Below are 56,892 nucleotides of genomic sequence, written 5' to 3'. Positions count from 1 at the left end.
GCAGTGCGGTGCCCGCGACGTCGGCGGGTTCGGGACCGGACAGCGCGGCGATGCCGCCGGGCAGGTCGATCCGCCTGGCGCCGTGCGGGGACAGCTGGGAGAACGCGGTCGTGCGGGGATTCCCGGTCATCGCAGTGCCACCACCTCGTCGCCACGGCGTTCGAGCACCACGGGGCCCGCGGTCGCCATGCGGATCGGTCCTCGGTAACCGCCGCGGTCGACGGCGATCGTGCGGACGGTGTCGCCGCTCGCGGCGTCGAGCACGGCCAGCCCGCCGCCGACCGGCGCGAGGTACCGCCCGGCGTACGACGTTCCCGGACCGCGCGTGCCGTGCACCGTCCACTGCGGAGTCAGGTCCGCCGTGGACAGTGCCATCGTGCGGGAGCCGGTGAACCAGTAGACGTTCTGCGGCCCGCGGACGGTGGGCATCACACCGTCGCGCGGCTCACGGTCCAGATCGGACTGCGGAAGGTCGAGCGGGTAGCGGGTTTTTTCCCGGCCCTTCGAGTCGTACAGGGCGAGTTCCCTCGCCTCGGGCAGCAGCACCGCCGAACCGCCGGGCACCATCGCGACGAGCTTGGCGCCGCGTTCGGGCAGCGTCTGCGAGAACTCCTGTTCCGGTTGGTCGGACTCCTCCGGCGCCGCCTTGAGCACGGTCAGCAGCGCGCCCTCGCGGCCGGGACAGCGTTCGATCACCCCGACACGGCCCGATGCCGCGGCGACGGTGCCGTAGGTGCAGTTCGGCCGTGGCTGGTAACCCGCGTTGACCTGGGCGTACACGCGCCCGAACTCCATGCTCTTGACCAGGTCGTCGCGCCAGGTGTTCAGCAGCCGGTCGCCGGTGGTGGTGACGTACCCGCCGTCGCCGACGAGCCGCGTGCCGCGTTCGGCGTCGCCGTTGCGCTGGGCGGTGCGGGCGCCCGTGCCGGCGTCGAGCTGGGTGACCTCGCTGCAGCCCGCGTCCTTGCGGTACACGGCCAGTGCGCGTTCCCACTCGGCGCCGACGGTGCACAACGGCAGGTCGCGGGCGTACCGCCAGCGGACCTCGCCGGTGCCGGGATCGCGGCCTGCGACCTCCCCGTCGTGGCCGGTGATCACGGTGCCCGCCGTCGCGACGGGCACCGGGGTCGCCGAGCTCGGCGCCCGCCACGCCTCGTGGAGGTCCGGCGGCACGGTGGCCGGTTGCGCGGGCACCCGTCCGGGTGCGCGGCCGGTCTCACTGATCGTGGCCCGGCTGTCGCTGCCCGCCCAGACGACGAGGCCCGTGACGACGGCCGCCACGGCGAGCAGCGCGGCGGCGACGCGGTCGCGCCTGCGGTTCCACGGCGAGCGGCGGCTCCGCACCGTGGTGGGTGCGGAGCCGCCGTCGTGGGTCGTGTCGCCGGTTGCGGTGTCCGGCTCCGGCTCTGGTGATCCGGTGGAGCTCACGGACGTCAGTCTGCCGCGGCCGACGTTTCGCCCGTGTTGGTGGTCTGCGACGTGGTGTCCTGCGAGGCCTCGGAGCCGGAACCGCCCCGGCCGCGCCCGCCGCGGCGGCGCCGCCTGCGCGCGGGTCGCTGGCCGCCGTCGGCCTGCCCGTCGCCACCGCCGGTGGCGCCGTCGGCCGAGGCGTGGCTCTCGGTGGCGGGCTTCGACCCGCTGCCGCCACCGCGGGTGCGGCGGCGCGAGCGCGACCGTCCGGAACCGGACGAGCCCGTCTGCGCGGTCTCACCGTCGGACGGCGACTCGGCGCCCGTGGACTCGGCCGGACCGCCGTCCTCGGAGCGTCCGCCGCGCGTGCGCTTGCGGGGCTTGCGGTTGCGCGAGCGGGCTGCGCCCCCGTCGCGAGAGCCGCCGTCGCGGGAACCGCCCCGCTCACGCCGCTTGTCGCCCAGGTCCTCGGCGTCCTCGGCGGACAGCCCCTCACGGGTCCGCTTGCCCAGCGGCAGGCGGCCCGTCGCGTCGGCGGGGATGTCGAGGTCGGAGAAGAGGTGCTTGGACGTCGAGTACGTCTCCACCGGCTCCGGCTGGTCCAGTCCGAGCTCGTCGGAGATCAGCTTCCACCGGGGGATCTCGTCCCAGTCGACGAGGGTCACCGCCACGCCCGTCTTGCCCGCGCGGCCGGTGCGGCCGATGCGGTGGACGTAGGTCTTCTCGTCCTCGGGCATCTGGTAGTTGATGACGTGGGTCACGTCGTCGACGTCGATGCCGCGCGCCGCGACGTCGGTGGCGACGAGGACGTCGACCTTCGAGGAACGGAAGGCCCGCAGCGCCTGCTCCCGCGCGCCCTGGCCGAGGTCACCGTGCACGGCGGCCGCGGCGAACCCGCGGTCGGTGAGCTCGTCGGCCACCTTCTGCGCGGTGCGCTTGGTGCGCGTGAAGATCATCGTCAGGCCGCGGCCCCCGGCCTGCAGCACCTTCGCGACGAGCTCGGGCTTGTCCAGCGAGTGGGCGCGGTAGACGAACTGCGTGGTGCGCTCGTGGATGGCGCCCGCGTCGTTCTCCTCGGCGCGGATGTGAGTCGGCTGGGTCAGGAACGTCCTGGCCAGGTTGATGATCGGCCCGGGCATGGTGGCCGAGAACAGCATCGTCTGCCGCTCCTCCGGCACCATGCGCAGGATGCGCTCGATGTCGGGCAGGAAGCCCAGGTCGAGCATCTCGTCGGCCTCGTCGAGCACCAGCGAGCGGACCTTGCCGAGCACGAGGTGACGCTGTTCGGCGAGGTCCAGCAGCCTGCCGGGCGTGCCGACGACGATGTCCACGCCGCGCTGCAGCGCCTCGATCTGCGGTTCGTAGGGCCTGCCGCCGTAGATCGACTCGACGGTGATGCCGAGGTTCGCGCCCGCCTCGGCCAGGTCCTTGGTGACCTGGACGCACAGTTCGCGGGTGGGGACGACGACCAGCGCCTGCGGCGTGCCGTCGCCGGGGGTCTCGAGCCGCTGCAGCAGCGGCACGCCGAACCCGAGGGTCTTGCCCATGCCGGTCCGGGCCTGCCCGATCACGTCGTCGCCCTTGAGGGCCAGGGGCAGGGTCAGCGCCTGGATGGCGAAGGTGTGGTGTTTGCCCGACGCCGCGAGTGCCGAGATGATCTCGGGCTTCAGTCCGAATTCGGCGAAGGCCGGAGTGTCGGCTTCCGCGGCGGGGCGGGAAACGTCGGGTGCGACATCGGTTGCGGGACCGCCGGCGCTGTCGGCGCCTGCGGTCTGGTTCTGGTCCTGGATGATGGAAATCGCCTCTCTCATACCGGCGCGCAAGCCAGGCATATACCGCGATGGCTCGACCACACTCACATCCGTGTTTTCGCGTTCGTGACCAGCGAAGAAATACGGTGTGGGAACATCGCCGAGGCGTGCACGCACATTGCTTCTCACCTGCGTGTTCACCTGCCACGAATACGTCTTTCGCGGCGGTCCACGAGTGGTGAAAATCGCTCTCGGTCCCAAGTGTACAGCGAACACGCCGACATATCGTGACGCCCGCCGCATTCGATCACGTGTCGTTGGTAACTGCGGGCCGGTTTGCGCTCTCGACTACGGTGAACGTCGTGACGGAGGCGCGTGCGGAAATCAGTGACGGCGTGGTCGACCTGCTCGGGGTCCTGGCCTACGGCGAGTTGTCGGCGTTCGACCGGCTCGCCGAGGACGCACGATCGGCTCCGACCCTGGCCGGGCGCGCCGCGTTGGCGGCCATGGCCGGTGCGGAGATCGGGCACTACGAGATGCTCGCCAACCATCTGCACGCCCACGGCGCGTCGGTCGAGGAGGCGATGCAGCCGTTCCGCAAGCACGTCGACGCGTTCCAGGAGTCGACGGCGCCGCGCACGTGGTTGGAGTCCCTGGTCAAGGCCTACGTCGTCGACAACCTCGCCGCCGACCTGTACCGCGAGCTCTCGACCGTGCTCGACGACGAGGTGCGCCGCCTCGTGCTCACCGTGCTCGACGACACCGGGCACTCGGCGTTCGCGGAGCGCGAGGTGGCGGCCGCCATCGAGGCCGACAGCACCCAGCGCGACCGGCTGTCGCTGTGGTCGCGCAGGCTCCTCGGCGAGGCACTGACTCAGGCGCAGTACATCGTCGCCGAACGGGACGGGCTCGCCGAGCTCATCGTGGCGGGGTCGGTCGATCTGTCGGGCATCGCGGCGCTGTTCCGCAAGCTCCAGCAGGGACACGCCAAGCGCATGCAGGTACTCGGCCTGGGCTGACCACGACCGCCCCGAGCAGACCTGATGCCCCAAGGGCACTTTGGTTGCATTGAATGCAACCAAAGTGCCCTTGGGGGCTTTCTCCGGGGCGGCGCGCTAGCCTGGGTGGGGAACGAACAGGCTCAACTTTTCGCAGCGGAGGTTGCACGTGGAGGTCAAGATCGGCATCAAGGACACCCCGCGGGAGCTGGTGGTGTCCAGCGGCCAGACGGCCGAGGAGGTCGAGAAGCTGGTTGCCGAAGCACTGGGTGCCGAAGACGGCCTGTTCAGCCTGACCGACGACAAGGGCCGCAAGTACCTGGTCCCGTCCGACCGGATCGCGTACGTCGAGATCGCACCGTCGGACGCACGTCGCGTCGGCTTCGCTGTCGGCGGCTGACCCGCCGGCGGCCGACGCCCGGCCGCACCCGAAGACCCGGAACATCCGAACGCCGCGCCTCCCGAGGGGAAGGCGCGGCGTTCGTCGTGTGTCGGGCCCCGCCGGTCGACGTGCCCTGCGAGTACCGGGCGGCCTGCGACGGCCGGGCGGCCGGGCGTCCCCGGGGATGTGGGCCGCCCCGGGGACGTGGGTCGCCCCTGGCTCACCCGGGAACGTGGTCCGGTCCGGCGGCGCGGCCCGGTCAGTGGGCGGTGGCCTCGACCTCGTCGAGCGTGGTCGGTACGGCGAACGGCGGGGTGCTCGTGCCCATGATCCGGTACCGGTCCCACGGGTCGGGGTCGGAGATCTCGCTGTCGGCTGCGCCCTCCGGCGTGGTGAGGCGTGCCTTGCGCTTCTTGCCGCCGGTGAGGGCCATGAGCTCGTCGTGGCGCTTGATCCGGCCGTACCAGTGGTAGTAGCCGTCGATCGGCTGGAAGTGGCCGCGCAGTTCGACCTCGACCGTCAGCTCGGTCTCGTCGACCAGCAGCGTCGCCGTGCCGGTGTAGCCGTCCTCGTCGTGTTCGCTCATCGTGCTGCTCCAGCTTCGTCGGTGGGGCCTGCCGTGTCGTCGCGGTGGAACTGGACGATCTTGTTGGTGTCGACCGGCCGGTCGGGGTCGATCTCGATGCCGTGCTGCCGGGCGAGTCCGTCGATGGCGGCCCAGATGATCCGGGTCAGGTATTCGACGACGGCGTCGCGGCTCATGCTGCGCTTGGCCAGCCACCATTCGCCCGTGTTGTGCACGAGTCCGACCACGCCGTGCGCCCACGGTTCGGCCGCGCCCGAGTCCACGTTGAACATGCGCAGGTAGTCGCCGAGCAGCGCGGTCAGTGCGTTGGCGATGAGTGCCTTGTCCTCGGCGACGACGTCGGTGACCTCCGAGTCCAGTGGGCGGTCGGCGAACCGCCTGCGGGCGAGCAGCCGGTACAGGTTGGGGTGCTCCTCGAGGACGGTGAAGAACGCGTCGAGCGCCATGCGGATGCGGGGCACCGGGGCGAGTTCGGCGTTGATCGCCGGCATGAGGCGTTCGAACAGGATCTCGGTGCCGCGGTCGCCGAGCGCGAGGTAGAGGTCGGCCTTGTCCTCGAAGTGGCGGTACAGCACGGGTTTGGTCACGCCCGCCGCCGCCGCGACGTGTTCCATGCCCAGGTCGGGACCCTGTTCCTCCAGCGCGGCCAGTGCGGCGTCGACGAATTCGGCCCGGCGCGCGATGCGGTGCTTGCGCCAGCGGTCCTTCCTGGCATCCCCACTTCCGGGTGTTGCCTTGTCCGACGACTTCTTCTTGTTCGACTTGACAGGGTCCGGCATGCCTCGCATGCTACCAGAAGTAACTGTTACCGGAAGTTACATTAACAACGGGAGCAGTCCTCACCGAGCCGCGAAAGGTGGTGGCCCGCGATGACGCGGACCCTGGGCGATGCCGGGCGCGAGAAGACGGCCGAGCGTCTTCTGAAGTCGTCGGCGAACAAGTTCTACGACCCCGAGGTCGACATCGACTGGGACGCCCCACTCGTCGACGGCAAGCGGTTCATCCCCGAGGAGCGGTCGAGCCTCTACGGCACCGACCTGTGGGAGACCCTCACTCCCGAGCAGCGGATCGAACTCGGCAAGCACGAGATGGCCAGCATCGCCACCAACGGCATCTGGTTCGAGGTCATCCTCATGCAGCTGCTCCTCAAGGAGGTCGACAACGGCGACCCCACGACGAGCCACGCGCAGTACGCGCTGACGGAGATCGCCGACGAGTGCCGGCACTCCACGATGTTCGCGCGCATGTCGAACACGTTCGGCTGCCCGCACTACGGCCCGGTGAAGTGGCGCCACAAGCTGGCCAAGATCCTCCCGATCATCGGCTACGGCCCCGCGCTGTACGGCTCGATCCTGGTCGCCGAGGAAATCCTCGACCGGCTCCAGCGTGAGCAGATGAACGACCCGGAGATCCAGCCGCTGGTGCGCATGGTCAACCGCATCCACGTGCTGGAGGAGGCCCGGCACGTCACGTTCGCGCGCGAAGAGGTCACCCGTCGGATCAAGGGCATGGGCAAGGTCGAGCTGGCCTATCAGCGCTGGCTCATCGCGTTCGTGTCCTGGCACATCACCCGCAGCCTGGTGAACCCGCACGTCTACAAGTCCGTGGGCATCCGCCCGAGGGACGGCTACCAGGCGGCGCTGAACAACCCGCACTGGCGGGCGACACTGCTGTTCTCCGGCGAGAAGATCATGCCTTTCCTCGACGAGGCCGGCCTGGTCGGCGCGCCCGGCATGCAGCTGTGGCGCAGCGCGGGCCTGCTGCCGAACAAGTGAGGGCGGGCATGACGACGACCACCGTCACCTCGTCGGACGGAACGCGGCTCGCGGTCGAGACCTGCGACCCCGTCGGGGACGCGGGCTCCCGGGTGACGCTCGTGCTGGTGCACGGGTGGACCCAGGACCGACGCACCTGGGACCGGGTGGTGGGCGAGCTCGCCTCCTCGGCCCGCATCGTGCGGTACGACCTGCGCGGGCACGGCGACTCGGACCCGGCAGGGCCGGACTCGGCGACGATCGACCGACTGGCCGACGACCTCGCCGAGGTCATCGCGACACAGGCACCTGCGGGGCCGGTCGTGCTGGCCGGGCACTCGATGGGCGGCATGACCGTCATGGCGCTGGCGGACCGGTACCCGGACCTGGTGGCACGCCGCGTCGCGGGTGCGGCGTTCGTGGCGACGTCGTCGGGGAACATGGACCGGGTCACGCTCGGGCTCCCGGCCGCGCTGGGCAGGGGAGCAGCGCGGCTGGAACGCCGGCTCGCGACGCTGCTGCTGGCGTACCGGAAGGAGCGGCTGCCGGTGGGCGGGCCGTTCGCGTCACTGGGCAGCCGGCTGCTCGTGTTCGGCAAGCGGCCGCGGAAGGCGGACGTCCGTTCGGTCGCGGACCAGCTGCGCAAGGCGCACCCGCGCAGCGTGGGCGGGTTCCAGAACGCGATCTCGTTGCACGACCGCCGCACCGCGCTGGCGGCGCTGCGGACCGTGCCCACGGTGGTGATGGTCGGCGACCGCGACCGGCTCACCCCGGTCGAGCACGCGGAGGCCATCGCCGACGAACTGCCGGACGCCCGGTTCGTGCTGCTGCCCGGTGCGGGCCACATGATCACGCAGGAACGGCACACCTCGGTCGCCGAGGCGATCGGCGGGCTGGTCGCCGACGCCCGCAGCTCCGCTGCCGTGGACGCCGCAGCGGGCGGCCGCGCCGCCGGGGGCGGTGCGGCCGGGAACGGGGTCGGCGGCGACGGAGCCTCCGGGGACGGTGCCGCTACAGCGGATGGTGCAGGGGGAAACCCGCACCGATCCCGCGCCACGCCAGCGTCGAGGTGAGCCGTACGGCGTCGTCGCGGCTGATGTCGCTGTCCTGGTCGAGCCAGTAGCGCGCGCTGACCTGGCTCATGCCGACGAGGCCGACGGCCAGCAGCCGCGCACGCTCCGCGTCGAGCCCGGCGTCGGACATGATCGTCTTGGCGATCGCGTCCACCGTGGCGGTCGTCGCCCTGTCGACGGCCTGCTGCACGTCGGGCTCGCCGCGGAGGTCGGATTCGAAGACCATGCGGAACGCGCCGACGTCGCCGTTGACGAAGTCGAAGAACGCGCCGACGGCGTTCTGCACCCGCTGCTTGTTGTCCGTGGTGGAGGCGAGCGCGCCCTCGACGGCCCGCACCAGGTCGTCGACGTGGCTCTCGAGCAGCGCGATGTAGAGGTCGAGCTTGCCGGGGAAGTGCTGGTAGAGCACCGGTTTGCTGACACCCGCCTGCTCGGCGATGTCGTCCATCGCCGCCGAGTGGTATCCGTTGGCAGCGAACACCTGCTGTGCCGCGGCCAGCAGTTGGGCACGTCGCTGCGTGCGGGGCAGTCGCACGCCCTTGCCGTGCGCCGTGTCGGTCATCTTTCGCCTCCAGACTTCCCCGGGCACATTACTCGGCGGTATGTAAGTAACGCCAAACATCGAGTTCATACGGCATCCTGGACGTCGTGTCCGAGACCGCATCGACGACGAGTACCCCGATTCCGCAGGACCGGGAGAGCCCGGCCGTCCGGCCGACGGGGTCACCCCGACGGCCGTTGACGCACGTGCCCCTGTCGCGGACGGTTCTGCCCGCCCACGATCCGATGTTGCCCCCGTGGGAGGGCTCCTGGGAAGCCGTCGCCGCGCCCGGTGACGCCGCGCCCGGTGACGGCTCGGTGGGCGGCCATGCGGGCGACGAGGCGGGTGGCCTGCGGCTCCACGTGCGCCGCACGCCGGGCCGCGTCGGCGAGACGGCCGTCTACGTCCACGGCCTCGGCGGGTCGTCGACCAACTGGACGGACCTGGCCGCGCAGCTGGCGCCGCACGCCGAGGGGATCGCGCTCGACCTGCCCGGCTTCGGCTTCTCCGAGCCGCCTGCCGGGTTCCGCTTCAGCCTCGACGCCCACGCCGACGTCGTCGCCCGCTACCTGGAGTCGCTACGGCGCCCGGTGCACCTGGTGGGCAATTCGATGGGCGGGGCGGTCTCGTTGCTGGTGGCGGCGCGCAGGCCGGAACTGGTGTCCACCCTCACGCTCGTCTCGCCCGCGATGCCCGACCGTAGACCCGACCCGCGCAGGCTGTCCGACCCCCGGATGGCACTGGCGATGCTGCCGGTGATCGGGACGCCCGCGCGCAGGCAGCTGGCGCGGCTGACGCCCGAGGAACGCGCGCTGCAGACGATCCGCCTCGTCTACGCCGACGCCGATCGGTTCCCGCGCCACCGGCTGACCGAGCAGGCCGAGGAGTTCGCGGCGCGGTCGGAGTACGCGTGGGCGGGCGCCGCGCTGGCACGCAGCACCCTGGAGATCTTCCGCTCGTGGTTCACGCCCGGGACGGGGTCGCTGTGGTCGGCGGCGCCGCGGGTGCGGGTGCCGACGCTCGTGGTGTGGGGCACCGAGGACCGGGTGATCTCGGTGCGACGCGCCCGGCCGACGGCGCTCGCGATCCCGTCGGCTCGGCTGTTGGTGCTGCCCCGCACGGGGCATGTCGCGCAGATGGAACGCCCCGTGACCGTGGCGCGAGCCGTCCTCGGCATGTGGGAACACATCGCCGACGGCCGCTGGTAGCCCATCGGGTGACACCGTGCGGCGCTCGGCCGGTGTGGCAGGCTGGGCGGTGTGGACAGGGTGTCGCACGAAGCACGGCGGGAGGGTGAGCGGTCCGGGTATTCCGGCCGCGGCCCCGGGCGTGTGCGGCACCACCGCGCGTCCGGTGCGAGGCCGTTGGACGAACGCTACGGGCCCGCGCTGCGCAGGCCGGGTGAGCCGCTGCGGGCGTCCTGGCGGCCCCACGACGAGGACGGCGACGCGGAGCCACGCGAGCGACGCCGGGACGTGGCCGCAGACCCGGACGAGGAGGCGGACGACGCCGATGCGGTACGCCCGCGGAAGTCGAAGTCCGGTTTCCGTAGGGTCGTCGCCACCTACGGCTGGCGGGTGTATGCGATCCCGGTGTTGCTCGTGGTCACCGCGCTCGTCGTCGTGGACACCACCAAGACCGATCCCGACCGGCCGGGCGCGGAAGCGAGCGGTCCGTCGGCCGCGGTCGGTACGCAGGAGCCCGGCGGCGACGCGGGCGGGGTCGACGAGATCCCGGCGAAGAAGCAGAACCTGAACATCCCCACGGCGGAACTGCCCGAGGGCAGCGAGTTCACGCGCGGCGGGCAGGGCACCTGGCATGTCGTGCCGGGCGGTGGCGACCCGGTCGGTACGAGCGGCAGGCTGCTGCGCTACACGGTCGAGGTCGAGGACGGCATCGCCCCCGCCGACATCGTGGGCGAGGACAGCTACGCGGCCACGGTGGAGGGCATCCTCTCGGACGACGAGCGCGGCTGGGTCAGCAGCGGCGACGTGCGGCTGCAGCGCGTCGACGACAGTGGACCCGAGCCCGACTTCTACGTGAGGCTCACCACTCCCGAGACGGCGAAGGACGTCTGCGGCGACGCGATCCCGTACCCGGCGTCGTGCCACATCGACGGCGAGGTCGTGATCAACCTGGCCCGGTGGGTGCGGGGTGCGAAGGCGTTCAGCAGCGACCTGACGGCGTATCGCCAGTACGCCGTCAACCACGAGGTCGGCCACGCTCTCGGCAATGGTCACGTGGGGTGTGCCGAGGAGGGCGCGCTGGCGCCGGTGATGATGCAGCAGACGTTCGGCGTCGCCAACGACTACGTCGCGAAGCTCAACGACACGCAAGGCGGTGACGCGGGCAGCGTGCCCGCGGACGGCAAGACCTGTCGTCCGAACGCGTTCCCGAACCCCCAGGCGCAGTGAGCCGGATCTCCCCGCGATCCGTCCAGCATGTGGACACGGGAAGGTTCGGGGGCTCGGACCGGTTATGAATGGATGGACTGCGACAAGCGCGAGATGGAGGACGTGATGTCGACTGCGCTGCCGCCGCTCGTCGAGCCGGCTGCCGAGCTGACCAAGGATGAGGTCGCCCGGTACAGCAGGCACCTGATCATCCCGGATGTCGGAATGGACGGGCAGAAGCGGCTGAAGAACGCCAAGGTGCTCGTGATCGGCGCGGGTGGGCTCGGCAGCCCGGCGCTGCTGTACCTCGCCGCGGCGGGAGTGGGCACGCTCGGCGTGATCGACTTCGACGTCGTGGACGAGTCGAACCTGCAGCGGCAGGTGATCCACGGTCAGTCGGACATCGACAAGCCGAAGGCCGTCTCGGCCAAGGAGTCGGTCGCCGAGGTCAACCCGAACGTCGACGTGGTGCTCCACCAGGAGCAGCTGACCAACGACAACGCCCTCGACGTCTTCCGCGACTACGACCTGATCCTCGACGGCACGGACAACTTCGCCACGCGCTACCTGGTGAACGACGCCGCGGTGATCCTCGGCAAGCCGTACGTGTGGGGCTCGATCTTCCGGTTCGAGGGCCAGGTCAGCGTGTTCTGGGAGGACGCGCCCAACGGCCGCGGCCTGAACTACCGCGACCTGTACCCGGAGCCGCCGCCTCCCGGCATGGTCCCGTCGTGCGCCGAGGGTGGCGTGTTGGGCGTGCTGTGCGCGTCGATCGGTTCGATCATGGTGACCGAGGCGATCAAGCTCATCACCGGTATCGGTGACCCGCTGCTCGGCAGGCTGATCAGCTACGACGCGCTCGAGATGCGCTACCGCGAGGTCAAGATCCGGAAGGACCCGGAGACCCCGAAGATCACCGAGCTGATCGACTACGAGTCGTTCTGCGGTGTCGTCTCCGACGACGCGCAGCAGGCCGCCTCCGGCAGCACGATCACGCCGGCCGAACTGAAGGCCAAGTTCGACGCGGGTGAGAACTTCGAGCTCATCGACGTCCGCGAGCCGCACGAGTACGAGATCGTCAACATCAAGGGCGCGAAGCTGATCCCGAAGGACCGGATCCTGTCGGGCGAGGCACTCGCGGAGCTGCCGCAGGACAAGCCGGTCGTGCTGCACTGCAAGTCGGGCCAGCGCAGCGCCGAGGCGCTCGCGGCCCTGCACAAGGCCGGTTTTTCGAGCGCCACGCACCTCGGCGGAGGCGTTTTGGCATGGGCGAAGCAGATCGACACGAGCTTGCCTACATACTGATAGGTGGCAGCGCCTGCTGAAGGCGTCGTCTTGTGTGCTGCCGGCTGAGACTTGCTCAGGCCATCTGGCCGGTTGCAGGGTGCGGCGGAGGCCCCGGAGCTGGAAACCCCAGCGCCGGGGCCTTCGTCTTTTCCGGGGCCGTTCCCCGTGGGTCGGTCGGACGTCGGTTCAGGCGAACCCGGGTCACGGGCCGGTGTCGGTCGTGGGGTCGCTCACCCGGCCGTGTGGCGTCGGCGGTAACGTCCGTCGGCGTGGGGTATGCAGCCGAACGTCCGCCTGCGCACGTGCGCGCGGCTTTCGGCCTGACCACGGCCTCCGACGACGACGGCGAGCAGCTGGCCGCGACCGTGTGGCGCTACGGCGACGTCGTGCTGCGGAAGGTGTCGGACCGGGCGCACGCCGTCTGGCTCGCCCGCACCCTCGCCGCGCTCGAGGCCCCCGACCTGCGCATCGCGCGGCCGCTGAACACCACGGACGGCCGCTGGGTCATGGGTGGCTGGGCCGCCGCCCGGTTCGTGTCCGGCAGGCCCGAGAATCGCCCCGACGACACCGTGCACACCGCGATCACGCTGCAACGGGCCATGTCCGACCTGCCCGAGCCCGACTTCCTCGCCGGCAGGCAGGGGCTCGCCGCGGACGCCGAACGGATGGCCTGGGGAGAGGTCGACGTCGAACTCGACGAGGCCAAGGGCGGCCGCTGGTTCGAGATCCTCGCGCCCGCCCGCAAGCCGTTGTCGTCCCGGCCGCAGCTGGTGCACGGCGAGCTGTTCGGCACCGTCCTGTTCGACGGCGACGCTCCGCCCGGCATCGTCGACCTGGTGCCGCACTTCCGGCCCGCGGAGTGGGGAGCCGCCGTCGCGGCGATCGACGCCGTCGCGTGGGGCGGAGCCGACATGGCGCTGCTGCACCGCTGGTCGTACCTGCCCGACTGGTCCCAGCTGCTGCTGCGGGCGACCCTGTTCCGGCTCGCGTATCACGCACGTCACCCCGGCGCGGCCGACGTCGAGGCCACCCGTCTGCGCGCCGCGGCCGCGCAGGTCAGCGAAATCCTGTAGCCCAAGGTCGCTCCGGGCCCGCGGTCCCGCGCAGCTCAGGTGGGGGTCGGTTGCCGCCCGGTCGCGGTCGCGCCGAACGGGCCGTACGTCTCGCCGCCGAGCCGGGCGGCCTCGTCGATGTAGTGCGTCAGCGCCGCCCGGGAGCGGTTCAGTGTCTCCACCCGGTCGTCCAAGCGACGCAGCCGGCGCCTCATGGCTGCCAGTAGTTCCGGGCAGCCGACCAGTTCGGGGGTCTCGCCGGTGGCGCAGGGCAACAGGTACGCGATGTCCTCGGTCGAGAGCCCGGCCTCGAGGAGGTGTCGGATCTGCTGCACCGTGACGACGTCCGACTCGTCGTACACGCGGTATCCGGCCCCGGTGCGGTCCGGTCGCAGCAGACCTTTCGCTTCGTAGTACCGCAGCCGGTGGGCCGGGACCTCGGTCCGGCGGCTCAGCTCTCCGATGTGCACGGTTCCTCCTTGACCTTCACACCGGTCTCAACGTCGAGGATGCCGCTATGACTTCCCCCACGGATTCGGACGTGACGGACGAGAACGGTGCGAACGTCACCGACCTGGTGGCGGCCTACATCGCGGTGTGGAACGAACGGAACCCGGACATCAGGCAGGCGCTCGGGTCCGAGGTGTTCGCCGCCGACGCGTGCTACGTCGACCCCAATACCTCGATCCGAGGCACGTCGGCCATCGATGCCTACGTCGCGGGTTGGCAGGAGCAGTTCCCCGACTTCGGCTTCGTGCTCGGCGTGGTGCACGGCCACCATGGTCTTGCGCACTTCGAGTGGAGCTTCGGCCCGTTCGGCGGCCCGGCTGCGGCCACGGGCAGGGACGTCGCTGTGTTCGACCAGGGCCGGATCGGCACGGTCTACGGCTTCTTCGACTAGGGGCCGCGTAGCCGCAAGGCCTGCGTGCGCACGTGCCTTCGTGCTCACCGCGTCCTCTCGGAGGTCGCGGAGCAACGTCAAACGCCTGAAACATCAGCGCATTTCCGGGTAACACGCGCTTCCTACCGTCGGCCGGACGCCGGCGACCAGCAGGAGGTGCCCGTTGACGCTGACAGCCGACACCCCGTCCGATTCCCGTCCCGGTACGGACGAGCGGCCCGTGCCGTCGGAGGCGAACGGGGCGCGGACCGACACGCACTGCCCGTACTGCGCGCTGCAGTGCGGCATGTCCCTCACGGCGACCGCCGAGGTCACACCGACAGTCGAGGTCGCCCCGCGGGAGTTCCCCGCCAACCGCGGCGGGTTGTGCCAGAAGGGCTGGACGTCGGCCTCGCTGCTCGACTCCCCGGCACGGCTGACCACCCCGCTCGTCCGCATCGACGGCGAGCTGCGCCCCGTGAGCTGGGACGAGGCGCTCGACCTCGTCGCGGCCCGGCTCACCGAGCTGCAGGCCGAGCACGGGCGCGACGCCGTGGCGGTCTTCGGCGGCGGTGGGCTGACCAACGAGAAGAGCTACCTGCTGGGCAAGTTCGCACGGGTGGCGCTCGGGACGTCGCAGATCGACTACAACGGCCGGTTCTGCATGTCGTCGGCCGCGGCGGCGGGCATCAGGGCGTTCGGCGTCGACCGGGGCATGCCGTTCCCGATGACGGACCTGACGGGCGCCGACGTGATCGTCCTGGTCGGCTCGAACCCGGCGGAGACGATGCCGCCGTTCCTGCAGCACCTGCAGGGTGCGGCCGCCAAGGGCGGACTGGTCGTCGTCGACCCGCGGCGCACGCCGACCGCCGAGCAGGCCGACGTGCACCTCGCGCCCGCGCCCGGCACCGACCTGGCGCTGGCGCTCGGCGTACTGCACGCGACCGTCGCCGAGGGGCTGCTCGACGAGGCGTACGTGGCCGAACGCACCGCCGGCTTCGACGACATGTGGCGGACCGTCGCCCGGTACTGGCCCGAGCACGTGGAGCGCATCACCGGCGTCAGCGCCGCCGACCAGCGCGCGCTCGCCCGCAGACTCGCGGGGGCGCGCAACGCGTACGTGCTCACCGCGCGGGGTGCGGAACAGCACGCCACCGGCGTCGACACGGTGAGCGCCTGGATCGACGTGGCGCTGGCGCACGGCCTGCCGGGGCGCCGCGGCTCCGGCTACGGCTGCCTGACTGGTCAGGGCAACGGTCAGGGAGGCCGGGAGCACGGCCAGAAGGCCGACCAGCTGCCCGGTTACCGCACACTCGCCGACCCGGCGGCGCGGGAGCACGTGGCGCGCGTGTGGGGCGTCGAGCCGGACTCGCTGCCCGCACCCGGCCGGTCGGCCTACGAGCTGCTCGACGCGCTCGGCGAGGCCGGAGGGCCGAAGGCGCTGCTCGTGTTCGGCAGCAACGTCGTCGTGTCGGCGCCGCGTTCGCAGCGGGTGGCCGACCGGCTGGGCGCGCTCGACCTCCTCGTCGCCGCCGACGTCGTGCTGTCCGAGACCGCCGCGATGGCCGACGTCGTGCTGCCCGTGACCCAGTGGGCCGAGGAGGACGGCACGATGACCAGCCTCGAAGGGCGGGTGCTGCTGCGCCGCAAGGCCATCGACCCGCCGGAGGGGGTGCGCAGCGACCTCGACGTCCTCGCAGGGCTGGCCGAGCGGCTCGGCCAGCCCGCGGGCCGGTTCCCCGCCGACGCCGAGGAGGTCTTCACCGAACTGCGGGCCGCGTCGGCGGGCGGTCCCGCCGACTACGCGGGCGTGACCTACGACCGGTTGCGCGCCGGTGAGGCCCTGCACTGGCCGGTGCCGGAGGCGGATCACCCCGGCACGCCCCGCCTGTTCCTCGACGGCTTCGCCCACTCCGACGGCCGCGCGCGTTTCGTGGCCGTCGACCACACCGGACCCGCCGAGCCGCCGGACGCGGAGTTCCCGCTGCAGGCCACGACGGGCCGGGTGTTGCAGCACTACCAGTCGGGGGCGCAGACGCGGGCCGTTCCGGAGCTGGCCGACGTCGTGCCGGACGCCCACATCGAGGTGCATCCGGACACGGCGGCGCGCGCAGGGCTCGCCGCGGGCGAGGTCGCCGTCGTCGAGTCCCGCCGCGGCGCCGTGACCGCGCCGGTGCGGTGCGTGCCGTCGATGCGGCCGGACGTCGTGTTCGTGCCGTTCCATTTCCCGGGCGGGCAGCGGGCCAACCTCATCACCAATCCCGTGCTCGACCCGACCAGCCGGATGCCCGAGTTCAAGGTGTGCGCGGCCCGGCTCGTCGCGGCCCGTGCGGCGGAGCAGGAAGCGGGTGAGGCGCTGTGACCGCGCGCAGAGTGGTCGTCGTCGGCTACGGCATGGCGGGCGCGCGGCTCGCCGACGAGATCCGCCGCCGGGATCCGGAGGGTGAGCGGGTCGCGCTGACGGTCGTCGGCGCCGAGCCGCACGCCGCCTACAACCGGGTACTGCTGTCGGCAGTGGTGGCGGGGACCATGCAGCCGGGGAGCGTGCGCCTGCACGACGACGGCTGGGCCGAGCGCAACCACGTCGATCTCCGGCTGAACGTGGCGGCGCGGCGCATCGACCGTCGCAACCGGACGGTCGAGCTGGACGACGGCACCGCCGTGGCGTACGACTCGCTCGTGCTGGCGACGGGAAGCAGGCCGTGGGTGCCGCCCGTGGACGGCCTCGTCGGCGACGACGGCGAGCTCGCCGAGGGCGCCCTGGCGTTCCGCAACCTCGACGACTGCGACCGGATCCTCGACGCGGCGAAGGTGGGCGCTCCGGTCGCCGTGCTGGGCGGCGGGTTGCTCGGCCTGGAAGCCGCGCGCGGCCTCGCGGGCCGGGGCAACCGCGTGACGGTCGTCCACCCCGCGCCGTATCCGATGGAGCGGCAGCTCGACCCGGGGTCGGGCCGCGTGCTCGCCCGCACACTGGAAGGGTTCGGCATCGACTTCCGCCTCGGCAGGGGCGGCGCGAAGTACCTGCCGGGGGACGGGCTGAAACTCGACGACGGCAGCCACGTCGAGGCGGACCTGCTGGTCGTGTCGACCGGGGTCCGCGCCGAGACCGGCCTCGCCGCCGACGCGGGACTCGACGTCGACCGGGGCGTGGTCGTCGACGACGCCCTGCGCACCAGTGACGGCCGGATCCACGCCCTCGGCGACTGCTGCAGGCACCCCGCGGCGCCGCCCGGGCTCGTCCAGCCCGCGTGGGAACAGGCGGGGGTGCTGGCCGACCTGCTCACCGGCGCCGATACCGCGTCGCGCTACCGCGGGACGTCGGTCGTCACGCGGCTCAAGGCGAAGGGGATGGACGTCGCGGCGCTCGGCGACACGGCGGTCACCGCGGACACGGCCGACGACGACACCGAGGTCGTGTGCCTCGACGATCCGACGCGCGGCCGCTACGCCAAGCTGGTGGTGCGCGACGAGAAGGTGGCGGGCGCCATCGTGCTCGGTGTGCCCGATGCGGCGGCGACGATCACCCAGCTCTACGACCGCGGGGTGCGGGTTCCCGAGGACCGGCTCGCGCTGCTGCTCGGCCGGGCGATGCCGTCGGCGGCACCCGCGGCGGCCAGTCCGGCCGACCTGCCCGGTTCGGCCATCGTCTGCCGGTGCAACTCCGTCAGCAAGGCCAAGATCATCGAGGCCTACCGTGGCGGAGCGTCCACAGTGGATGAGATCGCGCAGCGGACCCGTGCGAGCACCGGGTGCGGCAGTTGCCGGGACGCGGTGTGCGGCATCGCCGAGTGGCTCACCAGTACCGACTAGCCGAGAAGCGCGGTCCCGCCTGCAGGGCATCCCACGGTGCGGCGCCGAGCCGTGGCCGCGACCTCACAGCCACCGCCGCCCGTAGTGAGCACCGGGTAGCACGGCCGGAATCGCGGGCGCGGCCACCTGAAACAGCCGATTCCTACCGTGATCGCACGTCACGCCGGGTGCGGCGACGCCGCGACCGGCCACCGCACGACGCCCGTCACGCCGAAGGAGACTTCCATGACGCTCGCACCAGAGACATCGGCCGAGGAGCCCACGCTCGCCCGGCGACGAGGACGGTGGATCGACAACTGGGAACCCGAGGACCCGTCGTTCTGGAACGCCGTCGGCAAGAAGGTCGCCTGGCGCAACCTCGGCTTCTCGATCCTGGCCGAACACCTCGGCTTCAACGTGTGGATCCTGATGAGCATCGTCGTGGTCAACCTCGGCGAGGCCGGGGTGAACTTCGGTGTGGGGCAGACGTTCTGGCTCATCATCGTCCCGAACCTGGTCGGTTCGCTGTTGCGGGTGCCGTACACGTTCGCGATCCCGAAGTTCGGCGGGCGCGCGTGGACGACGATCAGCGCGTCCCTGTTGCTCATCCCGTGCATCATGCTGATCGTCGCGGTGACCACGCAGGCACCGTTCTGGTTCTTCCTGCTCACGGCGGCCACGATGGGCTTCGGCGGCGGCAACTTCTCGTCGTCGATGAGCAACATCTCGTTCTTCTTCCCCGAGGGCAAGAAGGGCCTCGCGCTGGGGCTCAACGCGGCGGGCGGCAACCTGGGTGTCGCCGTCACGCAGTTGTTCGTACCGCTGGTGATCAGCATCGGCACCGGTGTCAACCTCGCCTACGCGGCGCTGATGTGGATGCCGCTGATCGTCATTGCGGCTGCGTGCTCGTGGACGATGATGGACTCCATCACCTCGGCGAGGCCGGACGGCAGTTCCTACCGCATCGCGCTGCGCAACAAGCACACGTGGGTGATGTCCTTCCTCTACATCGGAACGTTCGGATCGTTCATCGGCTTCTCGTTCGCCTTCCCTTCGCTGATCCAGCTCACGTTCTCCGAGTACACCGCGTTCGTCGGGCTGGCGTTCCTCGGCGCGCTCATCGGGTCGGCCACGCGGCCGATCGGCGGCTGGCTCGCCGACCGGTTCGGCGGCGGCCGCATCACGCAATGGAACTTCGCGGGGCTGGCGATCGGCACGGTCGGCGTGATGGTCAGCGTCGCGCAGCAGAGCTTCGCGCTGTTCTTCGGTTCGTTCATCCTGCTGTTCGTGCTGACCGGGATCGGCAACGGGTCGACCTACCGGATGATCCCGATGATCTTCGCCGAGGAGGCGAAGAAGAACGCCGACATCGGCGTGGACCCGGACGCGGTCGCCAAGTCGGCGAAGCGGCAGGCGGGCGCGGTGGTCGGCGTGGCGGGTGCACTCGGTGCGTTCGGCGGTGTGCTGGTGAACCTCGTCTTCAAGTTCTCCCTCGAAGGCGGAGGCACCTTGACGCCCGCGCTCATCGCGATCCTCGTCTTCTACGGCGGGTGCATGGCCACCACGTGGTGGTTCTACCTCCGCACGAGCTTCGCGGTGGACCGCGCGCCGAGCCTCGCGTATGCGCGCGTGTGAGCACCCCGAGCACCGTAAGCACCCCGAGCTCCCGAGCGCCCGAGCACCCCGAGCACGCGGGCCGCGCGCCTGCGCCCGGGGCGTCACAGACCCTGAACTGGAAAGGGAACTGTTGGTAACGCCGCGGAAACACGACGGAAGTGGTCCGGATACGACCACTGGTGAGCATGGAACGCAGTCATCGGCGGAGGTGTGAGTCATGAGTCGAACGTTGGTGGTCGCCGGGCACGGCATGGTGGCCCACCGCCTGGTGGAGGCGTTGCGCAGTGACGACGTCGACGGGACGTGGCGGGTCGTCGTGTTCGGCGAGGAGACCCGGCCCGCCTACGACCGGGTCGTACTGACGTCCTATGTGGACACGTGGGACGCGGACGCGCTGGTCCTGCCGGGTGCCGAGTACGCCGGTGACGAACTGGTGGACCTGGTGCTGGGTGACCCCGTCGAGTCGATCGACCGGGACGCCAAGCGGGTCACGACCCGCAGCGGCCGGGTGCAGGACTACGATGCGTTGGTGCTGGCCACGGGGTCGCGCCCGTTCGTCCCGCCGGTCGAGGGCAAGGACCTGCCCGGCGTGTTCGTGTACCGCACCATCGAGGATCTCGACGACATCCGCGCGGCGGTGGAGCGGGCCCGGCAGCGTCGCGGCAGGCCCGCCGCGGCGGTGGTCGGCGGCGGACTGCTCGGCCTGGAGGCCGCGAAGGCACTGCGGGACATGGGCCTGTCACCGCACGTGGTCGAGATGGCGCCGAGGCTGATGCCCCTGCAGGTCGACGACGGCGGAGGTGGGCTGCTGAACCGGCTGATCACCGACCTCGACGTGACCGTCCACACCGGAACGTCGACGTCGGCGATCGCGCAGGACGGCGACCGGCTGCAGGCACGCCTCGGCAACGGCACCGAACTCGACGTCGACCTGCTCGTGTTCTCCGCGGGGGTGCGGCCGCGGGACGACCTCGGCCGCCAGGCGGGGCTCGAACTCGGCGAGCGCGGCGGCGTGCTCACCGACGAGACGTGCCGCACCAGCGATCCGGACATCTTCGCCGTCGGCGAGTGCGCCTCGGTGGCAGGCCGCGTGTACGGCCTCGTCGCGCCGGGCTACTCGATGGCCGAGGTCGCCGCGGCGACGCTGCTGGGCAGGGAGGCCTCGTTCCCCGGAGCGGACACGTCCACGAAGCTCAAGCTCATGGGCGTCGACGTCGCCAGTTTCGGCGATGCGCACGCGGCGACCGAGGGGTCGCTCGAGGTCGTCTTCAACGACGCGGTGAACGGCTCGTACAAGAAACTCGTGGTGTCCGACGACGCGACGACGCTGCTCGGCGGCGTCCTCGTCGGCGACGCGAGCGAGTACAACCTGCTGCGGTCGCTGGTCGGCGGTGAACTGCCTGCCGACCCCGCGGCGCTGATCGGACCCGCGGGTGGTGGCGGGGACGCCGTCGGTGTCGAGGCGCTGTCCGACGACGCCCAGATCTGCTCGTGCAACGCGGTCACGAAGGGTGCGATCAACGCGGCGATCCACGACGACGGCTGCGACAGCGTCGGGGCGATCAAGAGCTGCACCAGGGCGGGCACCTCGTGCGGCTCGTGCGTGCCGATGCTCGGCAAACTGCTCGCGGCGGGCGGGATCGAGCAGTCGACCGCGCTGTGCGAGCACTTCACGCAGTCGCGTGCCGAACTGTTCGAGATCGTCCGTGCCACGCGGATCACGACGTTCAGCGAGCTGATCGCCAAGCACGGCACCGGCACGGGCTGCGCCGTCTGCAAACCCGCCGTGGCGTCGATCCTGGCCACCCTCGGCAACGGCCACGTCCTCGGCGGTGAGCAGGCGACCCTGCAGGACACCAACGACCGGTTCCTGGCGAACATGCAGCGCAACGGCACGTACTCGGTGGTGCCGCGGGTGCCGGGTGGGGAGATCACGCCGGACAAGCTGATCGTGCTCGGCGAGGTGGCGAAGGAATTCGGCCTCTACACCAAGATCACCGGTGGGCAGCGCGTCGACCTGTTCGGCGCGACGGTCGACCAGCTGCCGCAGATCTGGCGGCGGCTCGTGGACGCCGGCTTCGAATCCGGCCACGCCTACGGGAAGGCGCTGCGCACGGTGAAGTCGTGCGTCGGCACGACGTGGTGCCGTTACGGCCAGCAGGACAGCGTCGGCCTCGCGGTGGAGTTGGAGCTGCGCTATCGCGGGCTGCGGTCGCCGCACAAGCTCAAGTCCGGCGTCTCGGGGTGCCAGCGGGAATGCGCCGAGGCCCGCAGCAAGGACTTCGGCATCATCGCGACCGAACACGGCTGGAACCTGTACGTCGGCGGCAACGGCGGTGCGGTGCCGCGGCACGCCGACCTGCTCGTGTCCGGTGTGGACACCGACGAGCTGGTCCGGATCATCGACCGGTTCCTCATGTTCTACGTGCGCACCGCGGATCGGCTGCAGCGCACGGCGGCGTGGCTCGACGAACTGGACGGCGGACTCGACCACCTGTACGCGGTGGTCGTCGAGGACAGCCTCGGGATCTGCGACGAGCTGGAGGCCGCGATGGCCGAGCACGTCGCGAACTACGAGGACGAGTGGAAGGGCGTGCTGGAGGATCCGGAGAAGCTGGCGCGGTTCACGTCGTTCGTGAACGCACCCGGCGCGCCGGACCCGACGATCGCCTTCGAGACCGAACGTGACCAGCCCGTGCCCGTGATGCTGGGCGTGCCGGAGGTGGTGAGCCGATGACCGTGCTGTCGGACGACCGGTCCGCGGGGGCCGAGACGTGGACGCCGGTGTGCCGGGTGGAGCAGATCCCGGTCGGCGGGGGCGTCGCGGCGCTGCTCGACGACGGCGTGCAGGTCGCCGTGCTGCGCACCGACGACGGCGAGTTGCACGGACTGTCCAACATCGACCCGTTCTCCGGAGCGGCCGTGCTCGCGCGCGGCATCGTCGGCGACATCGGGGGCGTGCCCGTCGTGGCTTCGCCGATCTACAAGCAGAACTTCGACCTGCGCACCGGGCGCTGTCTCGACGACCCCGACGTCGGCATCGCCACCTACCCGGTGCGGGTCGTCGACGGCACGGTCCACGTGGGAGTGCGATGACGGAGGTCCTGCCGCTCGCCGGGTACGCGATCGGCATCACGGCGGCGCGCCGGGCGGACGAGCTCGGCGCGCTCCTGGTGCGTAAAGGGGCCACGGTGCGCTGCGGACCGGCGATCCGGATCGTTCCGCTCGCCGACGACTCGGAGCTGTACACGGCGACCCGGCTGCTGCTCGACGAGCCGGTGGACGTCGTCGTCGCGACCACGGGCATCGGTTTCCGCGGTTGGACGGAGGCCGCCGAGGGCTGGGGAATCGGCGACGAGCTGATCGACCGGCTCGGCGGCGCGCACGTGCTCACCCGCGGGCCGAAGGCGAAGGGCGCGGTGCGGGCGGCGGGACTGTCCGAGGCGTACTCGCCGGCGTCGGAGAGCAACGCCGAGCTGCTGCAGTACCTGCTCGACTCCGGGGTCGAGGGGCAGCGCATCGCGGTGCAGCTGCACGGGGAGCCGTTGCCGTACTTCGTGGACTCGCTCCGCGCGGCCGGCGCCGACGTCGTGGAGATCCCGGTCTACCGCTGGGTCGGCCCCGCCGATCCCGGTCCGCTGGACCGGCTGATCGACTCGGTGCTGGACGGTTCGATCGACGCGATGCCGTTCACCAGCGCGCCCGCGGCGGCGAGCATGCTCGCGATGGCCTCACGCACGGGGCGGCACGCGGGCCTGGTGGACGCACTGAGCAGGCGGGTGCTGGTGGCGTGCGTCGGCCCGATCACGGCGGGTCCGCTCGCGGCCGTGGGGATTCCCACCGTGCAGCCGAGGCGGGCGCGGATCGGCGCGCTCGCGCGGGAGGTGGCCGACACGCTCGTGGCGCGGTCGCCGAGGCTCGCCGCGGCGGGCAGGCGGATCGAACTGCGCGGTCAGGCCGCGCTCGTGGACGGGGAGCTGCGCGAGGTGGCGCCCGCGCCGATGGCGGTGCTGCGCGCCCTGGCCCAGCGGCCGGGACACGTCGTGTCGCGACGGGAGCTGACGGCGGCATTGCCCGGCGGCGGGGAGGAACACGCCGTCGAGACGGCCGTCGGCAGGCTCCGCACCTCGCTCGGGGAGGGAAAACTGGTGCAAACCGTCGTCAAACGTGGCTACCGGCTGGCCGTGGCGGTGGAGGACGAGTCGTGATCGTGCTGACCGCGCACGGGACGCGGGATCCCGCGGGGCCGAGGGTGATCGACGAGCTCGCCGAGCGGGTGCGGGCGCGGGGCGAGCAGGTGACGGTCGCCTACGCCGACGTCCGCGAACCCGACGTCACGACCGTCCTCGACGGACTGCACCCGGAGGCCGGCGCCGGCGAGATCGTCGTGGTGCCCGCGTTCCTGGCCGCCGGGTACCACGTGCGCACCGACATCCCGGCGCAGATCGCCGCCAGTGCCGTGCCGCGCGCCCCGGTCGCCGAGGCGTTCGGCCCGGCACCGGAACTGGTCGACGTGCTGGTCGACCGTGTGCGGCAGGCGGGTTTCCGCGCGGGCGACGCCGTGGTGCTGGCCGCCGCGGGGTCGAGCGACCCGCGGGCGCTCGACGAGGTGTCGACGGCGGCGCGGGCACTGGGCGCACGCCTGGGTGCGCCGGTGCGGATCGGGTACGCCGCGACGGCCTCGCCGACGGTCGCCGACGCCGTGGCCGCGGCGGGTCGCACGGGACGTCGCGTGGTCGTCGCGTCGTGGTTGCTGGCCCCGGGCCTGTTCCAGCGACGACTCGAGGAGGCGGGAGCGGACGCGGTGTCGGCTCCGCTCGGCGCCCACCCGGCGGTGGCCGACCTGGTGCTGCGCCGCTGCGCCGAAGCACGGGACGGCCGCACGGGTCGCGGGGCGTACCCGGACCGGCACGCGGATCAGGACCAGACCGTGCGGCTGTCGGCGTAGCCGCGGACGGTCGCGACGCGCATCGTCTCGGCCTCGACCTCGCCGCGCACGTGCCGCGGCGGCGAGGCGAACGGTGTCACCGTGAAGTCGAGGCGTGTCCCGCGCGCCTGTGCACGCCAGGTGCCCGCGAGGTCACCGCCTGCGAGCACGACGCCGGGGTTGCCGAGCGTCCGCCAGATCTCCTTGCGCACGGCGGGATCCGGGGCGAGCGTGGCCCGGTCGCGCGACTGCAGGAACGGATCCCACGGCGGCAGCAGGCGCACGGCGTCGGGCTCGGGAGGGTTCTCCAGAGTGGCGAGGCGATCGGCAGGCAGGTAGGTGGTTCGCCGTCCAGTGCGCACCTCGGCCAGGTCGTCGGGGCGGCAGTGGTCGGCGACCAGCTGCCGGGACGCGCCGAGGAACGCCGCGACGTCGGCCATGGTGGCCGGTCCGTGCACGCGCAGGTACCGGTGAACCAGTTCCGTGAGGCCGCCGATGTCCGTGGTGTCCGGTACGGGGGCGTCCGCTGTGGACGGGGGCGTCCCGATCGGTGCGAGGGTCGTGGGGCCGCCGGGGACGAGCCGCACCCCCGCCGGCGGTCCCGCGAGCCGCAGCAGCTGGTCGTAGACGTGCGTGGCGCCGCACGGGCGGCACCAACGACAGAGTTCCGGCGGCAGGGCCTCGGTCACCTCGGCGCTGACCCGGCCTTTCGGTGTCGGCCGGTCGACGACGGCCCGCAAGGCTTCTGCGGTGGCGAGAACGGCGGCGCGCGGGTGTTCGGCGGCGTCACGTTGGAAGGCGAGCCGCTGCGCTGCGTCGGCGTCGTCGAACGGGACGAGCGCGCCGCGCAACCACGGCAGGTCGGCGGTGCGGTGGTAGTGCGGCGCCCCGCGCAGCGACCACAGGAGTGTCAGCCGGGGATCCTCGGCGAGTCCCGTGGCCGTGGGCGGGTCCGGCAGGCGTGCCGCGAACGCCGACGCGGCGGTGTCGCGCCCGGCGATGTCCTGGACACCCAGCGCGGTGACGTCGAGCGCGGCGGGATCAGCGGGATCGCCGGGACCGCCGCCCTCGACGCCGCCGCCTTCGACGTCGCCGCCCTTGACGTCGCCGTGCGGCCGGGCGTCGCGGAGGAGTCCGTGTGCGGCGATCCGGTAGGCGAGAATCCGTTCGCGGTCCATGGCACTCCTGTGGTCGGGGTTCCTGCGCCTGCGACCGTGCGGTCGGCGGGCGGCTCAGTCGAACCGGTAGTCGAACGTGTACCCGATGGTGTCGCTGTCGCCCTTCGCCGTGCCGTGTCCCGTGAGCCCTGCGAGCTCGCCGGTGCCCGATCCGGGGACGACCGACCACGTGTCGTCGATGCCGTCCGCGCCGTAGCGGACGTCGTGGCGGACGACGAAGCTGCCCGCGCGGCCCGCGACGGTGCCCTCGATGCGTTCGATGCCGGGGGAGGCCTGCCCGCCGTCGGTGAAGCCCTCGCCCGGGTAGTAGAGCAGGTAGTCGCAGGTCGACGTGCCGTCGATGACGCCGGTGTAGGCGAAGGTGGCCCGGGCGTGGGCGTAGCGCGGCGCGTCGTCGGCACCGGAGGCGACGTGTTCGGTCCAACTGCGGGTGGTGAAGGTTCCCGTGTTCATGCCGACCACTCTCGCGGGCTTTCCTGACGTCTTGTGTCAGGTTTTCCGGGCAGACTGGGTGCATGCGCGCGGGCCGGTTGCTGTCGATCCTGTTGTTGCTGCAGAACCGCGGGCGGATGACGGCGGGCGAGTTGGCCGCTGAGCTGGAGGTGTCCGTCCGCACCGTCTACCGCGACGTCGACGCGTTGTCCGAGGCCGGAGTGCCGGTGTACGCCGACCGTGGCCGGGCGGGCGGATTCCAGCTGGTCGGCGGGTATCGCACCCGGCTGACCGGGTTGAGCGAGGACGAGGCGCGGTCGCTGGCGCTGGCAGGGTTGCCCGACGCGGCCGCCGAACTGGGGCTCGGCACGGTGCTCGGGGCGGCGCAGCTGAAGCTGTACGCGGCACTGCCGGAGGAGCTGCGTGCCGGTGCGGGCCGGGTCGCGGAGCGGTTCTTCCTCGACGTCCCCGGCTGGCATCGCGAGGTCGAACGGCTGGCGCACCTGGCCGACGTCGCCGACGCGGTGTGGCGGGCGCGGCGGCTGCGGGTCGACTACCGGCGGTGGGACGGCTCCGCCGTGTCCCGCGCCCTCGAACCGCTCGGCCTCGTGCTGAAGGCGGGCGTCTGGTACCTGGTCGCGCGGTGCGACGGCAGCGACCGCACCTACCGCACCTACCGCGTGAGCCGCATCGCGGCGATGTCCGACGCGGGCGAGTTCTCCCGGCCCGACGGCTTCGACCTCGCCGAGTACTGGCGCGCCTGGTCGGAGGGTTTCGAGCGGCGGCTGCATTCGGAGACCGCGACCGTGCGGCTGTCCCCGCTCGGGCGGCGGCTCGTGCCGGTGTACCTGGGGAGCGTGGGCGCCGCAGCGCTCGAGGAGGCCGACCGGGCCGGGGCGGGCGAGCCCGACGCCGACGGCTGGTGCACGGTGCGACTGCCCGTCGAGGCAGGCAGGCCCGGCGTCGGGGAGCTGCTGCGGTTCGGGCCGGACCTGGAGGTGCTCGACCCCGAGGAGCTGCGCGCCGCGGTCGCCGAGGCGGTCACGACGACGGCCACCCGCTACACCCGGTGAGCGGCGGCGATGACGATGCCGTCGGGCGACACGTCCGCTCGGACCGTGGTGACCTCGACGAGCCCGTCGAGCGCGACGAAACCGTCCGGGTTGCGGGTCACGAGATGCGCGTCGTGGGCGTGCGCGGTGGCGGCGATCAGCAGATCCATGGTGCGGGCCCGCGGTTGCCGTCCGGACCTGGCCACGGCTGCAGCGAGTTCGCCGTAGCTGCGGCGACGGAGTCGGCGACGGGCACGAGGCGTGCGCTCGGGCGACCGGCGACAGTGATCGTCACCTCGGCGCCCGCCTCGACCCGGCGGACCAGCTCGGAGGCGTCCTGTCGCAGTTCACGCAGCCCTACTGTGTCCGCCGCTCTCTCCATGGCCACGATTGTCGCTCATGTGCTACCGCGTCGCGGCGGGATATCGTGGCCGTTCGCGGCCGGCAAGTGAGAGCGGGGATGCATGGCAGAGCTCGACGACGTCGCCGTCGGCATCACGGCGGAGCGGCGTTCCGGGGAGTTCATCGACGCGCTCGAACGCCGCGGTGCGTCGGTGTGGCACGGGCCGACGCTGCACATCGTGCCGCTGGCCGACGACGACCGGCTGCGCGCGGCCACCGAGGACGTCGTCGCCCACGGCGTCGACCTGGTGGCGGTCACGACGGGCGCCGGGTTCCGCGGGTGGCTGTCGGCCGCCGAGGGCTGGGGAGTCGGCGACGCGCTGACGGGCGCGCTGTCGCGGGCGCGGCTGTTCGTGCGCGGTCCGAAGGCCATGGGCGCGGTCCGCGGGCACGGCCTCGCCGAGGAATGGTCGTCACCGGAGGAGAGCAACCGGGAGCTGTTCGCGCACCTGCTCGAACAGGGTTTCGGAAGGCAGGGTTCCGGAAGGCAGGGCTTCGAGGGACGGGGTTTCGAAGGGCAGGGCTTCGAGGGGTGCCGGGTGGCGGTGCAGCTGCACGGCCAGCCGCTGCCGGAGTTCACCGATCCCCTTCGGGACGCTGGGGCGGAGGTCGTCGAGGTGCAGCCGTACCGGTGGCAGTGGCCCGCCGACCTGGGCCCGGCGCGCAGGCTTGTCGACGGCGTGCTCGACGGGCGGCTCGATGCGCTGGCCTTCACCAGTGCCCCCGCGACGGCGAACCTGTTGCGGTTGGCCCGCGACGACGGTCGCTACGAGGAGCTGCTCGCGCGTCTCGGTACCGATGTGCTGTGCGCGTGTGTCGGGCCGGTGACGGCGGCGCCGCTGGTCGACGCGGGTGTGCGGGTGGTGCAGCCGGAGCGGCAGCGGCTGGGCGCGCTGGTGAAGCTGCTCGTGGCGGAACTGGGCGGCCGACCGCTGGCCGGCTGACCGCGGGTTGGCGACCGCGGGGTCAGTCCGCCTGTACGGAGGCAGCCCGGGCGAGGCCGTCGCGGCCGACGTCCTCTTCGGACCGTCCACGTCGCCAGTAACCGGTGAACGTGATCGCGCGCTTGTCGACGCCGAGGTCGCGCACGAGGTGGCGCCGAGCGAACTTCACGAGTTCGGCCTCGCCCGCGAGCCATGCGTACGGCGCCGCGGCGGGGAGGTCGGCCGCACGGACGGCGTCGAGCACCGCGTCGCCGTAGGCGCCGGGGTTGCGGACGATCCAGCGGACGTCGATGTCGGCGGCCGGGCACGACAGGTCGAGCCGGTCGGCCGGGTCGCCGATCTCGATGAACACCCGCGCGCACGCGTCGGCGGGGAGCTGTTCCAGGATCGCCGCGATCGCGGGGACGGCCGATTCGTCGCCGACGAGCAACTGCCACGCGGAGTCCTCGGGCGCGGCGTAGAGACCGTGCGGGCCCATCAGGGCGACCTCGTCACCCGCGTCGGCGCCTGCGGCCCACGTCGAGGCGGGTCCGCCGTCGGGGTGCAGCACGAAGTCGATGTCGAGTTCACGCCGCTCGGGCCGGAACGCGCGGACGGTGTAGGTGCGCATCGGCGGCCGGACGTCGTCGGGCATGGCCAGGTACGTGCGGTACCAGGACGTCGTGTCGCCCTCGATGGGAGGCGGCAGATCCGGGCGGCTGCGACCGCCGTGGGGGAAGAAAACCTTGACGTACTGGTCGGGTGCGGCGGTGACGAACCCGCGCAGGTCGTCGCCGGTGAACGTCACGCGCACCAGGTGCGGGGTGAGCCGCCGGCTCGCCGACACCGTCAGGCGCCGGAAGGTGAATTGCGGCGGCCGGTCGTCGGCCGGTGCGGTCGGTGCCGGGGCCGCGGTAGGGGCCGCGGGGGACTGCGCCGTGACGGTCATTAGGCAAGCCTAACCGAATGCGCAACCCCCGGGTAGTGCTGTGGCGCGGCTCTCGAACTACGCGGGACGCCACCGGTAGGTGCGCAGGTCGATGCGCTGTCCGTCGGCGAGGACGCCTTCGCCGCGGAGCAGTTCGAGTTGGCGGTGCACCAGGTGCGGCGCCGGGGTGCCGTCGGCGCGCAGCACGCGGTGCCAGGGGATGTCGGCGCCGTCCTCGGACAGGACCCGGCCGATCAGCCGGGGTGTCGAGGCGCCGGCGAGGGCGGCGACGTCGCCGTACGTGGCGACGGTGCCGGGCGGGATCGTCGTGACCGCGTCGCGGATCCGCTCGTGCAACTCCTCGTCCATGCCGGAAAGCCTAGGTGCGGTCCGGTGCGCCCCCAAGGGCACCTTGGTCGCATTCAACGCCACCAAGGTGCCCCTGGGGGCGCTGCCTGCGCGGCTGGTCGACGCGGGCGGTGGGGTTGTCGGGGTGACGTGGTTCCATCGGAACCCGTGAGCAGGAGTGGTCTGAATGCCCGGTTGGTGCGGCCGTCAGTACCGGCCGTGCCCGCGCACGTCTGGGAGCCCGAGGCCGCCCGGCTGCTCGAGGCGCCCGCGGGGTTCGTCCGCGTCCTCGGCGGGCCGGGCACGGGCAAGACGGCGTTGACGGCGCAGCTCGCGGCCGAACGCATCCGCGGCGGAGCCGATCCCGAGAGCCTCCTCGTCGTCACCGCGTCCCGGCGCGCTGCGAACGCCGCGCGGAGGGACATCACCCGCCGCATCACGGCCGCCGACACCGAGGAGGACCCCGACGCCACGGGCATGCACCGCACGGTGCGTGAACCGATGGTGCGGACGGTGCACTCGTACGCGTTCGCGGTCCTGCGGTTGCAGGCCAACCTCACGGGGCAGCCCGAACCGCGGTTGCTGTCCGGGCCGGAACAGGACGTCGTGGTGCGCGAACTCCTCGCGGGCGACCTGGAACGCGGCGCCCACGACTGGCCGGAGCGGCTCCGCCCCGCGCTCGGCGTCGCGGGGTTCGCCGAGGAACTGCGCGATCTGATCCTCCGCGCCGCCGAACGTGGTCTCGGCCCCGAGGACCTGGTCAAACTCGGCAGGCACGAGGGACGGGAGGAGTGGATCGCGGCGGGCAACTTCTGGCGGCAGTACGAAGAGGTCACGCTCCTGCACGGGTCGGGAGGGCACGCGACGGGCACACCGGGCGCCCCCGCGATGGACGCCGCCGAGCTCGTCGCGAGCGCGCTCGTCGAACTCGAAGGGGACCCGGAACTCCTCGAACGGGAGCAGCGCAGGCTGCGGCACGTGCTCGTCGACGACGCCCAGCACCTCGACCCGCTGCAACTGCGGTTGCTGCGGCTGCTCGGCGGCACGGCCGACGACTTCGTGCTCGCCGGCGACCCCGACCAGTCCGTGTTCTCGTTCCGCGGCGCCGACCCGACGTTGTTCGCCGGCGTCGACGGGGCCGGGACCGTCACGTTGACCCGCACCCACCGGCCTGCCCCCGCCGTGCACGACGCCGTGACCCGCATCGCCCGGGGATTCGCGGGCGCGGGTGCCGCTCGCGACACGCGGATCGCCGAACCCGCCCCGGATGCGGCGCCCGGTGCGGTGCGGGCGCGGTTGTTCCCGACGCCTGCTGCCGAGGCGTCCTGGATCGCCGACCGGTTGCGCCGCGCGCACCTGCTCGACGAGGTGCCGTGGGAGGAGATGGCGGTGCTGGTGCGGTCACCGACGCGGTCCATGCCGGTGCTGCAGCGCGCGTTGGCGGCCGCGGGGGTGCCGATCGCGTCGGCCGCCGAGGAGGTCCCACTGGCGCGTCAGCCCGGCGTCCGTCCGCTGCTGGAGATTCTGCGCCTGGCCACCGACCCGGACGCGCTCGACGCCGACCTGGCGGAGATGCTGCTGGCCTCACCCCTCGGCGGGGCCGATCCGCTGGCGCTACGGCGGTTGCGGCGCGGTCTGCGACGGCTGGAGCTCACCGGGGGCGGCGAACGGTCCAGCGACGATCTGCTCGTCGAGGTACTGCGCGGCGGCGACATCCTCGCCGGCTTGGCCGATGCCGAGGCCGCGCCGGTTCGCCGTGTCGGAGGGCTGCTGGCCACGGCGCGGGAGGCGGCGCAGAGCGGCATGGACGTCGAGAACGTGTTGTGGCGCGTGTGGCAGGCCAGTGGCTTGGAGAAACGGCTGCTCCGGCAGATCGAGCGCGGCGGATCGCTCGCGGCACAGGCCGACCGGGATCTCGACGCGGTCGTCGCGCTGTTCGACGTCGCGGGTCGCTATGTCGACAGGCTGCCGAAGGCGAGCGTCGGGGGCTTCGCCGAGTACCTGACCTCGCAACACATCGCGGGCGACAGTCTCGCTCCCGTGGCCGCGCGCGGCAGCGGTGTCTCGTTGTTGACGGCGCACGCCGCTGCAGGTCGTGAGTGGACGGTCGTGGCGGTCGCGGGCGCCCAGGAGGGTGGCTGGCCGGATCTGCGGCCCCGGGGCACGCTCCTCGGCGTGGAACGGCTCGTCGATCTGCTGTCCGGTGTGGACAGCGACGGGGTGTCGGTGATCGCCCCGCTGCTGGCCGAGGAGCGCAGGCTGTTCTACCTGGCCGCGAGTCGGGCACGCTCCGAACTGCTGGTCACCGCCGTGCAGGGGGAGGACGAACAGCCGTCGCGGTTCGTCGAGGAGCTGCTCTCCCACGAGGAGGACGCCGCCGACGCGGGGCCGGACGTACGGGTCTACCGGCGCGAACGGGCACTCGTGCTGCCGGAACTGGTCGGTGAGCTGCGCTCGGTGGTGTGCGACGCCGAGGAAACCCCGGATCGCAAGGAGCGTGCCGCGAGGCAGCTCGCCCGCCTGGCGCGCGCGGGCGTGCCGGGTGCGCATCCGAGTCAGTGGTACGGCCTGCACGAGCCCAGCACCATCGAACCGCTCCGCAAGCCCGGCGAGCCCGTGCGAGTGTCCCCGTCCACGGTCGAGGTGCTCGCGAAGTGCCCGCTCCGGTGGCTGATCGAACGCCACGGCGGCGCCGACCCGTCGCAGCTCGCCGCCGTGACCGGAACGCTCGTGCACGCGCTCGCGCAGGCGGCCGCGTCCGGTGCCGACGAGACCGAGATCAAGTCCGAACTCGACAAGGCGTGGACCAAAGTGGATGCCGGCGCGCCGTGGTTCTCCCGCCGCGAGCGGGTGCGGGTCGAACAGATGGTGCAGAACTTCCTGACCTGGCTGCGGCAGAGCAGGCAGGACCTCACCCAGCTGGCCGTGGAGCAGGAGATGTCGGTGGAGCTGCCCGCGACCCTCGACGCGGTGGGCGGCGACGGTGACGACCTCGATGGTGGCGAGGACGGCCCCCCGAACACCGCGACGGCCCCGGACGACCCGACGGCCACGGACACCGCGACGGACCCGGCGGGTGCGCCGGGCGCCGACGCCGAGTTGCGGGTCACGCTGACCGGCCGGGTCGACCGGCTCGAGGTGGACGGGCAGGGCAGGCCCGTCGTGGTCGACCTCAAGACCGGCAAGAACGCCGTCAGCGCCAAGGACGCCGAACAGCATCCGCAGCTCGCGGCCTACCAGCTGGCGGTGCTGCTCGGCGCGTTCGAGCACCACCTGAGGACCACGCAGGGCACCCCGAGTCCGCAAGCGGCGTCCAAGCCCGGCGGGGCGAAGCTCGTGTACGTGGCCAAGTCCCACACCAAGACCGGTTCCAGTGAACGGGAGCAGCCGCCGTTGGACGCCGACGGCGAGGTGCACTGGCTCCGGCTGGTGCGGGACGCGGCGGCCGCGACCGCGGGCCCGGCGTACGAGGCGCGGGAGAACAAGGACTGCGACCGGTGTCCCGCCCGGTCGTCGTGCCCGGCACGACCGGAGGGCAGGCAGGTGACGGGGCCGTGACGCAGCTGGTGAGTCCCGCCGAGGTCGCCCACGCACTCGGCCTGCCCACACCGACCGACGAACAGGCCGCGGTGATCGCGGCGCCGCCGGAGCCGTCGCTGGTCGTCGCCGGTGCGGGCGCGGGCAAGACGGAGACGATGGCCGCGCGCGTCGTGTGGCTGGTCGCCAACGGGCTGGTCACACCCGAACGGGTGCTGGGCCTGACGTTCACGCGGAAGGCCGCGCGGCAGCTGGCCGACCGGGTGCGCGCGCGGCTGCGTGTCCTCGCGGGGTCGGGGCTGCTCGACCGCATCGATCCCGGTGGCACGCGGCGGGCCTCGGTGCTCGCGGGCGAACCGACGGTGCTGACGTATCACGCCTACGCCGGGCGGCTGCTCGGCGAGCACGGCCTGCGGCTGCCGGTGCAGCCCGGCGCGCGACTGTTGTCGGAGACCGCGTCGTGGCGGCTGGCGCACCGCGCGGTGTCGACGTGGGACCACGACCTCGACACCGACCTCGTGCCCGCCAGCGTCACGGCGCAGTTGCTCGGGCTGACGGGGGAACTCGCGGAACACCTCGTCGACCCCGACGGTCTCCGCGAGCACACCACGTGGCTGTGCGAGCTGATCGAGAACGCGCCGCGGGCGAAGGGGCAGCGCGCGTCCCTGCCCGTCGATCTGCAGAAGATCCTGACGTCGCAACGGTTCCGGCTGTCGCTGCTGCCGCTCGTGGACGCCTACAAGCAGCGCAAACGCGCCGAGGGTGCGCTCGACTTCGCCGACCAGATGTCGCTGGCGGCCCGGCTCGCCGAGGGGCACCCGGAGGTCGTGGCCACCGAACGTGAGCGGTACGGCGCCGTGCTGCTGGACGAGTACCAGGACACCGGCCATGCCCAGCGCGTCCTGTTGCGGTCGCTGTTCGGCGGTGCCGACACCGAGGCGCTGCCCGTGACGGCCGTCGGCGACCCCGCACAGGCCATCTACGGGTGGCGCGGGGCGAGCGCGGCGAACCTGCCCCGGTTCACGACCGACTTCCCGCGCACCGACGGTGAGTCGGGACGCGGCCTGCCCGCCCACGAGTACGGCATGCTCACCAGCTTCCGGAACCCGCCGGAGGTGCTGACCCTCGCCAACGCCGTCGCCGAACCACTGCGCGCGGGTGGGCTCGGGGTGCAGCGCCTCCGCGCCCGCGACGGCGCACCGGCAGCCGACGTCCGTTGTGGACTGCTGCCGGACGTGCGGGCCGAACGCGAGTGGCTCGCCGACGAACTCGCGGGGACCTGGTACGCCGAACGCGACGCGACGGGCACCCCGCCCACCGCGGCCGTGCTGGTGCGTCGCCGTGCCGACATGGCGCCGATCGCCGAACGTCTGCGCGCCCGCGGCCTGCCCGTCGAGGTCGTCGGACTCGGCGGGCTGCTCGACGAGCCCGAGGTGGCCGACCTCGTCGCGACCCTGCGGGTGCTGGCCGAACCGCTGTCCGGCACCGCCGCGGCGCGCCTGCTCACCGGGGCGCGCTGGCGGATCGCCGCGGCCGACCTGGGCGCGTTGTGGCGCAGAGCGCGCGAACTCTCCGCCGACGGCGACGACCTCGTCACCGAACGCGCCGAGGAGGCGGGGCTGGTCGACGCGCTCGACGACCCCGGCGACCCGGCGCGCTACTCGGAGACCGGATACGCGCGCATCACGCGGCTCAGCAAGGAACTCGGGGCGCTGCGCAGGCGGCTCGACCAGCCGCTGCCCGAACTGGTCGCCGACGTCGAACGGACCATGCTGCTCGACGTGGAGGCGATGTCCCGGCCCGGCGGCGCGGGACGGGCGCACCTCGACGCGTTCGCCGACGTCGTCACCGAGTACGCGGAGAACTCGCCCACCGGCACGCTGCTGTCGTTCGTGGACTACCTCGCCACCGCCGAACACGCCGAGGACGGCCTGCCGCCCGGCGAGGTCGAGGTCGCCGCCGACCGCGTGCAGGTGCTGACCGTGCACTCGTCGAAGGGCCTCGAATGGCGGGTCGTGGCGGTGCCGCACCTCGTGAAGGGCGTCTTCCCGGGGGATCGGCGGTCGTCGTCGTGGCTGCGGACCGTCACCGAACTGCCCGCGACCCTGCGCGGTGACAGTCAGGACCTGCCCGACCTGCCGTTGCGCGGTGACGAGAACCGCAAGGAGGTCCTCGACACCTGCAAGGAGCACGAGGCCGCGTTCGCCGATCGGCACGCCGAGGAGGAACGCAGGCTCTGCTACGTCGCGCTGACCCGGAGCGAACAGCACCTGCTCGTCTCCGGTCACTGGTGGGGCGAGACCGGCGCGTCGCCGAAGGGCCCGTCGACGTTCCTCACCGAGGTCAAGGACACGATCGCCGAGGACGAGACGATCGGCACGATCGTCACGTGGGCCGACGAACCGGAGGAGGGCGACGAGAATCCGCTGTCCGGGGAGAACGCCGCGCCGGTGACCTGGCCCGCCGATCCGCTCGGCGAGCGCAGGGACGCCGTCGCCGACGGCGCCGACGCGGTACTCGCCGCCATGGCCGCACTGGACGCCGCACCCACCGGCAGCGCACCCGCCGACACCGCGGCGGGCGACGCGGCACGCACCGGCAGCATGGCCGCCGACATCGCGGCCAGCGACACCGCGGCCACCGACGCGGCGGCGGGCGAACACGATCAGCTCGTGCTGCCACTCGGCGCGCCGTACCCGCCCCCCGACGAGCCGGCCCCCGACGAGCCACCGCCCGAGGATGCCGACCTCGAAGACGCCGATCCCGAGGGCTGGGCCGCCGACACCGATGTGCTGCTGGCCGAACGGGAACGCTCCTTCGGGCGCAGCGAGGACATCGCCCTGCCGGGGCAGCTGTCGGTGAGCCAGCTCGTGGAACTCGCGGGCAGGCCGGACGAACTGGCGCGGCGGTTGCGCCGCCCGTTGCCGTTCCCGCCGAACGCGTACGCGCGGCGCGGCACGGCGTTCCACGGGTGGCTGGAACGCCGGTTCGCGGGTGACCGGCTGTTCGACCTCGACGACCTGCCCGGCGCCGCGGACACCGGAGAGGCACCCGACGAGGAGCTGGACGCGCTGTGTGAGGCGTTCGAACGCAGCGAGTGGGCGGATCGCACGCCGCACGACGTCGAGGTGCCGTTCTCCACCGTCGTCGACGGCGTCACGGTGCGGGGCCGCATGGACGCGGTGTTCGCCGACCCCGACGGCGGGTGGACGGTCGTCGACTGGAAGACCGGCGGGGTGCCCGACGAGTCGGCGATGCAGGCCGTCTCGGTGCAGCTCGCGGCCTACCGGCTCGCGTGGGCGGGGCTTTGCGGGGCGCCGCTCGAGAAGGTGCGCGCGGCGTTCCACTACGTGCGCCACGACCGCACCGTCCGCCCGGCGGACCTGGCCGACGCCGACGGTTTGCGCGCGTTGCTGCGATCGGTGGACGGGAGCGGCTAGGGTTGCCCAGCGTGATCAAGGGACTGCTCCGGCAGCGGCCGCTGTCCGAACAACCGGGCCATGCGCTCGTCGGCGTCATCCGGATGCCCGACGCGAAGGTCAGCCCACTCAACGCGATCGTCCGCCGGATCGTCGGCGCGCTGTTGTTCCTGTTCGTGGCCGTGATCATCGTGTACATCGGCCGCGACGGCTACACCGACAGCAACGGGGACGGCATCTCGTTCCTCGACGCGGTCTACTACGCGACCGTGTCGCTGTCGACCACCGGCTACGGCGACATCTCGCCGGTGACCGACCTGGCGCGGTTGACCAACATCGTCGTCATCACCCCGTTGCGGGTGGCGTTCCTGATCGTCCTGGTCGGCACCACACTGGAAGTGCTGACGGAGCGTTCTCGCCAGGCGCTGCGGATCCAGAAGTGGAGGAACAAGGTGCGGGATCATGTGGTGGTCATCGGATTCGGCACGAAGGGCCGCTCGGCGATCAACGCGCTGCTGGCGGAGCACGACGTCGAGGCGAATCAGGTCGTGGTCGTCGACACCGACCAGCAGGCGCTCGACGCGGCCAGCGCGCTCGGCCTGATCACCGTGCACGGCAGCGCCACCCGCGCCGACGTGCTCCGCGTCGCCGGCGTGCAGCGCGCCCGGTCGGTGGTGATCGCGCCGAATCGGGACGACACCGCGGTGCTGGTCACGCTGACCGCGCGGGAGCTGGCACCCAAGGCGAGCATCCTGGCGTCGGTCAGGGAGGCGGAGAACGTGCACCTGCTGAAGCAGTCGGGCGCCGACCAGGTCGTGGTCTCGAGCGAGACGGCGGGCAGGCTGCTGGGCATGGCGACGCGCACGCCGCTGGTGGTCGACATGGTCGAGGATCTGCTCACCCCGGAGACCGGTCTGGCGATCGCCGAGCGGCCGGTCACCCCCAAGGAGGAGGGCGGTTCCCCGCGGCATCTGCCGGACACGGTGCTCGGCCTCGTCCGGGCGGGGCAGCTCTACCGGGTGGATGCGCCGGAGGCCGACGCCCTCGAACCCGGTGACCGGCTGCTGTACGTGCGTCACACAGCGCGACCGGACGACGACGAGGACCGCTGAACCGGGCCGCCTGCGGGCCCCGCACCGGCGGCTCGACCCTGCCGACAGGTCACTGACCAGCGCAGACACTCGGACATCCGGCGAAGGATGGTCGGGGCGCGCGTGGTCACGCTGTGAGGTCACGGTGTGATGTTGGCTGCCCCGGCTTTTCTGGGCCGGTGCCGGGATATCTGCGACGATTGGGCGCGTGCGGCAACAAGCGGAATCGGGCAAACCGGCGATCACGGTCGGATGGCGGTCGGCCGGGGTGGCGGTCGTCGCCGGCCTCGTGATCACGGCGCTGGCATGGCTGGCGGGCCCGTCGCTGTTCGCCACGGCCGCGGGTGCCGAGCACCGCACCGTCGAGGCCACCGTCACCGATCCCACGGAGTGCTCCGATCCGAAGGCGCGGGAGACCGTGCGGTTCACCGACGGCGGCGCCCCCAGGCAGGGCTTGCTGAGCGGCTGCGGGCACAACAAGGACGAGACGGTGCGCATCGCCGTGCCCGAGGAGCCCGCCGAGACCGATGGTGAACCGATCTCGGTGCATCTCGCCAGCACGGACGCCGGCATGAGCGAACTGGGCAGGCCGCTCGGCATGGCGCTGCTGGTGCTGAGTTGCGCGGCGGGCGGCATGTACGCGTTCCTCGTGGTCCGTGGTCCGCGACCGGGGATCGCCGCGGGCCGGTTCGCCTAGCTTCCGCCGCCGCTGCCGCCGCTGCCGTCCCGGGTCAGGAGACCTTCGACGCCGGGGCGGAGAAGGTGTTGCAGTCGACGATGCGGTTCGACTCCGCGCCCGCGCGCCACCAGGCGGCGTAGTTGGCGTTGGAGCCGTGATCGGAGGTGCCGGACGTGTCGTCGCCGCGGGTGTCCTGGTCGTACCAGGCGGCGTCGAACATCTGCTGCGTGACGCCGCGGGGCCCGCTGCGGCCGGTGTGGGCGCCCATGAACATGCCGGAGAAGCACTGGGCCTGCAGTTCGCGCCTGCGGGAGAGGTCCTGTCCCTCGTCGCTGTGCTGGCCCGCCGCGTTGATCTGCGCCCACACCCCGTCCATGATCCCCGCGACCTCCTGGACGTGGTGGCCGTACTCGTGGGCCAGCACGGACAGGTAGATGCCCGCCTGTGGGCCGTAGTAGTCCGTCTGCAGACCGTCGAAGGGCACGTAGAGGTTGTCGTTGCAGTAGTAGGCCGCGGTCGTCACGTCGACGCGGATGTCGCCGCACGGAGTGCGGAACGACGGGCCGTCGGGGAAGTGCAGCGTCGGTTCGCGGAACGGCAGTTCGTAGCGGCGCAGGAACGGCTCCCACGCGCGGTTGAGGCAGTCGGTGGCGGCGGTGAAGAATCGCTCGGCCGCCTGCGGGGTGCTGCGCCACTCGGGCAGCGTGCACGTCACGGCCTGCAACCCGGCGTCGGGGTCCTGCAGCAGTGGCCGGTCGCCGAGGGCGCGGACGTTGCCGGGCACCGTCTCCGTCGCCCGCGCCGAGCCCGCGTTGCCGCCGCCCGCAGGCGCACCGCGGGATTCGTCGTCGCCGGTGACGGCGACCAGTGCGAGCACGCCCGCCAACGCGGCCAGCACGACACCCACCAGCGAGAACAGGACGATCGGCACGCGGGATCGCGTGCCGCCGCGCCGCGTGCGGCCCGAGTCCTGCGTGTCGCCGGAATCCTCGCCGGACGGTACGTCCGGTTCGGCATCTGTCATGTCGCGGCCCCGTCCGCCTCGCTGGTCGCTGCCACCACCATAGCCGGGCACCCTAGGCGGAGCCGCGGCGTCGCCGGCGGCGACGCCGCGTGCGCCGGTGCCGACAGCGCCCGGAAATCGGGTGGAGCGGAGACATCGGACGGAGTGGAGCGAACGGGACCGTCAGGACACCGAACCGGCGTCGGCGAGCCACGTGTTGCACTGGTACAGGCGGTTGTCCCTGCTGCCCTGCTGCCACCAGGCGGCGTAGTTGGCGTTGGAGCCGTGGTCGTTGGTGCCGGACGTGTCGTCGCCGCGGGTCCGCTGGTCGTTCCAGGCGTTGTCGAGCATGGTCTGCGTGACGCCGTTCGGCCCGCTGCGCCCGGTGTGCGAGCCCATGAACATGCCCGAGAAGCACTGGGCCTGCAGTTCCATCCTGCGCGACATCGCGGCGCCCTCGGCCGTGCCGAGCCCGCCCGCCTGCTCGATCTGCTGCCAGGCGGCCTGCGACATCCCGGAGAGCTGCTGGACGTGGTGCCCGTACTCGTGGGCGAGCAACGCCAGCTGGACGCCCGGCTGGTTCGGCCGCCGGTCGAACTGCAACCCGGCGATCGGCATGTACAGGTTGCCCCGGCAGTACAGCGCCGCCTGGGTGATGTCGACCTGCTGCCTGCCGCACGGCGTGTTGTACGAGGTGCCCCTCGGGAAGTGCAGCGTCGGCCGTTCGAACGGCAGGTTGTAGGCCTCCAGCAGGGTGCCCCACGTGGTGTTCAGGCAGTCGGTCGCGGCGGTCAGGTACGTCTTCGCGGCGGCCTCGGTGTCCCGCCACGCGGGCAGTGGGCACGCGTTCGCCCTGAGGCCGCCGTCGGTGTTCTCGAACAGTGGATGCTGGCCCAGCTTGTAGACCTTGCGGGGCCCTGCGGGCGCATCGCCGCCGCCGGACTCCTCGGTGAAGGTGACGATGCTGCCCGACGTGCTCGTCTCGGTCTCGCTCGACGACGAGGTGGTCTCCGTGGTCGTGTCGGACGTCGTCGGGGTCGGCGACGGTACGTCCACACCGCGGTGTGCGTACCGCTCCGAGGTGTCGGTTCCCCCGGTCAGCGTCGCGACGAGGATGACGACCACGGCCAGCGCACCCACGCCGCCGAGCGCCGCCGCGATGGCGGGGCCGTTCGACTTCGGTCGGCGCGGCGGCCCGTACGGGGACTGTCCGTAGGGCGGCTGCCCGTACGGCGGCTGTCCGTACGAGGGCTGTCCGTACGGGGGACCGTACGGCGGTTGTCCGTACGGGGACTGCCCGGGCGGAGACTGTCCGTACGGGGGAACCGCCTGGTGGGCCGCACCGTGGTGAGGAGGGCCGTGGTGGGCTGCTCCGTACGGCGGCTGGTTGTGCCCGGGTTGGCCGGGCGGTGGCTGCGTCATGCGGTGTGGCTCCCCCAGTGATGATCGCGCGTGCGCGGCAGAGCATAGGTGAAGCCGGGGACGGTCACGGCGCGGTCGCCCGGACGCGGTCCGGTGGAGATGGCAGGATCGGCGTTATGAGCGATTCGAGTGGCATGTCGAACGGTGACTCCGAGCTGCCGCGCTACCCGTCCTCGGGCGGTGCGAACCAGCAGCGGCAGCCCGGGGTGATCCCGCTGGAGCCGTTGCGCCTCGGTGAGGTCATCGGTGGTGCGTTCACCACGATGCGGTCGTACGCGGGCATCGTGTTCGGCACGTCGTTCGTCATCGCCGTGATCAGCGCCGCGGTGTCGTACTTCGTGACGCAGTCGATGCTCGCCGACGTCACGCAGATCGACCCGGCCGCCTCGCCGGAACGGCAGATGCAGCAGCTGGAGAACATGCTGGGTGACATGCTGCCCGCGTTCGGCGTGCAGCTCGCCGTGATGCTGCTGGTGCAGGCCGTGCTGACGGGGCTGCTGATGACCGTGGTCGGGCGGGCGGTGCTCGGCAAGCCGATCACCTTCGGCGAGGCGTGGGCCGAACTCAAACCGCGCCTGCTGTCGGTGCTCGGCCTGTCGGTCGTCGTCACGGTGGCGCAGGCGGTCGTCGCCGGGGTGTTCGGCGCCCTCCTGATCACCACGATGGGCGTGTTCGGTGCGCTGCTGACACTCGTGCCGGTCATCGCGATCTGGGTCTACCTGAGCCTGGCCACGGCGGCGCTGGTGCTCGAACGAGGCACGATCGGTTCGGCCATCAAGCGGTCGGTCGCCCTGGTCAAGGGCGCATGGTGGCGGGTGTTCGGCTTCCTGCTCGTGGCCGTGGTCATCGGCATCGGCGTCAGCCTGATCGTCGGGTTGCCGTTCTCGCTCGCCGGGCCTGCGCCGGGGGAGGCGCTCAGCGGCGGTGACGTGCTGATCCAGGAGATCGGCAACGTCGTCACCAGCACGATCGTCACGCCGTTCATGTCGCTGGTCGCCGCGTTGATCTACATCGACCAGCGCATCCGGCGCGAGAACCTCGCCCCGGAGCTGCGCCGCGCCTCCCAGATGTGAGCGCCTCCCAGATGTGAGCACCGCCCGGACGCGAGCGATGGACGGATGTGAGCGACGAGACAACGTCGTGCGGCCGTCCGACGGCAGGGCGAGGGAGATGGCAGGGTCGCGGCCATGATCGATTCGAGCGGTATGTCCGACCGGGGGGACGACGACGGCGACGGTGACCGTGACGGCGATGGTGACGGCGGCGGCGAGGGGTGGCGGCCCGGCGTGATCCCGCTCCGGCCGCTGCGTCTCGCGGACATCACCGACGGTGCCGTGGCGACACTGCGCAGGCACGCTGCCGTCGTGTTCGGCGCATCCGCCGTCGTCGCCCTGGCCGGCGCGGTGCTGGTACTGCTCGCCGAGACGTACGTGCTGCCTCCGCGACAGTCCTGGCGGCAACCAGTGAACGAGCTGCTGGCCAACGGGGCCAGCCTGCTGGTCACCTTGTCCACGTACGCCCTCGTCGTCGGCGTGATGACGGTGGTGCTCAGCCGGGCAGTGCCGGCCAGGCCGGTCGTGGCGCGCGAGGTGTGGGCCGAGGTCCGGCCGCGGCTGTTGCCGCTGCTCGGACTGACCGTCGTCGTCACGGTCGTCACGATGGTCGGGCTGTTCCTGCTGGTCGTTCCCGGGATCGTGGCCTACGTGCTGCTCAGCCTGGCCGTGCCCGCGCTGATGTGGGAGCGCAGCACCGTCGCCGAGGCGCTGAAACGGTCGGTGAGCCTGGTCTGGGGCGCGTGGTGGCGGGTGTTCGGCCTGCTGGCCGTCGGGCTGCTGATCACGGTGCTGGTCAGCCTGGTCGTGCAACTGCTGTTCGCCCAGTTGCTGCCGTTGGGGGCGGGCACGTCGCCGATGCCGGACGGCACGCTCGCCGGGCACCGGCTGATCCTCGGGCTGGGCAACGTCGCGGCGCAGACCCTCGCGGTGCCGTTCGGTTCCGCCGTCACCGCGCTGATCTACCTCGACCGGCGTATGCGCCGCGAGAACCTGGACGTCGAACTCCGCCGCGCGGCGGAGTAGCCCGCAGGGGCGCCGATACCGGTGAAGGCGACGTGACCACGCGAGCGCCTCCCGTAGGGTGGCCCCATGGCCGAACCCGTTCTCCACAGACTGACGTTGGACAACGGCCTGCGGGTGGTTCTCGCGCCCGACCGGAGTGCCCCGGTCGTCGGCGTCAGCGTGCACTACGACGTGGGTTTCCGTTCCGAACCCGAAGGCCGCACCGGCTTCGCGCACCTGTTCGAGCACCTGATGTTCCAAGGCAGCGAAAGCCTCGAGAAGCTGGCCCACTTCCGGCACGTGCAGGGCAGCGGCGGCTCGTTCAACGGGTCGACCCACCCCGACTACACGGACTACTTCGAGGTGCTGCCGTCGGCGGCGCTGGAGCGGGCACTGTTCCTCGAGGCCGACCGGATGCGTGCGCCGAAGCTGACCGCCGAGAACCTGGCCAACCAGATCGACGTGGTCAAGGAGGAGATCCGCCTCAACGTGCTGAACCGGCCCTACGGCGGGTTCCCGTGGATCCTGCTGCCGCCGGTGCTGTACGACACGTTCCCCAACGCCCACAACGGCTACGGCGACTTCACCGACCTCGAGCGGGCCAGCCTCGAGGACTGCGCGGCGTTCTTCGACACCTACTACGCGCCCGCGAACGCGGTACTCACCGTCGCGGGCGACATCGAGGTGGACCGGGCTCGCGAGCTGATCGAGAAGCACTTCGGCGACGTGCCCGCACGCCCGAGGCCCGAGCGGCCGTCGTTCGCCGAGCCCCGCCCGACCACCGAGATCCGCGAGACGCACGTCGACCCGCACGCCCCGCTGCCCGCGCTGGCCGTCGGCTACCGCATGCCCGACCCGGTCGGCGAGATCGACGCCTACCTGGCGCACCTCGTACTGGCCAGCGTCCTCGTCGACGGCGACGGCTCCCGGCTGCAGCAGCGCCTCGTGCACGGCGAGCCACTCGTCACCGACATCAACGCGGGTGCGGGCCTGTTCGGGCCGTTCGAGGCGCGTGACCCCGACACGTTCTCGATCACCGCGATGCACACGCCCGACGTCGGCGTGGACCGCATCCTCGGTGCCGTCGACGAGGAGCTGGAGTCGCTCGCCGCGCAGCCGCCGACGAGTGACGAACTGGCGCGGGTGACGGCACGCTGGAGTGCGATGCTGCACGCCGAACACGACCGGCTCGTCAACCGCACGCTCGGTTTCGGTTCGTTCGAACTGCTCTACGGCGACGCGGCACTCATGCACCAGGTCGCCGACCGGATCGCCGCCGTCACCGCGGACGAGGTGTCGCACGCGGCGAAGGGCCTGCGGCCCGATTCGCGCGCCGTCCTTCTCGTCGAGCCCGCGCAGGGAGGTACCCAGTGACCGCATCGCAGACCCACCGGACCGCGGAGGAGATCGGCCGGACCCCGGCGGGCCCGCGGGAGCTGCCGCCGCTGGGCGACCAGCGGACGGCCACGCCACCGGAGCACGTCGACACCGAGATCGGCAACGGCCTGCGCGTGCTGGCCGTGCGCAAGCCGGGTTCGCCGATGGCGGAGCTGCGCATGGCGATCCCGTTCGCGGGCGACGACCCGATGCACACGGCGACGGCCGAAGTGCTGGCGGACACGATCGCCACGGGCACGCGTCGCCGTGACCGGGTGGCGATGGACACCGACCTGGCGCTCATCGGCGGCGACCTCGGCGTTGCCGTCGACCCGGAGCACCTGTCGGTCTCCGCGAGTGCGCTGGCGAGCGGGTTGCCGACCCTGCTCGACGTGCTCGCCGACATTCTCACCGAGGCCACCTACGCCGACCACGAGGTCGAACGGGAAGCGGCGCGGCTCGTCGAACGCCTCGCCGTCGCGCGTACCCAGCCGCGGGTGATCGCCCGCGAGGCGCTGCAGCGGCAGCGCTACGGCGACCACCCCTTCACCCGCGAGGTGCCGCGCCCCGAGGACGTGGAGCAGGTGACGCCCGACATGGTCCGCGCGCTGCACCCCGCCGCGGTTCTGCCGCGCGGCTCGGTGCTGGTGCTCGTCGGCGACATCGACCCGCAGTCCGCGGTCGCCGACGTCGAGCGGGCGCTGGACGGCTGGCGTTCCGACGACGTGGCGCGCGAGCTGCCCGAACTGCCCGACCTGGCCGGCGGCGACCTGGTGCTCGTGCCGCGCGCCGGTGCCGTGCAGTCGCAGATCCGCCTGTCGGCGCAGAGCCTGCCGCGCACCGCGGAACGGTATCCGGCGGTGCAGCTGGCGAACCTGACGTTCGGCGGCTACTTCTCGTCGCGGCTCGTCGAGAACATCCGCGAGGACAAGGGCTACACCTACGGCGCCCACTCCGGATTCGAATTCACCCGCGGCAAGGGGACCGTGCAGGTCGACGCCGACACCGCGAGCGACGTGACCGCCGCCGCGCTGCTCGAGACCCGGTACGAACTCGGCAGGCTCGGGCTCGTCCCGCCGACCGACTCCGAGGTCGACACCGTGCGGCAGTACGCCACGGGCACCCTGTTGATCGGGTCGGCATCGCAGGCCGGGATGGCGAACCAGCTGATCGGCCTCGCCGCGGTGGGCCTCGACCTCGAGTGGCTGCTCGGGCATCCGGAGCGGCTCGCCGCCGTGACGACCGAACAGGTCGCCGAGGTGGCGTTGGAGATCTTCGCGCCGAGCAGGTTCACCGGTGTCGTCGTCGGGGACGCGGACGTGCTCGGGCCGCAGCTCGAGGCCCTCGGTGGCGTGCGCGTCGCGGATCCGGAATCGTGAGGCCGTTCGAGCTCAGGGAGGTGCCGGCGCTGTCGCGGTCCACAGTGGACCGGCAGGAGGCGCTGCGGAACGATCCGGAACGGCTCACCGCACGGTGGCCCGATGCGCGGCTCGTGGTCGTCGACCGCTGGGGCAGGACACCGGTGCGGCGCGACGCCGTCGACTCCGGGGACGCACCCGTGAGCACCAGGAAGGCCGCCGAGTTCGCCGGGGAACCGCCGGCCGAGGCCTCGTTCCTCGGCGAATGGGACGGCGTCGACCACTGGATGCTGCCCGTCGACCCACCGTCCGAACCGGACACGATCGAGCTCGACGGCGGTTGGGGAGTGCGGCAGGAAGTGCCGGTCAGCGCCGACGAGGCGTGGCTGGACCTGCGGGGCCACGGCGCTCTCCTCGACGACACGTCGGCGGGCCTGCTGACGACCGCGGAGGCACTGCGGAACTGGCACCACCGCGGCAGGTTCTGTGCGCGGTGCGGAGCGGAAATCACCCGGGTGCAGTTCGGCTGGGCATCGCACTGCAGCGGATGCGGCAACGAGGAGTATCCGCGTACCGACCCCGCGGTGATCTGCCTGGTGCACGACGACGTCGGCGTCAACGGTGCGAACGTGCTGCTCGCACGTCAGCCCGTGTGGCCGCCGAAGCGGTACTCCGTGCTGGCGGGGTTCGTCGAGGCAGGCGAGTCGCTCGAAGGCTGCGTCGAACGGGAGGTGCGTGAGGAGGTCGGCGTCGAGGTCGGCGACGTGCGCTACCTCGGCAGCCAGCCGTGGCCGTTCCCGCGGTCGATCATGCTCGGCTTCGCGGCGCGGACCGTCAGCGGTGCCGCACTGACGCCCGCGGACGGGGAGATCGAGGAGGCGCGGTGGTTCAGCCGCGCCGACGTGCGCGCGGCGTTCGACGGTGAGCACGACGAGCTGATGCTGCCCGGCACCACGTCGATCGCGTCGGTGATGCTCCGTTCGTGGGCCGCCGCCGAGGAGTAACGCCCACCGAGCGCGGCCCGGTGAGGCCGGACCCCGGGAGTCGGGCCGACGCGCCTCGGTAGGCTGCCGCGTAGCTTCACCGGTTTTGGGGGTTTCGGGAAACGTGAGTGCGCATCGAGCCGTGGGGTTGCTGCTCGGGGTGGTCGCGGACGGCCTGGTCGGCGAACCGCGTCGCGCCGCTCCGTCGCGTCCTGTCACCGTGCTGCCGGAGGCCGCCGACGCGTTGGCCCGGCGCATCGGAACCGCGGCGGCGACGACCGCGGTGACCGCAGGCGCCGTCGCGGCGGGCATGCTGGCCGAACGCGTGACAGGTCGTCACCGGCTGCTGCGCACACTCGCCGTCGCCGCGGGCACGTGGTCGGTGCTCGGGGGAGCGCGGATCGCCGCGGACGGCACCGACCTCGCCCGCGACCTCGAAAGCGGCGACTTCGACACCGCCCGTGCACGCATCGCCGCCGCCGACCCGCGCTGCACCGAAGACCTCGACCTGCCCGGCCTGTCCCGCGCCGCGATCGAAGTCGTCGCGGACCAGACCTCCAACGCCGTGGTGTCGCCCCTCGTCTGGGGCGCCGTGGCGGGGCTGCCCGGAATGCTGGGCGCCCGCACCGTCACCGTGCTCGGCCGAAGGCCCGGCATGGAACTCGACATCGCCTCGGCACACTCGGCCGACCCGGTCGCACGGCGACTCGACGAAGTCGCGAACCTCGTGCCTGCGCGGCTCACGGCGACGTTGACCACCGCCGCGGCACCGGTCGTCGGCGGCTCCGCGCCCAGTGCGTGGCAGGCGTGGCGGCGCGACACCGCCGCCCACCCGAGCCCCAACGCCGGGCGCGCCGAAGCCGCGTTCGCCGGGGCGCTCGAAATCCGCCTCGGCGGCCGCACCGTGTACCCGCGCGGTGTGGCGGAACTGCCCGTGCTCGGCGCAGGGCGCAACCCGGACGCCGGTCACGTCACGCGCGCCGTCGAACTGTCCCGCGTGGTCGGACTGTGTGCGGTCGGCGTGTCCGCGGTGCTCGCCGGCGTGTCGAGTGTCGGCAGGCGCCGGCGCCGATAGGTCGGCTCCGGGACACGCGAGAAGCGGGGGTGGCCCCCGGTGCGGAACCGGAAGCCACCCCCGTCACACGGGACGTGAACCGTCAGCAGTTCGGGGCACTGCGGTACGGACTCGGATCATTGGCCACGTGGACGTGGTCGTTGTGACCCGGGTAGCCCGGCCCGAGGATCTCGGTGAAACCGGCCTGCCACGCGGCCCGGTACAGCGTGCACTGCGAGTGGACGTTGACGCTGATGCCCAGATCGGCGGTCTCGCCGTACAGATGCCGGCTCGACGACGAACCGCCGACCGCGCTGTTGCACGAGTAGCTACGGAAACCGGACGTGATGCCGATCGGCCGGTCTCCGAGCTTGTGGCGCATCGCTTCCAGCTGCCACATGACGCGGCGAGTGTTCTCCTTCGCCGTCGACGCCGACACGGCGCCACCGTTGAAGTTGTTGGCACCACAGTTGTCGTCGAACTCCGAGTAGGAGAAGTGGGACGGCGTGCAGTCGCCCGACGTCAGGTCGTAGATCTTCCCGAACGTCTGCGGACCCGCGACACCGTCGACCGACAGCCCGTAGCCCGACTGGAACCGCTTGACGGCAGCCTCGGTCGCCGGGCCGTACTGGCCGTCGATGACGAGGTGCTCGCCCGACGACACCCACCCGGCGACGCGGATCTGCAGTTCCTTCACCGCAGCGCCGCTGTCACCACGCGACAGAGTGCTCGACCACTCGTAGCACGAGGCGGCGCTGGCCGGGGCCGGCGTCGTCACCGCGGTAGCGGCGGTGAGACCGGCCGCTGCAACAGCCGCAGCGGCCAACAGGGAGAAGAGTCGTTTACGCATGGGACCTCCGCAGGTTGTCCATGTGCCGCGCTCGGAGTCGGCACGCGAAGGCAATCTGCCCGACTCATCCCGGTCCTTTGGTCGGTCGGCGAAAAGTACCGACGAAGGTAATGGGCGAAAGGTGGGGAATCCCCCTCCGTTGGTCACGGAACGAACACGTTCCGGTTACCGACAGACGCCGCTCACCGGAGCGCGTCGGCCTCGTCGTCCTCCGCGAGGATCTGTGCCACCGACTTGCGCCTCTGCCTGCCCGACTGCTTACGTCGGCTCGGAGCCGCCACGGTGGGTTCGGTGGCGGTCGGCTCGACAGCGTCGTCGGGATTGGCGCCGGAGGGGGCGCCGGCGGACTCGGAGTCTGTTGCGTCGGTGTCGGCGAGGGCACCGCCCGGCCGTGCTTCGCGGACCGTGAAGTACAGCCACCCGAGCAGGGCCATCGCGCCGAACGCGATCCATTGCAGCGCGTACGAGAAGTACGGGCCGGCCTCGAGCTGAGGGAGCGGCAGGGCTGTCAGCACGCCCGGCTCACCGGGCTCGAGCTGGTAATAGCCCGGCTTGATGTCCAGGTTCGTCGCGCGTGCCACGACCTTCGAATCCACCGAGTACGAGTGCAACCTGCCGCCTGTGGTCTCGTCGGCGAACGCGTCGCGGTTCGACGGATCGTTCTCGTCGACGCGCACGCGGGCTTCGACGGTGACGCGGCCTTGCGGCGGGGCCTCGAAGTCCGGCACTCCGGTGTCGTTGGCGGGCCGCACGAAACCCCGGTTGATCAGCACCGTCGGGCCTGCGGTCGTACGCAGCGGCGTGAGCACCTCGAACGCGGGCTCGCCCTGGACGGTACGCAGCCGCGCGATCACTTCGTCGTCGGGCAGGTACGTACCTTCGACGATCACGCGTCGCCACTCGGTGCGGCCGTCCGGGGCGGTGTCACCCGGCAGTACCTCTGCCAACGGTTGCGGGCGGGCTGCGGTGGACGAGGACACGGCGTCGTTCCGAGCGGCGCGTTCCTCGTGCCGTTCGAACTGCCACGGGGCGAGCACGGTGAAGCTCAGGGCGGCGAAGACGAACACCACCACCGTCAACGCCAGCCAGCCGGGCTTGAGCAGGAACTTCCACCGCACACCCACCACGGTAGGCGTCGAGCCGGAACGGCTCATCGAGTGGTCGTGGCTGGCGCGGTGTGCGTCTCAGCCCGTGGAGTTCAGAGCCTGCCGTGCTGCGTTCAGTGCTTGGCGGGCGTAGCCGCCGCCGAACAGCACCGTGTGGACGAGCAGCGGGAACAGTTGGTGCAAGCCGACGCGGTTTTCGTGGCCGGCTTCGAGTGGGCGGCCCGCCTCCTCGGCGGCCTCGACATAGGCACCGAGGATGCGGTCCAGTCGCGGGGCTCCGAACAGGCGGAGCATGGCGAGGTCGGTTTCGCGGTGTCCGCCGTGGGCTGCCGGGTCGATGAGCCACGCTCGGCCGTCGGTGCTCCAGTGGACGTTCCCGGTCCACAGGTCGCCGTGGAGGCGGGCCGGCGGTTCGACGCCGGGCTGGAGGTCGGGAAGTCGCGTGCACACGGTGTCGAAGACGGCGGCTTCGTCGGGGTCGAAGGTTCCCTGGTCGACGGCGGTGCGTACGTACGGCTCGATGCGGTCCCTGGCGTAGAACGTGGCCCAGGTCGTGTTGGACCCGGTGGTGCCGTTGTTGCTCATCGGGGCGAGGCCGATCCAGGCGTCGACCGGCCCGCCGGGTGGAGGGGAGCCGAAGGAGGGGGCGCCGCGCAGGTGGAGGGTGGCGAGGTTGCGGCCGAACGTTTCGGCGGTAGCGGGCGAGGGGGAGCGGCCTGCGGGTTCGATGTAGTCGAGGACGAGCCAGTCGTCGTCCCAGCCGTGGGCGTGCGGCACCGGCACGTCGCCTGGTTCGGCGAGCCAGCGGAGGCCTGTGCCTTCGGCAGCGGTGGCGTTGGGGCCGGCTGCGGGTTTGGCGACCACCGTGGTCGCCTGGTCGTCGAGGCGTGCGACGACGGCGCCGCTCCCGAGGGGGCGGATGTCGGTGGGCTGGGAGCCGGTGTGGCGGACGATCGCGTCGTAGGCGGTCACAGTCGGGTTCGTGCCCATGAGATCAGCTCCGGCATGGCGCGTTCGATCATGTCGAGGACGTCGGTGAAGCCGTCGTCGCCGCCGTAGTACGGGTCGGGCACTTCGGCGTCGGCGGGTGCCGACGGGTCGAAGGTGCGCAGCAGGGCGACGCGGTCCGGGTTGCCTGCGAACTCGGTGACGTCACGCAGGTGGCTCTTCGTGGCGACGACGAAGAGGTCGGCGTCGCGGTGGGCGGGGCCGAGTTGGGCGGCGACGTGGTCGTCGGCGTAGCCGGCACCGAGGAGGGTGGCGCGGGCGCGGGAGTCCGCGGGCTCGCCCATGTGCCACGGGCCGACGCCTGCGCTCGTGACCGTCACGTTGTCGGCGAGCCCGGCCTCGTCGAGGTGTCGCCGGAACACGAGTGCCGCCATCGGGGACCGGCAGATGTTGCCCGTGCAGACGAAGCAGATGTGGAGGTTCCCGTCGGGATGCTGTTGGTCCGTCACGGTGTCAGTCTGCCGGAATCGGCCGGTGGGGTCGTACTCCCGGTCGTCGTCAGGGAGAGGCGTCGCTCGTGGTGTTCCGTTCGCCGGGTTCCGTCCGCCGAGCCACGGGGTCGTGCGCGGCGGGGTCGTGCGCGGCGGTGTCCCCGCGTGGGCGGCGTCCGCCGCGGCGGCGGGTTTTTCCGCGTGGCCTGCGGCCGGGGTGCGGCTCCGGTCGCAGGCGTGGGTCCCGCGGGCCGGGTGGTGATGTTGCTTCGGGTCCGTCTCGTTCGCTGCCGTGGTCCGTCTCGTGCGGCGGTGGGCCGGTGACGTGGCGCCCGGTGGGTGTTGCGATGTGCAGGGTGCCGTCGGTGTCGAGTCGGAACGTCCAGCCGGGGGTGTGTTTGACCCGGTGGTGGTGTCGGCAGAGCCCGATGAGGTTGGCCGCGCAGGTGGGTCCGTCGCAGCCGTGGGGGATGACGTGGTCTAGGTCGACGTCGTCGGCGGGGCGGTGGCATCCGGGGAAGCGGCAGGTGCGGTCGCGGACCTTGACGTAGTCGGCGAGGGCGCGGGGCGGCCGGTATCGGGTGTGTCCGACGTCGAGGGGTGCGCCCGTGTGCGGATCGGTGATGATCCGGCGCCAGGTCGACGTCGGGTCGTGGGCGATGGCGCGCGCGACGGGGGCGGGCAGCGGGCCGTGGCCGGCGAGTTCGGCGGGGTTGTCGGCCAGGCCGGTCAGGGTGGCCAGGTCGATGTGGACGAACACGTCCGCTTTCGTGGCCGACGGTGTTCCCTGGGCGGTCGACGTGTCGTCTCCGGGCAGGTCGTGGCCGAGCAGAAGGTCGCCGTAGACGTCGGCGCGGAGCTGGTCGAGGGTGCGTCGGTCGCCGCTCCTGCGGAGGGTGCGGGCCGCGGTGTCGATGCGTGCGTACGCTGCCTGCGCTCGTTCGGCGGGGAGCTCGGCCGCCAGTGTGGCCATGCTCCCGTCGCCGTGGCTGAGTCGGACGTGCCGTTGGGCGCGTTCGTGCCGGGCTCGTTCGGTTTGCCCTTCGGGGTCGATGTCGATCACGGTCTTCTTGACCAGCCGTTGGACGGATCCCGCGGTCGCGCCGTCGAGCCTGCCGGCCACGAGCCGGTCGACGCGTTTCGCGGGCTCGTCCGCGAGCGCGGCGGTCGGCCCGGCGACTTTCGCGGCCTTGACGAGGTCGATCTCGCCGCGGGTCAGTGCGTCGAGGGTGTGCGGTAGTCGGGTCGTCAGTTGTTCGGCGAGTTCCAGTCGCTGCCGGGCGAACCGTCCGGTCCATCCGAGTGCGACGCCGACCTCGGCGACGGCCTCGTCCGTGCACCCGCGTACGGCGACGAATCGCGCGGCGGCGTCCACGAACCGTGCGTGCAGTCGTGCGATGTCCCGCTCGATGCGGACCATCTCGTCCAGGTCTGTTCCCCCATCGGTCACCCCTCCGACGCTAGCCACATCGAACCTGCTTGGCGAACACCTGTTCGGGTAATGCTCGATTTCGCGCCGTAGTCGTCGTGGCCCGACGGACTGTGAACGAATGTCACCACTCGTGCGTCGCCGGCGGAGCACGGAGGCGGGCTCGTCGCGCCGACCTCGGACAGTCCGGTGCGACCGTGTCTCGTTGTCGAGACTCACGGTTCCCGGCGACTGGGCCGATCGGGTGTCACCTCGACGAGTCGTCCCACGGCGACGGCGACCGCCGGCGAGAGCGGCCACGGTGCTCCGGGCGGCGTGGCCGCGTTGCCGGGGGTGCATGGGAGGATCGCGCCATGTCCGCCACCAGCCTCACCTCCGATGCCCCGGGCCCCGGTGGTCCGGCCTCGCCGACCGTTGCCGACATCGTTGTGGCGCTGGACACGGCGTATCCGCGCGAGCTCGCGGAGTCGTGGGACGCGGTCGGTCTCGTGTGCGGTGACCCGGCCGACCGCGTCGAACGGGTTCTCGTCTGCGTCGACCCGGTCGCGGCGACCGTCGACGAGGCCCTGGAGGTCGGTGCGCAGCTGATCGTCGCTCACCATCCGCTGATGTTGCGCGGCGTGCACGGCGTCCCCGCCGACACCTCGAAAGGGTCGCTCGTCCATCGCATGATCCGGGAGGGTGTGGCGCTCTTCTGCGCGCACACCAACGCCGATTCGGCCGATCCCGGCGTGTCCGACGCGCTCGCCGCGGCGATCGGCCTCGGCGTGCGCCGCCCGCTCGCGCCGCATGGCGACGGGGCGAGCACCGGGCTCGGCCGCATCGGCGAGCTGCCGGTGCCGGAACCGTTCGGCGCGTTCGTCGAACGCGTCGGCGCGGCGCTGCCCGCCACTGTCCCCGGTGTGTACGGAGCGGGAGCCCCCGAGCGTCCGATCCGTACGGTCGCGGTCTCCGGCGGTGCGGGTGACGGCTTTCTCGACACGGCGACCGCGGCGGGCGTCGACGCCTACGTCACGGCCGACCTGCGCCACCACCCCGCGGGCGAGCATCTCGAGCAGCCCGGCGCGGTCCCCGCGCTGGTGGGTCTGACGCACTGGGCGAGCGAGTGGCCGTGGTGCGGGCAAGCCGCCGAGGTGATCGGCGGGGCGGGTAACGTCGAGGTTCACGTCTCCACGCGGTGCACCGACCCGTGGAACGTCCGAGCGAACGGGAGTACGAAGTGAAGGCAGACCCGTCCCTGCAGCGTGAGTTGCTGGACCTCGCCGAAGTCGACGCGGAGCTCGCGCGCGTCGCCCACCGGCGCCGGAACCTGCCCGAGCTGGCCGAGATCGAGGGCATCGAGAAGACGTTGCGGGACAAGCGTGATGCGCTCGTGACCGCCCAGACGTCGGCATCCGATCTGGAACGCGAAGTGACCCGGCAGGAGCGCGAGGTGGAATCCGTGCGCGCCCGCGCGGATCGCGACCGCAAGCTCATGGAGTCCGGCTCCGCCGGGGCGAAGCAACTGACCGAGCTGGAACACGAGCTGGACACCCTCGCGCGCAGGCAGCAGGTCCTCGAGGACGACCAGCTGGAGCTGATGGAACGACGCGAGGCGGCCGACATGGAGGTGCAGCGCGCCGCCGCCGAGGTCGACAAGGCGGAGCAGGATCTCCAGGACGCGGTGACGCGACGCGACGAGGTGCTCGCCGACCTCGACGCCACCCAGGCCCGCCGCGACGCGGACCGCAACGCGCTGGTGCCGAAGTTCCCGGAGGCGCTCATCAAGGCGTACGACCGGGTCCGCGAGCAGCGGGGTATCGGTGCGGGATTGCTGCGCTCGCGGCAGTGCGGCGCGTGCAAGCTGGAACTCGACCGCAGTCAGCTCTCGGAAATCAAGAACGCGGCCAAGGACGACGTCATCATGTGCGAGAACTGTGGCGCGATCCTGGTTCGTACAGGGGAGTCCGGCCTGTGAGCAGACACGTCGTCGTCGAGGCGGACGGTGGTTCGCGCGGCAATCCCGGTCCCGCCGGGTACGGGGCGGTCGTGAAGGACGTCGACACGGGCGAAGTGCTGGCCGAACGCGCGGTCGGCATCGGAACCGCGACGAACAACGTGGCCGAGTACAGCGGTCTCGTCGCGGGACTCGAGGCCGCGGCGGCATCGGGTGCGTCCATTGTGGACGTCAAGATGGACTCGAAGCTGGTCGTCGAGCAGATGTGCGGCCGCTGGAAGATCAAGAACACCGCGTTGCAGCCGCTCGCGCTCGAGGCACGCGACCTCGCGGGCCGGTTCGAGCGGGTGACGTACGAGTGGATTCCGCGAGCGAAGAACTCGTACGCCGACCGGCTCGCCAACGAGGCCATGGACACCCAGGCCGCCGTCGGCACCACCGAGCCCGTCGGACGTACCGCGCCGGACCCGAAGCCCGCTTCGGAACCGGCCCCCTCCGCGAAGCAGGAGCCCGCCACGGAACCCGGGCCCGCGTCGGCACCGGTCGCCGAGGCCGAACAGACCGCGCTGCCGTTGACCGAACCCGCCAAGTCGGCCGGTGCCGTGTCGGAGCCCGCCGCGTCGGAGGAGCCCGCGAAGGCCGACCGCGCGCCGACGGGCTGGACCGGGGCCACGGGAACGCCGACGCGGCTGCTGCTCGTCCGGCACGGTCAGACGGAGATGTCGGTCGACCGCCGCTACTCCGGGCTCGGCGACGTCGCACTGACCGAGACGGGTCGGTGGCAGGCGCAGGCCGCGGCGAAACGACTGGCCGGAATGGACGGTGTGGCCGACGCCGATCCCGTGGTCGTCGCGTCGCCGCTCGCCCGCGCCGCGGCGACCGCGCAGGCGGTGGCCGACGCCCTCGGTACGCGCGTCGAGACGCAGCAGTCGTTGCGGGAGACGGATTTCGGCGCGTGGGAGGGGCTGACGTTCGCCGAGGCCTCACAGCGCGACCCGGAGGTGCATCGCCGGTGGATGAGCGACACGTCGGTGCCGCCGCCGGACGGGGAGAGCTTCGACGCTGTGTACACCCGCGTCCAGCAGGCCCACGACGAGCTGCTCCGCCGGTACGCGGGGCGGACGGTCGTCGTCGTCAGCCACGTGACGCCGATCAAGATGCTGCTCCGCCTGGCGCTCGACGGCGGCGCGTCCCTGCTGTTCCGGCTGCACCTCGACCCGGCGTCGCTGTCGATCGCCGACTTCTACCCGGACGGCAACGCCAGCGTCCGCCTGGTCAACGACGTGTCCCACCTTCGGTGACACCCGTCGAGGGGTACGGAGTAGCCTGGGCTGGAGGACGAGTTGGCAGGGCGGCCGCGACGCCGCGCCACGCGGCGCGGTTTCGAGGAAAGTCCGGACTCCGCAGGGCAGGGTGGTTGCTAACGGCAACCCGGGGTGACCCGCGGGAAAGTGCCACAGAAAACAGACCGCCCGGCGGTACTGAGCCGGTGCCGGTGGCGCCGGCGCAGTGGTCGGGTAAGGGTGAAACGGTGGTGTAAGAGACCACCAGCGTCCCGGGCGACCGGGACGGCTCGGTAAACCCCACCCGGAGCAAGGTCAAGAGGGAGCCTCAGGGCTCCTGCGCAGGCGTTCGAGGGCTGCCCGTCCGAGGCCTGCGGGTAGACCGCTGGAGCCTGCCGGCAACGGCAGGCCGAGATGGATGGTCGCCGCCCACGGCCCGGCCGTGGGAACAGAATCCGGCTTACATGCCAACTCGTCCTCCCTGCACTTTCGCACCAGCGGCCGGAATCGGCGAAAGTCCCGTGACCTGCAGAAACGCTACTCGGGACTTCTCGCCGGTTCTCGGCCCTGCGGAACGTCTCACGGCCCAGAGACGGCCCAGGACGGCCCGGGCTCGTCGGTGCTGGTGCTTGCGACGGCGATCGACGTCAGGCCTGTGTGGGTCGTTCTGATCCGGTGGAACTGGTGTGATCCGGACGGTGTTTCGATAGAGTGACACTCGGACTACACATGGCGACCATGGGAGTACCCCCACGGAACATACTGCAGCGTTCGACGTATCAACGACGTGGCCGTAGTTGGGCATCGGCAGTGAGGTGATCTCAGCGAGGTAGTAACTGGCGCATGAGATCTGTGGCATGGATGCGCTGAGATGAGGCGGAGAGCCCCTGGTAGGACTGGTCTCACCACAAGATCAAGTCCCCATACCCAGAGGCTCTCCGTGATTGCTCATCCTGCCATCCTTGATGTCTCCCGCGAGCTCGCCCGTCAGGTGGCGTGGCTGCTGCAGGCCGAACGTCGTCGTCGGGGCACTCGCGCGGGAACACGTTCGCTGACCTGCTTCTGGCAGGCTGTGCTGGGGCTACGCTGGTTTCGCGACCGCGCCGACCCGCAACGATTGGGTCGAGACCACCGGATTTCGCGGGCCACGGCCTATCGCTATCTCG

Annotated in this window: 51 protein-coding genes, 1 other RNA gene and 1 pseudogene (1 of these 53 only partly in view); 33 read left to right on the top strand and 20 right to left on the bottom strand. The window is 71.9% G+C overall.

The window, feature by feature from the left end:
- The 3 genes in view from LY13_RS20260 to LY13_RS20250 are tightly spaced (at most 5 nt apart) and all read right to left on the bottom strand, a layout consistent with a single transcriptional unit that may run on beyond the window.
- Positions 1 to 130, bottom strand: partial view of an alpha/beta fold hydrolase gene (locus tag LY13_RS20260; RefSeq protein WP_253830186.1) — the 5' end (the start) only. 719 nt of this gene lie to the left of the window's left edge; the window shows 130 of its 849 coding nt (coding positions 1–130); the start codon lies at positions 128 to 130; the stop codon falls past the left edge of the window.
- Positions 127 to 1,428 carry an Rv3212 family protein gene (locus tag LY13_RS20255; protein WP_253830185.1) on the bottom strand — a complete coding sequence of 434 codons (1,302 nt, stop codon included), beginning with the start codon at positions 1,426 to 1,428 and terminating at the stop codon, positions 127 to 129. Before LY13_RS20255 ends, LY13_RS20260 begins: the two co-directional genes overlap by 4 nt.
- 5 nt (positions 1,429 to 1,433) lie before the next feature.
- Positions 1,434 to 3,221, bottom strand: coding sequence for a DEAD/DEAH box helicase (locus LY13_RS20250; protein WP_253830184.1), 1,788 nt, complete (start codon positions 3,219 to 3,221; stop codon positions 1,434 to 1,436).
- Positions 3,222 to 3,523: 302 nt separating this feature from the next.
- Here LY13_RS20250 and LY13_RS20245 point away from each other — a divergent pair, with 302 nt between their 5' ends.
- Entirely contained in the window at positions 3,524 to 4,180 is a 657-nt protein-coding gene (locus LY13_RS20245) for a ferritin-like fold-containing protein (protein WP_183657680.1), read from the top strand.
- A gap of 148 nt (positions 4,181 to 4,328) precedes the next feature.
- Positions 4,329 to 4,559, top strand: a complete 231-nt coding sequence (locus LY13_RS20240) for a DUF3107 domain-containing protein (RefSeq protein ID WP_253830183.1) — start codon at positions 4,329 to 4,331, stop codon at positions 4,557 to 4,559.
- A 241-nt stretch (positions 4,560 to 4,800) separates the two neighbouring features.
- Here the strand turns inward: LY13_RS20240 and LY13_RS20235 are convergent, their stop codons facing one another.
- The gene (locus LY13_RS20235) at positions 4,801 to 5,127 is read right to left on the bottom strand and encodes a DUF4873 domain-containing protein (RefSeq protein WP_253830182.1); all 327 of its coding nucleotides are present in this window, start codon (positions 5,125 to 5,127) and stop codon (positions 4,801 to 4,803) included.
- The gene (locus tag LY13_RS20230) at positions 5,124 to 5,915 is read right to left on the bottom strand and encodes a TetR/AcrR family transcriptional regulator (protein ID WP_372493865.1); all 792 of its coding nucleotides are present in this window, start codon (positions 5,913 to 5,915) and stop codon (positions 5,124 to 5,126) included. The genes LY13_RS20235 and LY13_RS20230 overlap by 4 nt, the downstream gene beginning before the upstream one ends.
- 81 nt (positions 5,916 to 5,996) lie before the next feature.
- Between LY13_RS20230 and LY13_RS20225 the strand changes: the two genes are divergently transcribed.
- Both LY13_RS20225 and LY13_RS20220 read left to right on the top strand, forming a co-directional pair.
- A complete protein-coding gene (locus LY13_RS20225; RefSeq protein ID WP_253830180.1) occupies positions 5,997 to 6,902 on the top strand; it encodes an AurF N-oxygenase family protein in 906 nt (301 codons plus the stop codon).
- Between the two features lie 8 nt (positions 6,903 to 6,910).
- Entirely contained in the window at positions 6,911 to 7,954 is a 1,044-nt protein-coding gene (locus LY13_RS20220) for an alpha/beta fold hydrolase (protein ID WP_253830179.1), read from the top strand.
- On the opposite strand, the gene LY13_RS20215 is transcribed toward LY13_RS20220, so the two are convergent.
- Positions 7,893 to 8,516: a TetR/AcrR family transcriptional regulator gene (locus LY13_RS20215; protein ID WP_183657667.1), complete on the bottom strand. Its 624-nt coding sequence runs from the start codon at positions 8,514 to 8,516 to the stop codon at positions 7,893 to 7,895. The two genes, LY13_RS20220 and LY13_RS20215, sit on opposite strands and share 62 nt — an antisense overlap.
- An 86-nt stretch (positions 8,517 to 8,602) precedes the next feature.
- Between LY13_RS20215 and LY13_RS20210 the strand changes: the two genes are divergently transcribed.
- From LY13_RS20210 to LY13_RS20195, 4 genes are all read left to right on the top strand, one after another.
- Positions 8,603 to 9,703: an alpha/beta fold hydrolase gene (locus tag LY13_RS20210; protein WP_372493864.1), complete on the top strand. Its 1,101-nt coding sequence runs from the start codon at positions 8,603 to 8,605 to the stop codon at positions 9,701 to 9,703.
- Between the two features lie 156 nt (positions 9,704 to 9,859).
- Positions 9,860 to 10,909: a DUF3152 domain-containing protein gene (locus LY13_RS20205; protein ID WP_301299408.1), complete on the top strand. Its 1,050-nt coding sequence runs from the start codon at positions 9,860 to 9,862 to the stop codon at positions 10,907 to 10,909.
- A 105-nt stretch (positions 10,910 to 11,014) separates the two neighbouring features.
- Positions 11,015 to 12,193, top strand: a complete 1,179-nt coding sequence (gene moeZ, locus LY13_RS20200) for an adenylyltransferase/sulfurtransferase MoeZ (protein ID WP_253830215.1) — start codon at positions 11,015 to 11,017, stop codon at positions 12,191 to 12,193.
- 251 nt (positions 12,194 to 12,444) lie between these two features.
- Positions 12,445 to 13,248 carry a TIGR02569 family protein gene (locus tag LY13_RS20195; RefSeq protein ID WP_253830177.1) on the top strand — a complete coding sequence of 268 codons (804 nt, stop codon included), beginning with the start codon at positions 12,445 to 12,447 and terminating at the stop codon, positions 13,246 to 13,248.
- Positions 13,249 to 13,283: 35 nt separating this feature from the next.
- Here the strand turns inward: LY13_RS20195 and LY13_RS20190 are convergent, their stop codons facing one another.
- Positions 13,284 to 13,697, bottom strand: coding sequence for a MerR family transcriptional regulator (locus LY13_RS20190; protein ID WP_253830176.1), 414 nt, complete (start codon positions 13,695 to 13,697; stop codon positions 13,284 to 13,286).
- Between the two features lie 47 nt (positions 13,698 to 13,744).
- Between LY13_RS20190 and LY13_RS20185 the strand changes: the two genes are divergently transcribed.
- From LY13_RS20185 to LY13_RS20150, 8 genes are all read left to right on the top strand, one after another.
- A complete protein-coding gene (locus LY13_RS20185) occupies positions 13,745 to 14,128 on the top strand; it encodes a nuclear transport factor 2 family protein (RefSeq protein WP_253830175.1) in 384 nt (127 codons plus the stop codon).
- Positions 14,129 to 14,348: 220 nt separating this feature from the next.
- Complete coding sequence (locus LY13_RS20180; protein WP_308216376.1) at positions 14,349 to 16,469, top strand: molybdopterin oxidoreductase family protein; 2,121 nt, start codon at positions 14,349 to 14,351, stop codon at positions 16,467 to 16,469.
- Complete coding sequence (locus tag LY13_RS20175) at positions 16,466 to 17,917, top strand: FAD-dependent oxidoreductase (RefSeq protein ID WP_253830174.1); 1,452 nt, start codon at positions 16,466 to 16,468, stop codon at positions 17,915 to 17,917. The genes LY13_RS20180 and LY13_RS20175 overlap by 4 nt, the downstream gene beginning before the upstream one ends.
- Before the next feature lie 225 nt (positions 17,918 to 18,142).
- Complete coding sequence (locus LY13_RS20170) at positions 18,143 to 19,531, top strand: MFS transporter (protein WP_253830173.1); 1,389 nt, start codon at positions 18,143 to 18,145, stop codon at positions 19,529 to 19,531.
- 199 nt (positions 19,532 to 19,730) lie between these two features.
- A complete protein-coding gene (nirB, locus tag LY13_RS20165; protein WP_253830172.1) occupies positions 19,731 to 22,250 on the top strand; it encodes a nitrite reductase large subunit NirB in 2,520 nt (839 codons plus the stop codon).
- Positions 22,247 to 22,609 (top strand): nitrite reductase small subunit NirD, encoded by a 363-nt coding sequence (gene nirD, locus LY13_RS20160; protein WP_253830171.1) that lies wholly within the window; start codon positions 22,247 to 22,249, stop codon positions 22,607 to 22,609. The genes nirB and nirD overlap by 4 nt, the downstream gene beginning before the upstream one ends.
- On the top strand, positions 22,606 to 23,721 hold the full coding sequence (locus LY13_RS20155; protein WP_253830170.1) for a uroporphyrinogen-III synthase: 1,116 nt from the start codon (positions 22,606 to 22,608) through the stop codon (positions 23,719 to 23,721). The genes nirD and LY13_RS20155 overlap by 4 nt, the downstream gene beginning before the upstream one ends.
- The gene (locus LY13_RS20150) at positions 23,718 to 24,461 is read left to right on the top strand and encodes a sirohydrochlorin chelatase (protein ID WP_253830169.1); all 744 of its coding nucleotides are present in this window, start codon (positions 23,718 to 23,720) and stop codon (positions 24,459 to 24,461) included. Before LY13_RS20155 ends, LY13_RS20150 begins: the two co-directional genes overlap by 4 nt.
- Here LY13_RS20150 and LY13_RS20145 read toward each other — a convergent pair.
- Together LY13_RS20145 and LY13_RS20140 are read right to left on the bottom strand one after the other, a co-directional pair.
- Positions 24,431 to 25,618: a winged helix DNA-binding domain-containing protein gene (locus LY13_RS20145; RefSeq protein WP_253830168.1), complete on the bottom strand. Its 1,188-nt coding sequence runs from the start codon at positions 25,616 to 25,618 to the stop codon at positions 24,431 to 24,433. The two genes, LY13_RS20150 and LY13_RS20145, sit on opposite strands and share 31 nt — an antisense overlap.
- A gap of 54 nt (positions 25,619 to 25,672) precedes the next feature.
- The gene (locus tag LY13_RS20140; RefSeq protein ID WP_253830167.1) at positions 25,673 to 26,071 is read right to left on the bottom strand and encodes a DUF3224 domain-containing protein; all 399 of its coding nucleotides are present in this window, start codon (positions 26,069 to 26,071) and stop codon (positions 25,673 to 25,675) included.
- 62 nt (positions 26,072 to 26,133) lie between these two features.
- Between LY13_RS20140 and LY13_RS20135 the strand changes: the two genes are divergently transcribed.
- On the top strand, positions 26,134 to 27,123 hold the full coding sequence (locus tag LY13_RS20135; protein WP_253830166.1) for a helix-turn-helix transcriptional regulator: 990 nt from the start codon (positions 26,134 to 26,136) through the stop codon (positions 27,121 to 27,123).
- On the opposite strand, the gene LY13_RS20130 is transcribed toward LY13_RS20135, so the two are convergent.
- A complete protein-coding gene (locus tag LY13_RS20130) occupies positions 27,111 to 27,272 on the bottom strand; it encodes a hypothetical protein (protein WP_253830165.1) in 162 nt (53 codons plus the stop codon). The two genes, LY13_RS20135 and LY13_RS20130, sit on opposite strands and share 13 nt — an antisense overlap.
- A complete protein-coding gene (locus tag LY13_RS20125; RefSeq protein ID WP_253830164.1) occupies positions 27,260 to 27,484 on the bottom strand; it encodes a type II toxin-antitoxin system Phd/YefM family antitoxin in 225 nt (74 codons plus the stop codon). The genes LY13_RS20130 and LY13_RS20125 overlap by 13 nt, the downstream gene beginning before the upstream one ends.
- Positions 27,485 to 27,566: 82 nt before the next feature.
- On the opposite strand from LY13_RS20125, the gene LY13_RS20120 reads away from it, so the two are divergent.
- On the top strand, positions 27,567 to 28,448 hold the full coding sequence (locus LY13_RS20120; protein WP_253830163.1) for a uroporphyrinogen-III synthase: 882 nt from the start codon (positions 27,567 to 27,569) through the stop codon (positions 28,446 to 28,448).
- Positions 28,449 to 28,470: 22 nt separating this feature from the next.
- On the opposite strand, the gene LY13_RS20115 is transcribed toward LY13_RS20120, so the two are convergent.
- Positions 28,471 to 29,376, bottom strand: a complete 906-nt coding sequence (locus LY13_RS20115) for a siderophore-interacting protein (protein ID WP_253830162.1) — start codon at positions 29,374 to 29,376, stop codon at positions 28,471 to 28,473.
- Between the two features lie 57 nt (positions 29,377 to 29,433).
- The gene (locus tag LY13_RS20110; protein ID WP_253830161.1) at positions 29,434 to 29,724 is read right to left on the bottom strand and encodes an MGMT family protein; all 291 of its coding nucleotides are present in this window, start codon (positions 29,722 to 29,724) and stop codon (positions 29,434 to 29,436) included.
- 198 nt (positions 29,725 to 29,922) lie between these two features.
- Here LY13_RS20110 and LY13_RS20105 point away from each other — a divergent pair, with 198 nt between their 5' ends.
- The 4 genes from LY13_RS20105 to LY13_RS20090 all read left to right on the top strand — a co-directional run bounded on the left by LY13_RS20105 (position 29,923) and on the right by LY13_RS20090 (position 38,447).
- Positions 29,923 to 33,261, top strand: coding sequence for an ATP-dependent helicase (locus LY13_RS20105; RefSeq protein ID WP_253830160.1), 3,339 nt, complete (start codon positions 29,923 to 29,925; stop codon positions 33,259 to 33,261).
- The gene (locus LY13_RS20100; protein WP_253830159.1) at positions 33,258 to 36,680 is read left to right on the top strand and encodes an ATP-dependent helicase; all 3,423 of its coding nucleotides are present in this window, start codon (positions 33,258 to 33,260) and stop codon (positions 36,678 to 36,680) included. Before LY13_RS20105 ends, LY13_RS20100 begins: the two co-directional genes overlap by 4 nt.
- Positions 36,681 to 36,763: 83 nt before the next feature.
- Positions 36,764 to 37,771, top strand: coding sequence for a potassium channel family protein (locus LY13_RS20095; RefSeq protein WP_253830213.1), 1,008 nt, complete (start codon positions 36,764 to 36,766; stop codon positions 37,769 to 37,771).
- Positions 37,772 to 37,958: 187 nt separating this feature from the next.
- A complete protein-coding gene (locus LY13_RS20090) occupies positions 37,959 to 38,447 on the top strand; it encodes a hypothetical protein (RefSeq protein WP_253830158.1) in 489 nt (162 codons plus the stop codon).
- A 34-nt stretch (positions 38,448 to 38,481) separates the two neighbouring features.
- Here the strand turns inward: LY13_RS20090 and LY13_RS20085 are convergent, their stop codons facing one another.
- A complete protein-coding gene (locus LY13_RS20085; RefSeq protein WP_253830157.1) occupies positions 38,482 to 39,453 on the bottom strand; it encodes a neutral zinc metallopeptidase in 972 nt (323 codons plus the stop codon).
- Positions 39,454 to 39,615: 162 nt separating this feature from the next.
- On the bottom strand, positions 39,616 to 40,854 hold the full coding sequence (locus tag LY13_RS20080; RefSeq protein WP_253830156.1) for a neutral zinc metallopeptidase: 1,239 nt from the start codon (positions 40,852 to 40,854) through the stop codon (positions 39,616 to 39,618).
- A gap of 116 nt (positions 40,855 to 40,970) precedes the next feature.
- Between LY13_RS20080 and LY13_RS20075 the strand changes: the two genes are divergently transcribed.
- The 6 genes from LY13_RS20075 (at position 40,971) to LY13_RS20050 (ending at position 47,704) form a co-directional block, all read left to right on the top strand.
- A complete protein-coding gene (locus LY13_RS20075) occupies positions 40,971 to 41,927 on the top strand; it encodes a DUF7847 domain-containing protein (protein WP_253830155.1) in 957 nt (318 codons plus the stop codon).
- A 114-nt stretch (positions 41,928 to 42,041) separates the two neighbouring features.
- The gene (locus LY13_RS20070; RefSeq protein ID WP_253830154.1) at positions 42,042 to 42,932 is read left to right on the top strand and encodes a YciC family protein; all 891 of its coding nucleotides are present in this window, start codon (positions 42,042 to 42,044) and stop codon (positions 42,930 to 42,932) included.
- A 66-nt stretch (positions 42,933 to 42,998) separates the two neighbouring features.
- Positions 42,999 to 44,285, top strand: a complete 1,287-nt coding sequence (locus tag LY13_RS20065; RefSeq protein ID WP_253830153.1) for a M16 family metallopeptidase — start codon at positions 42,999 to 43,001, stop codon at positions 44,283 to 44,285.
- Positions 44,282 to 45,667: a M16 family metallopeptidase gene (locus tag LY13_RS20060; RefSeq protein WP_253830152.1), complete on the top strand. Its 1,386-nt coding sequence runs from the start codon at positions 44,282 to 44,284 to the stop codon at positions 45,665 to 45,667. The genes LY13_RS20065 and LY13_RS20060 overlap by 4 nt, the downstream gene beginning before the upstream one ends.
- Positions 45,661 to 46,650 carry an NAD(+) diphosphatase gene (gene nudC, locus LY13_RS20055; protein WP_253830212.1) on the top strand — a complete coding sequence of 330 codons (990 nt, stop codon included), beginning with the start codon at positions 45,661 to 45,663 and terminating at the stop codon, positions 46,648 to 46,650. Before LY13_RS20060 ends, nudC begins: the two co-directional genes overlap by 7 nt.
- A gap of 103 nt (positions 46,651 to 46,753) precedes the next feature.
- Positions 46,754 to 47,704 (top strand): cobalamin biosynthesis protein CobD/CbiB, encoded by a 951-nt coding sequence (locus LY13_RS20050; RefSeq protein WP_253830151.1) that lies wholly within the window; start codon positions 46,754 to 46,756, stop codon positions 47,702 to 47,704.
- An 82-nt stretch (positions 47,705 to 47,786) separates the two neighbouring features.
- Here LY13_RS20050 and LY13_RS20045 read toward each other — a convergent pair whose 3' ends face one another.
- From LY13_RS20045 to LY13_RS20025, 5 genes are all read right to left on the bottom strand, one after another.
- The gene (locus LY13_RS20045; RefSeq protein WP_253830150.1) at positions 47,787 to 48,533 is read right to left on the bottom strand and encodes a M15 family metallopeptidase; all 747 of its coding nucleotides are present in this window, start codon (positions 48,531 to 48,533) and stop codon (positions 47,787 to 47,789) included.
- A 182-nt stretch (positions 48,534 to 48,715) separates the two neighbouring features.
- On the bottom strand, positions 48,716 to 49,651 hold the full coding sequence (locus LY13_RS20040) for an SURF1 family cytochrome oxidase biogenesis protein (protein WP_253830149.1): 936 nt from the start codon (positions 49,649 to 49,651) through the stop codon (positions 48,716 to 48,718).
- 66 nt (positions 49,652 to 49,717) lie between these two features.
- Positions 49,718 to 50,629, bottom strand: coding sequence for a fructosamine kinase family protein (locus LY13_RS20035; protein ID WP_253830148.1), 912 nt, complete (start codon positions 50,627 to 50,629; stop codon positions 49,718 to 49,720).
- On the bottom strand, positions 50,608 to 51,096 hold the full coding sequence (locus LY13_RS20030; RefSeq protein WP_308216373.1) for a low molecular weight protein-tyrosine-phosphatase: 489 nt from the start codon (positions 51,094 to 51,096) through the stop codon (positions 50,608 to 50,610). The genes LY13_RS20035 and LY13_RS20030 overlap by 22 nt, the downstream gene beginning before the upstream one ends.
- Before the next feature lie 49 nt (positions 51,097 to 51,145).
- The gene (locus LY13_RS20025) at positions 51,146 to 52,528 is read right to left on the bottom strand and encodes an HNH endonuclease signature motif containing protein (RefSeq protein WP_253830147.1); all 1,383 of its coding nucleotides are present in this window, start codon (positions 52,526 to 52,528) and stop codon (positions 51,146 to 51,148) included.
- A 332-nt stretch (positions 52,529 to 52,860) separates the two neighbouring features.
- Here LY13_RS20025 and LY13_RS20020 point away from each other — a divergent pair, with 332 nt between their 5' ends.
- The 5 genes and pseudogenes from LY13_RS20020 to LY13_RS20000 all read left to right on the top strand — a co-directional run.
- The gene (locus LY13_RS20020; protein ID WP_253830146.1) at positions 52,861 to 53,730 is read left to right on the top strand and encodes a Nif3-like dinuclear metal center hexameric protein; all 870 of its coding nucleotides are present in this window, start codon (positions 52,861 to 52,863) and stop codon (positions 53,728 to 53,730) included.
- Positions 53,727 to 54,464, top strand: a complete 738-nt coding sequence (locus LY13_RS20015; RefSeq protein WP_253830145.1) for a zinc ribbon domain-containing protein — start codon at positions 53,727 to 53,729, stop codon at positions 54,462 to 54,464. The genes LY13_RS20020 and LY13_RS20015 overlap by 4 nt, the downstream gene beginning before the upstream one ends.
- The gene (locus tag LY13_RS20010; protein WP_253830144.1) at positions 54,461 to 55,744 is read left to right on the top strand and encodes a bifunctional RNase H/acid phosphatase; all 1,284 of its coding nucleotides are present in this window, start codon (positions 54,461 to 54,463) and stop codon (positions 55,742 to 55,744) included. Before LY13_RS20015 ends, LY13_RS20010 begins: the two co-directional genes overlap by 4 nt.
- A gap of 38 nt (positions 55,745 to 55,782) precedes the next feature.
- Positions 55,783 to 56,205, top strand: an RNA gene (gene rnpB / locus LY13_RS20005) — RNase P RNA component class A.
- 461 nt (positions 56,206 to 56,666) lie between these two features.
- Positions 56,667 to 56,892, top strand: a pseudogene (locus LY13_RS20000) (IS5/IS1182 family transposase); the annotation flags it as partial.

Origin of the sequence: Prauserella aidingensis (assembly GCF_024171865.1) — a bacterium.
Taxonomy (GTDB): Bacteria; Actinomycetota; Actinomycetes; order Mycobacteriales; family Pseudonocardiaceae; genus Prauserella; species Prauserella aidingensis.
This window is presented reverse-complemented; position numbering and strand designations above follow the sequence as displayed.

Excerpts from the sequence above, each read along its gene's own strand:
- LY13_RS20250 (WP_253830184.1), bottom strand. The coding sequence starts at position 3,221 with ATGAGAGAGGCGATTTCCATCATCCAGGACCAGAACCAGACCGCAGGC.
- LY13_RS20145 (WP_253830168.1), bottom strand. The coding sequence starts at position 25,618 with ATGGACCGCGAACGGATTCTCGCCTACCGGATCGCCGCACACGGACTC.
- LY13_RS20170 (WP_253830173.1), top strand. The coding sequence starts at position 18,143 with ATGACGCTCGCACCAGAGACATCGGCCGAGGAGCCCACGCTCGCCCGG.
- LY13_RS20215 (WP_183657667.1), bottom strand. The coding sequence starts at position 8,516 with ATGACCGACACGGCGCACGGCAAGGGCGTGCGACTGCCCCGCACGCAG.
- LY13_RS20020 (WP_253830146.1), top strand. The coding sequence starts at position 52,861 with ATGTCCGCCACCAGCCTCACCTCCGATGCCCCGGGCCCCGGTGGTCCG.
- LY13_RS20110 (WP_253830161.1), bottom strand. The coding sequence starts at position 29,724 with ATGGACGAGGAGTTGCACGAGCGGATCCGCGACGCGGTCACGACGATC.
- LY13_RS20035 (WP_253830148.1), bottom strand. The coding sequence starts at position 50,629 with ATGGGCACGAACCCGACTGTGACCGCCTACGACGCGATCGTCCGCCAC.
- LY13_RS20230 (WP_372493865.1), bottom strand. The coding sequence starts at position 5,915 with ATGCGAGGCATGCCGGACCCTGTCAAGTCGAACAAGAAGAAGTCGTCG.
- LY13_RS20155 (WP_253830170.1), top strand. The coding sequence starts at position 22,606 with ATGACGGAGGTCCTGCCGCTCGCCGGGTACGCGATCGGCATCACGGCG.
- LY13_RS20225 (WP_253830180.1), top strand. The coding sequence starts at position 5,997 with ATGACGCGGACCCTGGGCGATGCCGGGCGCGAGAAGACGGCCGAGCGT.
- LY13_RS20045 (WP_253830150.1), bottom strand. The coding sequence starts at position 48,533 with ATGCGTAAACGACTCTTCTCCCTGTTGGCCGCTGCGGCTGTTGCAGCG.
- LY13_RS20235 (WP_253830182.1), bottom strand. The coding sequence starts at position 5,127 with ATGAGCGAACACGACGAGGACGGCTACACCGGCACGGCGACGCTGCTG.
- LY13_RS20185 (WP_253830175.1), top strand. The coding sequence starts at position 13,745 with ATGACTTCCCCCACGGATTCGGACGTGACGGACGAGAACGGTGCGAAC.
- LY13_RS20115 (WP_253830162.1), bottom strand. The coding sequence starts at position 29,376 with ATGACCGTCACGGCGCAGTCCCCCGCGGCCCCTACCGCGGCCCCGGCA.
- LY13_RS20095 (WP_253830213.1), top strand. The coding sequence starts at position 36,764 with ATGCCCGACGCGAAGGTCAGCCCACTCAACGCGATCGTCCGCCGGATC.
- LY13_RS20140 (WP_253830167.1), bottom strand. The coding sequence starts at position 26,071 with ATGAACACGGGAACCTTCACCACCCGCAGTTGGACCGAACACGTCGCC.
- LY13_RS20130 (WP_253830165.1), bottom strand. The coding sequence starts at position 27,272 with ATGGATCTGCTGATCGCCGCCACCGCGCACGCCCACGACGCGCATCTC.
- LY13_RS20065 (WP_253830153.1), top strand. The coding sequence starts at position 42,999 with ATGGCCGAACCCGTTCTCCACAGACTGACGTTGGACAACGGCCTGCGG.
- LY13_RS20125 (WP_253830164.1), bottom strand. The coding sequence starts at position 27,484 with ATGGAGAGAGCGGCGGACACAGTAGGGCTGCGTGAACTGCGACAGGAC.
- LY13_RS20070 (WP_253830154.1), top strand. The coding sequence starts at position 42,042 with ATGATCGATTCGAGCGGTATGTCCGACCGGGGGGACGACGACGGCGAC.
- LY13_RS20120 (WP_253830163.1), top strand. The coding sequence starts at position 27,567 with ATGGCAGAGCTCGACGACGTCGCCGTCGGCATCACGGCGGAGCGGCGT.
- LY13_RS20075 (WP_253830155.1), top strand. The coding sequence starts at position 40,971 with ATGAGCGATTCGAGTGGCATGTCGAACGGTGACTCCGAGCTGCCGCGC.
- nirB (WP_253830172.1), top strand. The coding sequence starts at position 19,731 with ATGAGTCGAACGTTGGTGGTCGCCGGGCACGGCATGGTGGCCCACCGC.
- LY13_RS20220 (WP_253830179.1), top strand. The coding sequence starts at position 6,911 with ATGACGACGACCACCGTCACCTCGTCGGACGGAACGCGGCTCGCGGTC.
- LY13_RS20135 (WP_253830166.1), top strand. The coding sequence starts at position 26,134 with ATGCGCGCGGGCCGGTTGCTGTCGATCCTGTTGTTGCTGCAGAACCGC.
- LY13_RS20085 (WP_253830157.1), bottom strand. The coding sequence starts at position 39,453 with ATGACAGATGCCGAACCGGACGTACCGTCCGGCGAGGATTCCGGCGAC.
- nirD (WP_253830171.1), top strand. The coding sequence starts at position 22,247 with ATGACCGTGCTGTCGGACGACCGGTCCGCGGGGGCCGAGACGTGGACG.
- moeZ (WP_253830215.1), top strand. The coding sequence starts at position 11,015 with ATGTCGACTGCGCTGCCGCCGCTCGTCGAGCCGGCTGCCGAGCTGACC.
- LY13_RS20080 (WP_253830156.1), bottom strand. The coding sequence starts at position 40,854 with ATGACGCAGCCACCGCCCGGCCAACCCGGGCACAACCAGCCGCCGTAC.